Source organism: Synergistes jonesii, from assembly GCF_000712295.1.
Classification (GTDB): Bacteria; Synergistota; Synergistia; order Synergistales; family Synergistaceae; genus Synergistes; species Synergistes jonesii.
The window spans coordinates 1-56944 of the sequence record NZ_JMKI01000047.1 but is presented as its reverse complement, the minus strand read 5'-3'; the positions used below and the strand labels follow the sequence as shown (position 1 = coordinate 56944).

Below are 56944 nucleotides of genomic sequence, written 5' to 3'. Positions count from 1 at the left end.
CAGGAAGGAGAGGCGCTTTTTCACCTCTGTGAGCGCGATGCCGACGATCTTCTGCTCGCGCTCTCCGAGCTTCAGCCCGTCGAGCACCTTTATCAGCTCGTCGATGGGCATTTCGGTCAGCTCGCCTATATTGCGGCCGCCGAGAGTGACCGCGAGGACTTCGGGCTTCAGCCTGCGCCCCTTGCACGTCGCGCATAGGTCCTCCACGAGATAGCGGGAGAGCTCCTCCTTATAATTTTCCGACTCCGTTTCGTTGTAGCGTTTTTCTAGCCACGGGATGAGCCCGCAGTATTTTCCGTTGTACTCCCAATCGCCGTTTTTCTTGTCGACGAAGACGAGCTCGAGGACTTCGTCCGAGCCGTAGAGCAGCTCCTGCTTCACGCTTTCGGGAAGCTCGCCAAAGGGCTTGGAAATGTCCCAGCCTTTTTTTTCGGCGAGCTTCTCGGCCTTGCGCACCATATATTTCATGCTCTTCCAGGGGATGAAGCCTCCTTCGCCGAGCGGCAGCGCGGGGTTCACCGCGAGTTCGGCCGAAAAATGCGAATGGAAGCCGAGCCCCGCGCAGTCCGGACACGCGCCGAAGGGCGCGTTGAACGAAAAAAGCCGCGGCTCTATCTCCGGCAGGCTTATCTGGCAGTCCGGGCAGACGTACTTCTCCGTCAGCTCGCGCTCCCGCATACCGGCGGACGCGAGCTGAATGAAGCCCTCCGAGAGCTTAAGCGCCATTTCGACCGCCTCGCTCATCCGCGAGCGGTTTTCCTCTCTGACGCGCATGCGGTCTATGAGACATTCGATCGTGTGGCGGCGGTTCTTGTCGAGCTCGACTTCCTCCTCGAGCCAGTAAAGAGTCCCGTCGACGCGCGCGCGCATATAGCCCTGCCGGTGCAGCTTGAGCAGCAGGTTTTTATATTCGCCCTTCTTGCCCCTGACGATAGGCGCGTATATTTCAAGAGGTTTTCCAGCGTAATCGCTGTAAATCAGGTCTATTATCTCGTCGACGCTGTAGCGGTGGACTTCTTTGCCGCACTTAGGGCAGTGCGGCGTTCCGGCGCGCCCGAAGAGCAGACGCAGATAGTCGTATATCTCCGTCACCGTCCCGACTGTAGAGCGCGGGTTGCGGTTCGTTCCCTTCTGCTCTATAGATATGGCGGGCGAAAGCCCCGCTATGTCGTCGACGTCGGGTTTGTCCGACATCCCGAGGAACTGCCGCGCGTACGACGAAAGGGATTCGACGTAGCGCCGCTGCCCTTCGGCGTATATCGTATCGAAGGCGAGCGACGATTTGCCCGAGCCGGAAGGCCCAGTCACGACGACTAATTTATTTTTTGGAATAACGGCGTCTATGTTTCTGAGATTGTGCTGTCTTGCGCCTGTGATTCTTATTTCCTGATCCAAATGTGCTTCCGCCTTTCATCTTCTGTATCTCGTCGCGCAGCTCCGCCGCCGTCTCGAAGTCCAGCTTTTCAACGGCCTCCCACATCTTCCTCTCAAGCTCCTTTATGCCGAGATCGCGCGCCCCTTCGTTAGAAGACGCGGCCCTTTCTCCGGCGTAACTTTCTTTTTCGTCGTCGAGCAGCTCGTCGGGCAGCAGGTTTTTTACCGATTTTACGATTGTGCGCGGCACTATATGGTGTTCCTCGTTGAATTTTATCTGAGCTTCGCGGCGGCGCTTCGTCTCCTTCATAGCGAGCTCGATGCTGTCGGTGATTCTGTCGGCGTACAGGATGACCCTGCCGGCGCTGTTCCTCGCCGCGCGCCCTATCATCTGTATCAGAGAGCGGTGCGCGCGCAGATAGCCCTCGCGGTCCGCGTCGAGTATCGCCACGAGGGAGACTTCCGGCAGGTCCAGTCCCTCGCGCAGGAGGTTCACGCCGACGAGCACCGCGAAGACCCCGAGGCGTAGGTCGCGCAGCAGCTCGGCGCGCTCGAAGGTGTCGAGCTCCGAGTGTATGTAGCGCACTTTTACGCCGAGATCCGCCAAATACTCGGCCAAGTCCTCGGCGGAGCGCTTCGTCAGCGTAGAGACGAGGGCGCGCTCGCCGCGCCCGACGATCGGGCGAATCTCGGCGATCAGATCGTCGACCTGTCCCGTCGCCCGATGCACCTCCACCTCCGGGTCCGGTATGCCAGTCGGCCTCACCAGCTGCTCCACAACGTGATCCGAGTGCGCGAATTCATAATCGCCTGGCGTCGCCGATATGAAGAGGGCGTTCTTCAGCACGGGCTCGTACTCGTCCCAGCGCAGCGGCCTGTTGTCGAGGCAGGAGGGCAGTCGGAAGCCGTGCTCCACGAGCACTTCCTTCCTCGCGCGGTCGCCGTTGTACATTCCGCGCACCTGCGGCAGAGTCATATGGGATTCGTCTATGAAAAAGAGCGCGTCCTTGGGAAAGAAGTCGAGCAGCGTCCCGGGCGGGTCTCCCTCGTTCCTTCCGTCAAGATAGCGCGAATAATTTTCTATGCCCGAGCAGTAGCCGACTTCGAGCAGCATCTCAAGGTCGTACTTCGTGCGCATCCGCAGGCGCTCCGCTTCTAAGTGCTTTCCTTCGCCCACGAAGCGCGCGCAGCAGCGCTCCATCTCCTCTTCGATAGAGCCGGCCGCCTTTTGGATGGCATCCTTGCTCGTCACGTAATGCTGCGACGGGAATATGCCGACTTTTTCCTTCATCGCGACGGAACGCCCTGATACGGGGTCTATCTCGTCTATGCGCTCTATTTCGTCGTCGAAGAAGGAAATGCGCAGCGCAGTATCGCTGTAAGCGGGAAATACCTCCATCGTCTCCCCTCTGCTCCGGAAGGTTCCCGGGACGAGAGAGACGTCGTTGCGCTCGTAATAATTATCGATCAGGCGCATCATAAAATCGCGGCGCTCGTAGCGCTCGCCGCGCGCAAAGCGGAATATCGCGTCCTCGTAATTTTTCCTCTTACCGAGGCCGTAGATGCAGGAGACGCTCGCTACGACTACCACATCCCTGCGTTCGAGGAGGGACTTAGTCGTCATCAGCCTCAGCTTTTCTATGCGCTCGTTGACCGAAGAATCTTTTTCGATGTAGACGTCGGACGCGGGGATATACGCCTCGGGCTGATAATAATCGTAGTAGCTGACGAAATAATTCACCGAGTTTTCGGGGAAAAATTCTTTGAACTCGCTGTAGAGCTGCGCGGCAAGAGTCTTGTTGTGCGCCATAACGAGCGTCGGCCGGTTCAGCCGCGCGATGACGTTCGCCATCGTAAAGGTCTTCCCGCTGCCCGTGACTCCGAGCAGAGTCTGATGGGTCCCATCCTTCTCTCGGAAGCCGCGCACAAGCTTCTCCACCGCCTGAGGCTGATCGCCCGACAGGCCGAAAGGCGCGACAAGCTTGAATTTATCCTCTTCCATGTTTCACATCCCAATGCAATCGCTCTGTAAACAACGGCTCTATATTAACACAAAGAGCGCGCCGCGGCACGGCGAATACCCGAAGGAATTTCGCAGCCGCGGCTATTCTATTATGGGAAAAGAGGCAAATGGCGCGAGATTCGGAACGGCCTTTCTTAATTACCTGAAAATCAAAAGACCGCATTCAATGGGATCGGCGCACCTTCCTAATCTTACGGCAATAGGAAGGAGAAAGCTTGCTTGATACAAAAAAGCCGCCCGAAGGCGGCGCAGTTTTTATTTCTTTTCTTCGTCTCCGTCGTCGAGCGGGGCGTTCAGTTTGCCGTTGTCGGCCCCGTCTTCTAAGTTCGGCGAAAGGCTCATCGTCTCTTCTCCTACGACGCTATCCTCCGGTTCCTCGTCCTTTTCCTCTCCATCTTTTTTATCCTCGCCGTTTTCGTCCTTATTTCCCGGCTTTTCTTCTTCCTGCGGCTTTTCCTCCGCGTGTTCCCTCTTCGGATAGCCGAGCAGCTCGTCGAGCTCGTCGCCCTCGAGCATCTCTTTTTCGAGAAGAAGCTTAGTTATCTCTTCGAGGCGCTCACGATTCTCGGTTAGAATCCCCTTCGCCTTGTTCATCGCTCCGTCCACTATCGCGCGGATCTCCAGGTCTATCGTATGCGCTACCTCTTCGCTGTAGTTGCGGTCGTCGACTATGTCGTGGCCGAGGAACACTTCATGCTGTTTCCTGCCGAGCGTCACGAGGCCGAGCTTGTCGCTCATGCCGTATTGAGTCACCATCTGGCGGGCTATCTGCGTCGCCCTCTCAAGGTCGTTGGAGGCGCCCGTCGTCACGTCGCCAAAGCGGATCATTTCCGCGACGCGGCCGCCGAGCAGCACCGTTATCTTGTCGGAGAGCTCCTGACGCGATATCAAAAACCTGTCCTCCTCGGGCAGCTGCAGCGTATAGCCGAGCGCCATATGCCCTCTCGGAATGATAGATATCTTGTGCACTGGGTCGGCGCCCTTTATCTTCGAGGCTACGAGCGCGTGCCCCGATTCGTGGTACGCTATTATCTCCCGCTCTTTTTTGCTGATTATGCGGCTTTTGCGCTCCGGACCGGCCAGCACGCGATCGATCGCCTCTTCGAATTCGGGCATGCCGAGCTTCTCCTTATCTCTGCGCGCCGTGAGTAGCGCCGCTTCGTTGACGAGGTTCGCCAAGTCCGCGCCGACGAAGCCCGGGGTGCGGCGGGCCAGCACATCGAGGTCTACGTCGTCTTCTACTTTCATCTCGCGCAGGTGGACTTTCAGGATGTCGCGGCGCCCGTTCACGTCGGGGCGGTCGACGACGACCTGCCTGTCGAAGCGTCCCGGGCGCAGCAGCGCCGGGTCTAAGATGTCGGGCCTGTTCGTAGCAGCGATGAGGATTATTCCCGCGCCGGCGTCGAAGCCGTCCATTTCGACGAGCAGCTGGTTCAGCGTCTGCTCGCGCTCGTCGTGCCCGCCGCCGAGTCCCGCGCCGCGGTGGCGTCCGACGGCGTCGATCTCGTCGATGAAGATTATGCAGGGCTGATATTTCCGCGCCTGTTCAAACAAGTCGCGCACACGCGCGGCGCCGACGCCGACGAACATTTCAACGAAGTCTGAGCCGCTTATGCTGAAGAAGGGGACGTCCGCTTCGCCGGCCACGGCGCGCGAAAGAAGCGTTTTACCGGTCCCGGGCGCGCCGAGGAGCAGCACGCCGCGTGGAACTTTCGCGCCGACCTTTGTGAATTTCGCCGGGTCTTTCAGGAATTGGACGACCTCGGCGAGTTCTTCCTTCGCTTCGTCGCAGCCGGCGACGTCGGCGAAGGTCACCTTCGGCCTGTTGTCAAGGAAGAGCTTCGCCTTGCTTTTCGCAAAGCTCATGACTTTTCCGCCGCCGCCCTGCATGTTGTAGATGAAATAGATCCACACCCCTATCAACAGCAGCGTCGGAAGGAGCGACGTCAGAAGCGCCGTTATCCAAGAATTTTTAGGCGGCGGGACTATTTCGACTTCGACGCCCTTTTCCGCTATCACCGCGGGAAGCGTAGAAGCGTCGAGGATGTAGGTGGTGAATTCTCCGCCGTCTTTCAGGGTGCCCGTGAGCTCCTCGTGGTCGATCTTCACCTTCGCCACGCTTCCGGCGTTGACCTCGCTCAAAAACTTGCTGTAGGAGAGGAGCTCCCTTCCCTGAGTTTTTTTGGCTTCAGGGGCGAGGAACACATTTACAAGGGTCACGGCCAGCACGATGAGGACGATATACATCCCCACATTCTTAGAAATCTTCTTCAATACATATCCTCTCTTTCCGTTGCTCCGCTGCGAAGCGCACGCGGTGAAAATTATTCAGCCGGCTCAGCTATATGCACCGAGGGAAGGTGGCGGAAGTGCCCGGCGTAGTCCAGTCCGTAGCCTATAACGAATTCGTCGGGAATCTTGAAGCCCGTATACTTTACGTTCACGGGCTGAGTGCGGCGCTCTTCCTTGTCGAGCAGGACGCATATCTCAAGAGATTTCGGAGCGCGCTCCCTCAACAACTTGCTGATGTAAGAGAGTGAGAGCCCCGTATCCAGTATATCTTCGACTATTATCACATTTTCGCCGTGGATATCGGTACTCAGATCTTCCTGTATTTTTACTATGCCGCTGCTCACCGTAGAAGCGCCGTAGGAAGATATCGCGAGGAAATCGAACTGGGCGTCTACCTCCGGCCCCATCTCGCGGAGCAAGTCCGCGAAGAAAATGACGGCGCCTTTAAGCACGCAGACGAAGATGACTTTTTCTCCCTTATAATCTTCGCGTATCTGCGCGCCGAGTTCCTTGACCTTTTCGCGGAGTTGCCCTTCCGAGATCAAAACTCTGCCTATCCTGTATTTCAAAATCCAGCGCTCCCTTCGATGCGTAAAAAACATTATTCAAACAGTTAAGAATAATATCATATTTCACGCGCTCTCGCCCACCAGGGAATTTTTTTTTCGCAGCTATTTTTGCCGCTTCTTATATCCGCGCGGTGAAGCCAGCCTACGCCGCGGGAAGAATAGCAGACTTCTATGTCGCGCGCCCACTGGAAGCGCCACGCTCCGCCGCGCCTTATCAGAGATACGAGCTCCTCGGTGCGGGCGCGCGGGAGAGCTGGGAGCGAGAGCTCCGCGCCCTGCGTCCGAAGCATCTCCGCAAGCGTCAGTTTCGGCAGCGCGGCAAGGCCCTCGGTGCGCCACGCGGCGAGAGCCGGCGGAAGCGCGAATGCCGCTTTCGCGATCTCGGCGCGCGCCGCGGAAATTCTCTCCTCCGTCTCCTCGCAGGCCTGCTTAGCGAGGCCGAGCATCACGCGCTCGAAGCCCTCGTTTAAATTTTCCTTTATCCAAGGGATAAGCGTATTCCTGATCTTGTTTCTCGTATAGTCCGTTTCGTCGTTCGTATAGTCCTCGCGCCACGTTACACCGTTATCCTTCAGTATTGCGCGCAGCTCTTCGCGCGTGAAGCTTATGACGGGGCGGACGATGTTGCCCCGCCTTTCGGGGATACCGCGCAGCCCCGCTATACCGCTGCCGCGTGCGAGGTTCAAAAGCTGCGTCTCGACGACGTCGTTCGCGTTGTGCGCGACTGCGATAAATTTTATTCCGTAGCGCTCCGCTACGGCGTTGAAATGCTCGTAGCGCGCCCGGCGTCCCGCCATTTCGAAGGACTCGCCCCGTGCGCGGGCCGCGCGGACGTCGACGGCCTTGAGCGCGCACTCTACCCCCAGCTCCGCGCAGAGCGACGCGGCAAAGGCGGCGTCGTCGTGAGAGGCCCCCTCCCTCGTACAGTGGTCGAGGTGCGCCGCGACTATCCTGCCCTTGAAAAATTTTCTCATCAGCCACATCATAGCGACGGAATCGCCGCCGCCGGAAAGCGCGCATACTATGCCCTCCGCGTCGCGCCAGCCCTGGCGCTCCGCCGCTCCCAGAAATTTTTTTCTATACTCAGCGGGCTCCATGGCCAACCGTTTTTTTGCCGAAATCGCACCATTCGATGAGCGCGCATTCGGCGCATAAAAATTTCCTGGCGCCGCAAAGACTCCTGCCGTGCGCAAGGAAGTTCAGATGTCCGCCGCGGAAGCGCTCCGGCGGCAGCGACGCCTCAAGGCGCGCCTGTATCTTGTCGGGCGGCTCTTTCTCGCCTGCCCAGCCGAAGCGCTTTGAAAGGCGCGTTATATGCGTGTCCACCGGAAAACCCGGCATGTCCAAGTCGAAGCACTCGACGATCGCCGAGGTCTTCGGCCCGACGCCTGGGAGCGACGTCAGGTATTCGCGGACCTGAGGCTGGCTCCAGCCGCGCAGGCTCTTCAGCGAATAGCGGCCGAACTTTCTGTGCACGGCCGCGAGTATCCGCTGGATGCGCGGCGGCTTGGCGCTGCTCATTCCTGCGATTCTTATTACTTCCTTCAACTCTTCGAGCTCCGCCGACGCCACATCTTCCCACGACGGATATCTTTTCCTGAGATTTTTATAGGCTATGTCGCGCAGCTTATCGTTGGTGTTCTGCGAGAGCACCGTCACGATGAGGTCGTCGAGCGGCTCCTCATAGCAAAAGTCGGACGCCGGACGCGCCTCGTTTCCGTAAAGCGCCTCCAGGGCGTCGAGAATCTCCTTTGCGTGACGCACCTCGGCCATTATCTTCCACCGCTCGCTTCTATGACGGCTTTCTTTGCGGCCTTCTTCTTCCTTTTCTTCGGCGGGTCGACGCGGTCGTTCATGACCTTCTTGTAGCGGAAGGAGCGCTCGACCCAAGCTTCAAGCTCGGCCTGCGCGCGGCCGTGTACGCTCTTCTTCGGGTACGCCCCCTTTTCATCGGGCTCTCCCGCCTTTACGCCTGTCAAAATCTCTATCCCTTCGTCTATTGTCGAGATGCTCCAGATGTGGAATTTATTCTTCTTAACCGCCTCGACGACTTCATGCGAAAGCATCAGATGCTGCTCGTTCTGGAAAGGAATCATCACGCCCTGTTTTCCTGTCAGGCCGCGCGCCTTGCAGTAGCGGAAGAAGCCTTCGATCTTTTCGTTTACGCCCCCGATGGGCTGGATATTGCCCTGCTGGTCGACGGAGCCGGTGACAGCGATAGACTGATTGAGGGGGATGCCGGAAATCGCCGAAAGCAGACAGTAAAGCTCGGTCGACGAAGCGCTGTCTCCCTCGACTCCGCCGTAGGTCTGTTCGAAGGTTATGCGCGCCGCGATCGAAAGAGGATAATTTTTCGCGTACATGCGCCCGAGGTAGCTTGAAAGAATCATCAGCCCCTTGTTATGTATCGGACCGGTCATGCTGACCTCGCGCTCGATGTTCACGACGCCGGGCTCGCCCATGAATACGTTCGCCGTGATGCGCACGGGGGAGCCGAAGGAGTTGTCTATCAGCTGCGACACCGTCAGCCCGTTTATCTGCCCGACGACGGAGCCCTCGGTATCTATGCGTATCACGCCGCTGCGGTACTCCTCGAGGACTTTGCCCTCCCACATCGACACGCGGTAGAGCTTCTCTTCTATAGCGCGGCGCACGTCCTCGACCCCGACGAGCTTCTTGCCGCCGGCCTTCGCGTAGGCCGTGGCTTCCACGAGAGTCTCGGCGATCTTGTTGAGCTTCGTCGAGAGCTTGTTCCTGTCCTCGGCGAGGCGCGAGGACCATTCGATGACCTCGCCGACCGCCGCAGCCGTGAAATTCAGCCCGCCTTCGTGCTCGACGAAGCCCGCTATGAACTGCGCGATCTGGTATTCGCTCTGCGGCGTGCGCGGCATTTCGGAATCGAATTCTGCTTTGATCTTAAAGACCTTGCCGAACTCAGGATCGTATATGTTCAGAAGGTAATAGAGGTACGGCGTCCCGACGATGACCACCTTCATATCGATCGGGATAGGCTCCGGCTTCAGCGTCGAAACGGGGATATAGCCGAGCTGCTCGCCGAGATTTTCTATCGAAAGCTCGCGGTAGCGCAGAACGCGCTTCAGCACGTCCCAGGACATGAATTGCCGCAGCAGCTCGTCGGCGTCGAGCAGCAGGAAGCCGCCGTTCGCCCTGTGCATCGCGCCGGGCAGGATGTGCCTGAAGTCCGTCGAATAGAGATTGCCCTGTTTGTTCTCGTAGTCGACCTTGCCGACAAGGTTGTAATATATCGGGTTCGTCTCCGATATGACGGGAGCTCCGCCCTTCGGGTCGTTCGATACGAACGCGTTCACCTCGTAGCGCGTGAAATCTATCTCCGCCGATTCGTCGCGGGCGGAGGCGAGAAAGACGTTAAAGTTCGCGCTGATGTCTTCGGTGAACTCATCGAACCACTTCGATAGCTTCTCATTCGGCGCATATTTCGCGCTCAGCTCCGACGTTATCGGGGTGACGGCGACCTTGCAGATCTGCCCCTCGAGCTCCTTTATCTTCTCTTTGAGCTCCTTCTCGCGCTCGCGTATCACGCGCAGCTTCTCGAGAGTTTTCTGCGAAATTTCCTCTGAAACCTTCTGAAGGGCCTGCTGCTGCTCCTCGGATAATTTTTCAAACTCCTCCTGCTGCATCTCGCGGCGCACAATCTGAGGCTTTTCGTCTCCGTCGCTTTCTTTTTTCGCCTCTGGCTCGGCTGCCGGCTGAGCGTTTTCGCTCTCGGTCTGCGGGAGCGGCGGCGCCATTATCAGCGGCAGGTTGACGAAGCCCTGCGGCGTGCGCTTGATTGAAAAGTTTTTCTCCTCCGCCCATTTGCGGAGGTCTTCCATGATTTTATTTACTTCTTCCTGAAAGGTCTTTACAAGCTGCGCCTTGCTGTCTTCGAACTCGCTGTTGTCGAAGGCTTTAGAAAGCGCGGTTTTAAGTTCCTCTATCGCGTTGTCCGCGTCTTTCGCCAGCTCGCGTCCCCTTCCGGCGGGAAGATTAACCGCGAGCGGCTGGCTCGGGTCGTCGAAGTTGTAAACGTACACCCAGTCGTCGGGCGCCGGCATTTTCTCGGCTTCGCGGCGCAGCTCGGAGAGCATGTACGTCGTTCTGCCGCAGCCGGGTTCGCCGACCACAAAAATGTTGTAGCCCTTGCTTTGCACCGAAAGGCCGAAATCCACCGAGCGCACCGCGCGCTCCTGCCCTATAAGGCCCGTAAGTTTATCGATTCCCTTTGTTGTTTTAAATCCAAGCGCCTCGATGTCTGCGACGCGGCGAAGTCTGTCGTACGAAAGCTGTTTGTCCTTTATTAGAGACATGGAGCTCCTCCTGTTATCTGCTGTTTTGCATCCGCCGGAACAAACGCCGGCGCATACTAATCTATAACAATTAACAACAATAGTCAAAGGAAAATTTATACAAACAAAAAAAGGAGAGCGGTTAATGTGCTCTCCCTTGACTCGATTTCTTTTATAAAATAACGGGATATAATATAAAGAAATACTGCGGAAACTTAGAGTTTTTCTACGTCGGAAGCCTGCGGGCCTTTGCTGCCCTGCGTGATTTCGAAGCTTACCTTCTGACCTTCGTCAAGCGTCTTGAAACCGTCTCCCTGGATAGCGCTGAAGTGTACAAAGACATCATTGCCCTCGTCGGTCGTGATAAATCCGTAACCCTTCGTTGCGTTAAACCATTTTACTGTGCCGTTGCTTTTCAAGGTGTTGCCTCCCAACAGGAAATATTTAAAACATCGGCTTTTGCCGACGATGATACATTATACTTTAACTTAATTCTTGTCAAGGAGAATTACATAATTTTCAACCATTTTATTAATTTTTCTTGAAATTATACATAATTCTTTCATACATCGACGCGAATAAACGCAAATTTTTAGATTAAAAGGAGGACGGATTTAAAAAATTAAAATCGCGCGGACAGCAGCGCCCTATATTCAGGATCCTGTCGATAGGAGCGGAGCCGGAACTCTCGGCCCCGCTCCCTTAAAACTATGCTATTTTTTGTTGATCGGGTCAAATTCCTTCTCGGTCTGGGCTATGAACTCTTCAAAGGTCATCGGGCCGAGGTCGCCGGCCTTGCGCTCGCGCACCGAGAGGGTGCCGTTTTCCGCTTCCTTGGCGCCTATTACCAGCATATAGGGGATCTTTTGCAGCTGAGCGTCGCGAATCTTCTTGCCGAGCTTCTCGTCGCGCGTATCTATTTCAACGCGGATATCGGCGTTTTTGAGCCTGCCGGCCATCTTTTCGGCGTAATCGACGTAATCGGCGCTCACCGGCAGCAGCTTCGCCTGAACCGGCGCGAGCCAGAAGGGGAAAGCTCCGGCGTAGTTTTCGATCAGGATACCCATGAAGCGCTCGAGGCTTCCGAGAATCGTCCTGTGCAGCATGACCGGGCGGTGCTCCGCCCCATCCTTTCCGATATAGGTCATGTCGAATTTCTCCGGCATCTGGAAGTCGAGCTGAATCGTTCCACACTGCCATGTGCGCCCGATACAGTCTTCGAGGTGGAAGTCTATCTTCGGCCCGTAAAAGGCGCCGTCGCCGGGGTTTAGCTTGTAGGAGGTGCCCGTCTCTTCGAGAGCTTCCTTTAGGCAGCGCTCGGCGAGGTCCCAGAGTTCCTGGTCGCCCATAGAATTTTCCGGCCGCGTCGAAAGCTCCACGTGATATTTGAAGCCGAATACATCCTGGTAGACGTAGCGGTCGAGCTCCATTATCGCCTTGATCTCATCCTTTATCTGTTCGGGCGTGCAATAGATGTGAGCGTCGTCCTGCGTGAACGCGCGGACGCGCATAAGGCCGTGCAGCGCGCCGGAACGCTCGTGGCGGTGCACGAAGCCGAGCTCCGCCATGCGTATCGGCAGCTCGCGGTAGCTGTGTATGTCGTTCTTGTAGACGAGTATGCCGCCTGGGCAGTTCATCGGCTTGATAGCGAAGGGCATGTCGTCTATTTCAGTGAAATACATATTTTCCTTGTAATGATCCCAATGGCCGGAGCGCAGCCAGAGGTCGCGGTCGAGGATCATCGGCGTCTTTATCTCAACGTAGCCGCGCTTTGTGTGCTCCCTGCGCCAGAAGTTCTGCAGCGCGTTCATGACGACCATGCCCTTCGGGTGGAAGAAGGGGAAGCCAGGGCCTTCGTTGTGAAGGCTGAAGAGGTCGAGCTCCCTGCCGAGCTTGCGGTGGTCGCGCGCCTTGGCTTCTTCGAGCCTCTTCAGATAGGCCTTGAGCTCCTCCTCTGAGCCGAACGCGGTGCCGTAAACGCGCGTGAGCATCTCGTTCTTCTCATCGCCGTGCCAGTACGCGCCGGCTATCGATAGCAGCTTGAAGAATTTGCAGCAGCCTGTGTGAGGGACGTGCGGGCCGCGGCAGAAGTCGCTGAAGTCTCCCTCGGTGTAAATGGAGAGGGCCTGCCCCTCTATCCCTTCGATAAGCTCGACCTTCAGGTCCTCACCCATCTCCGAGAACTTTTTGACCGCTTCTTCCTTCGTCAGCTCGCTGCGCACGAGGGGAATCTTTTCCTGCGAGATTTTGCGCATCTCCGCCTCTATCTTCGGCAGATCCTCGTCGGATATCGGCTGTGGGAAGCGAATATCGTAATAAAAGCCGTCCTTTATCGCCGGCCCTATTCCAAACTTCGCCTCGGGATAGAGGCGCAGCACCGCGTGCGCAAGAAGGTGCGCCGTCGAGTGGCGCAGAAGCTGCAGCCCCTCTTCGCAGTCCGGGAAGAGCGGCGTGAAAGCCGTGTCCTCTGTGAAAACTTTATCGCAGTCGACTATCTCTCCGCCGACGGTCGCTCCTATCGCCTTTTTCAGACGCCATGCTTCGAGAAGCTGGCGTACGGTCGCGCTATCAGCCTCGAATTTCTTGCCGTCAGGCGTTGAAAATACTGCCATATATACTCCCCCTTTGAATAAGAAAAGCCGCGCTCCACAACAGGAGGCGGCTTGTAGTTCGCTGTTCCACTCCATTTCGGCCCTCAATGCAAAGGCCCTCTGCGCGCTGTGAAGGGCGCACCCTGACGCCTTATCCCTGTGGCTTCGGCGTCCGCTCCGGGGCGGTCTTCAAAGCATTCTCCGCAAAGACCTCTCAGCTATGCGTAAGCATGGTCTCCTCTCTGGAGCGAAGCGTCGCTTTTACTCTTCCCGTCATCGCGAGTTATCCGACAACGAGTGTCTTTATACCGCCTGCTCGAGCTTTTGTCAAGCGGTGCGATTTTCCGCTAATCGGCCTTCGAGCGGAGCCGGTGCCTGTAACGCTACCGCCGCGCGAGCGTCGCTTTTATTTTCTGCCGGTGCTGCCGAAGCCTCCGGCGCCTCTTTCGGTGCCGCCAAGCTCGACCGACGTCTCAAGCCGAGCCTGCGTCACCGCGGCAAAAATTATCTGCGCGATGCGCTCTCCCGACTCTATAGTGAAATCGTTTTCGCCGAAGTTCGCGAGGATCACGCGCACCTCTCCGCGGTAATCCGAGTCGATAGTCCCCGGCGCGTTGAGCACCGTGACGCCGTGTTTCAGCGCGAGGCCGCTGCGCGGCCGCACCTGCGCTTCGTAGCCCCGCGGTATTTCAAGGTAGAGCCCGGTACCGACGCAGCCGCGCGCTCCGGCCCTTATTACCACGCGCTCGCAAGCGCGTATGTCCATACCGGCGGAGCCTTCCGTCGCGTATGCCGGAAGCGTTACGCCCTCAGCGGTCTTTACTTTGACCGTGATATGCTCGGCCATTAATTTTTGCGCTCCCTTTCGAAGCGGCGCGCCGGCCTGTGCGGCTTTTCTTCTTCAAAATCGCCGCCGCGCTGGCGTTCGAAGCCGCGGCTGCGATCGCGTTCCCTGTCGCGGTCAAAATTGCGCTCTCCGCGCTCTCCTCTTTCGCCGCGGTCGCCCCTGTCGCCGCGATCCCTGTCGCCGCGATCCCTGTCGCGGTCGTGCCCGCCTTCGCGGCGTTCGCCGCCTTTCGGGAAGTGCGAATACCTTTCTTCGCGCGCTCTCTCGGCAGGAATTTGCGCCGCGAATTCAGGGTTGAGCGCGAGCTCGTCGAGCTGCCCGAGCAGGCGTTTGCGGCTCAGGTTGACGCGGTGCATGTCGTCGATCTCTTTTACCGTCACAAGCACCTTCTCGCCGATCCCGAAGGCGTCTTCGATCGTCGGCACGCGGTAGTTGCTTACCTCGCTGACGTGCAGCAGTCCTTCTTTTCCGGGCAGCACTTCGACGAAGGCACCGAAGGAGAGCATCCTCGTCACAGTGCCGACGAAGGTCTCTCCGGCTTCTACATCGCGGACGAGGTCTCTTATGATCTTTTCCGCCAGGCGCGCGGATTCTTCGTTGACGGCGGCGACGCTCACCTTGCCGCTGTCTTCGACATCGATCTTAGCGCCCGTCTGTTGTACTATGCCGCGAATCGTCTTCCCGCCGGAGCCGATGACGTCGCGAATCTTTTCGGGATCGATATTGAAGGTGATGATCTTCGGCGCGTTCGGCGAAAGCTCCGGACGCGGCGCGGCGATCGTTCTGTCCATGATGTCGAGTATCTGGAAGCGCCCCTTCTTCGCTTGGGCGAGGGCGCGCGTGAGTATGTCGCGGTTGATGCCGCCGGCCTTGTTGTCCATCTGCAGCGCGGTGACCCCGTCGCGCGTCCCGGCGACTTTGAAGTCCATGTCTCCGTAGTGGTCTTCAAGGCCCTGTATGTCCGTCAGTATGCACATCTCTCCACCGTCGGCTATGAGCCCCATAGCGATTCCGGCGACCGCCTTTTTGATCGGCACGCCGGCCGCCATCATCGAAAGACTGCCGCTGCAGACGGACGCCATCGAGCTCGAGCCGTTGGATTCGAGTATGTCGGACACTTGACGCACGACGTAGGGGAATTCCTCTTCCTCGGGAAAGAGAGCGCGCAGCGCGCGCTCCGCAAGAGCGCCGTGCCCTATCTCGCGGCGTCCCGGGCCGCGCATCGGGCGGACTTCTCCGACCGAGTAGGGGGGGAAGTTGTAGTGAAGTATAAATCTCTTAGCTGGTTCGTCTATCTTCAGGCCGTCCATCATCTGGTCGTCGAGCCCGATCATCCCCAGCGTCGTCACGCCGAGCGACTGGGTCTCGCCGCGCGTGAAGAGCGCCGAGCCGTGAGTCATCGGCAGTATGTCTATCTCGCAGCTTATCGGGCGCAGTTCGTCCATCGCACGCCCGTCGGCACGCTTCCTGTCGACGACGAGCAGCCTGCGCACCGCCTTCTTCACCATCTCGTCCATCACGCCAGCGATGTACTTCGGCGAATCGGGATACTCTTCGGCGAATCGCTCCTCGGCCCTCTGCTGTGCCGCCGCGATCGCGGCGCCCCTCGGCTGTTTCTGGTTTATCTGCACGGCTTCGTAGATTTCGTCCGTGAGATTTTCCCTCATCCAATCGTCTATCTCTTTTATGACCTCGGGGACCGGCAGCTGAACTTTCTCCTTGCCTATCTCGGTGACGGCGCCTTCGATGAATTCGACGATTTTGCGCACCGCTTCAGAGGCGAGTTCCATAGCGTCGACCAGCAGCTCTTCAGAGACTTCTTTCGCCCCCGCCTCGACCATCGTGATGCCGCCCTTGTGGCCGGCGACGACGAGGTCGAGGGTGCTTCTCGGAAGGTCGGATTCGTCGGGGTTGACTACGAGTTTGCCGTCGAGACAACCGATTCTTACCGCGCCTATCGGGCCGTCCCAGGGTATATCGGAGATAGCGAGCGCGAATGAGGCGCCGTTGATTCCAAGTATGTTCGCGGGATTTTTCTGATCGACGGACATCACCGTCGCCACGACGTGTACGTCGTTCCTCATCCACTCGGGAAAGAGCGAACGAATCGAGCGGTCGATCATGCGTCCGCTCAAGATAGCGGATTCCGAAGGGCGTCCTTCGCGCTTGATGTATCCGCCGGGAACCTTCCCAGCCGAATAGTAGCGCTCTTCATAATCGACGAGCAGAGGGAAAAAATCCATCCCCTCGCGCGCCTTTTCGGCAAGCACCGAGGTCACGAGCAGGGCCGTGTCGCCGTGCCTGGCGAGGACGGCCGCGTTCGCCTGCTTTGCGAGACGCCCTACCTCAAAGGACATCTTCTTGCCGTAAAAATCAAGTTCATAAATCTTTTTCATTTTCTTCCTCCCGTTTTATTCATCATTAAGAAGGATAGCACAAAAAACAAAAAAATGGCGAAAGGAATATCCCTTTCGCCAGCTGAATTACCGATCTTTTCGAAATTCGCAGAAAATCAATGACGCAGGCCTAGCCTCTGAATAAGCGTCTGATAACGGTTGAAGTCTCTGCTCTTAAGATATTGCAGAAGACGACGGCGCTTGCCTACCATGATGAGGAGCCCGCGACGGCTGTGGAAGTCCTTCTGATGGACCTTCATATGCTCCGTCAGCTCGCGGATGCGCGCCGTGAGGATGGCCACCTGGACTTCGGTCGACCCCGTGTCGGCTTCGTGGGTCTTGTACTCTTCGATGATCGCCTGTTTCTTTTCTTTCTCTATCATTCAAATCACTCCGTTCCGGGCCTGTCGCGCCCTATTTCCTCCGGCTCAGGCAGGTTATGTTGACGCGCTGTCCGTGCCAGGGCAGATATATATTAACAGAAAAGGCATGCGGCTGGCAAGCGGCGTGCATTCTTCTCCGCCGCAAGCCGGGCGCGCGAAATTTTATGGCGGCAGCGCGGAAAAAGAATTATACTTATCGTAAGATGCCACGCTTGGAGGAGTACCGGTGTACATAGACAAATACGCTGTCGCTGCAAAAAAAATCCGCACGAGCCTTATCCCGATGATCGTCCTGCTCGCTTTCTTCGCGATGATCTCATGGCATATAGTCAGGCCGCTCGCGGTACCCTTGGCGTGGTCGATACTCTTCTCCTACTTCGCTTACCCCGTATATAAATATCTTCACTCGCGCGTCTTCCGCGGAAGGTTTCAGAACGTCGCGGCGGCGATAAGCACCGGCGTCATCCTTGTGTTTATGGTTCTGCCTATCACGCTGCTTTCGATATTCGTGACGAAGGAGGCCATCCGCATAAGCAGAGACCTGATGGAAAGCGGCTTCACGATGGCGTCGTACGCCGAGATGCTCGCCTCGATAAAGACGCTGCCCGTGGTCGGGCGCCTCATAGACAAATTCGACCTGATATCCGAACTGCCCTTCGTCGACGCCCTGATCAAAGACAACGCGCGCTACGTGACTTCGTTCCTCACGGCCGTTTCGAGCCGCATTTTCGAAAGCCTGCTCGGGCTCTTCTTCATCGTCCTGATGGTCGCGATCACCTCTTTCTTCCTCGTGCGCGACGGGAGCAGGATGCTCGACTTCGCAAGCGACCTGCTGCCGCTGCCTGAAGAAGAGCGCAGAGGCTTCATCGAGCGCACCGCCGTGATGCTGAAGGCCGTCGTCTTCGGCATCATAATGACGGCGGCTATACAGGGGACGCTCGGAGGCCTAGGCTGGTGGTACGTCGGGCTATCGCATCCGGTATTTTTCGGTTTCTGCATGTTCATAACGGCGATGATACCGTTTGTCGGCACGCCTTCGATCTGGATCCCTGCCTCGATAGTGCTTTTCCTGCGCGGAGATTATTCGGGCTGCGCGATATTGCTTATCTGGGGGCTTTTAGTCGTCAGTTCGATCGACAATTTCATAAAACCCTTCTTCATATCCGAGGGCAGCAAAATCCACATGCTCGTAATCTTCGTCGGGCTCTTCGGCGGGCTTTACGCGTGGGGCTTCCTCGGCGTTTTCGTCGGGCCGCTGATTCTTTCGCTCGCCCTCTTTCTGCTCGAAATATACCACAGCATAATAAAAACGCCCTGTGAAAATTATCCGAAAAGAGAAAGAGGAGATAAAAAATGATTAGAACGATAGCCGTCTCTGGCTTCAAAAACAGCGGAAAGACGACGCTCTGCCGCAGGCTTATCGAAGAGCTTGCGCGTCTCGGCGTGCGCACCGGATACATCAAAAGGACCTCGGAGGACGCCTTGGACGCGGAGGGCCCCGACACGTCGAAGCTGCGCGGCGCGGGCGTCACGGCGGTGCTGTGGGGAGACGATGGGCTGCGCGCCGAAGAATCGCGCAGAGATATGTCGCAGGAATATATCGTATCGAAATATTTTCCGGACTGCGAAATCGTGATTCTCGAAGGGGGAAAATATCTCGACCTTCCGAAGATATGGGTGGAAAGCGAAACGCCGCGCCCCGGCGGCGTCAAGGGCGTCTTCATGCTCTACGACAGAAAGCGCCCCGGCGACGGAGCGGCGCGCTTCGGCGCGGGCGACGAAGCGCTGATCGCAAAAAAGTTAGCGGGGCTCGTGCGCGGAGGAAATTACAGGAGCTCGTCGGTGTTCGTCGGCGGCCGCGAGCTTCCGATGAAGGATTTCATCGCCGACTTCGTCCGCGGCGTGGTGCTCGGCATGCTCTCGTCGCTGAAGGGCGGAAGGGCGCGCGGGGAAGAGGTGAAAGTCTTCATCCGCGGAGAAAAAAACGATTCCCCGCGCGCGCCGCGCTGAAAATTTTCGCACGCCTCGCGCGGCGCGGCGGAAATTTGCCGGCGCCGTCGGCGAAGCGCACAAAATTCTCTCTCGACCGTGCGGAAAGGCGAATTATATGTTATAAATACGTATGTTCCGACGCCGCGAACCGCGCGGACTTCAACGGCAAAAGAATGAGAAGGAGAATTATTTTTATGTCATCAAAGCAGTCGCCTTGGAATCTGCCGAATATACTGAGCCTTTCCCGGGTCTTCCTCGCTCCCGTGATACTGGTATTTCTAACGCTCCGCACACAGTTCGGCTCTATCGAGGGCGCCAACGTCGGGGATATCATAGCCGGCATCGTCTTCATCATCGCCTCGCTTACTGACGCGGCGGACGGCTATATCGCGCGCAAGCGCAACCTCGTAACGAATATGGGGAAGTTCATCGACCCTATAGCGGATAAGATTCTCGTAATAGCGGTGCTTACGTCGCTAGTAGAGCTGCACCGCTTCCCCGCGTGGATGGTCGTCGTCATCGTCTCGCGCGAGTTCATCGTCTCTGGGCTGCGCATGGTCGCCGCGTCAGAGGGCGTCGTGATCGCGGCGTCCAAGGGAGGCAAGCTGAAGACCGTCACGCAGATAATAGGAATAATCATGCTCCTCTTCGGCATACCGTTCGCAATGGCAGTGATGTGGGTCGCCGTGCTGCTCACGATACTTTCCGGAGTCGAATACGTCATAAAGAGCGCGGATCTGTTGTAACGCCGCTAATTCATTCGTCGCTGAAAAACTCGGTTTTGCTGAAATGTCAAACTCAGACTCAGAATTCCGGCACTGCATCCCCAAAGCGCCGAATGTCTGCTTTTAGATAAAGAAGTGCTTCGGTATCTTTTTCAGCTTATAGGCACAGCTTGATATCATAGCGTTTATTTCTTTGCCGCCACGACGATCCACGGCTTCTCGCTGTGATGAACGTCCCAAACCTCTGTGAAACCAGCTTTTTGCAGATATTCTGTGATCTGCGGAAGCGTATAGTTCTTCATTCCCTCAATGATCTTCTCATATTTCAAACTTTCCGCATCCGTTCCATCCGATTCGTTGACGATCATAAAATATCCGCCATGTTTCAGAATCCGACGCACTTCCCGAAAACACTCCTCCGGCCCCGGCCAGAAATAAATCGTCTCAAACGCCGTCGCCAGATCGAAGGCTTCGTCCGGAAGATCCAGCGCCGCGACGTCGCCCTCCTGCACGATGCATCTGCCCGCCTCGATATGTTCCCGGTTATATGCCTTCGCCTTCTTTACAGACAGCGGAGAATAATCTACCGCAGTCACAATAGCTTTCGTATATCGTTTCAGCAGCTCCGCAGCATTTCTTCCGCCGCCGCAGCCCAAATCAGCAATCCTCTGCGGCGCCAGCTTCGGGAAGTGTCCCATCCCCCAGTCGGACACCCTTGCATGTCCGAAGTTCATGCCACTAATCATCATCGCTCCCAGAAATCCTTCCGGCTTTCTCGTATTGCCGACAAATTTCTTAAACAGCCACATCGTTCCATCTCCTTGTACATTTTGCTCCATATATTATGGACTTTCACAGACTATCGCCGCATTCATGGACTTTTTCGGCGATAATTTAAGGGGCGCAGGCACGATAAACGCACCGACGGCCCTCCTGCCGCTAAGCTAAAAATTTATTCCGATATCGAAAAGAGCAGCGAGACATTTCCCGCCTTTTCGTCGCAGCTCCCGCATATCTCGTATCTGCGGCCGTCTGAGACGCGCCAAAGGCACTCTCCGACGCCCTCCCTGACCTTCGGACGAAAGCCGGCGTCGAGCGCCGAATAACGATAGGCTTCGAATTCATCATAGCCGGCAGGCTCAAGCGTCACGTGAAGCCCGTCGCTAAGCTCCTCACACTCGACTCTTCCGCCTAAGCTCCACTTGGGGAAGACGGCATATTTAGGCGGCCATCCAGGCACCGCCGCGGCTTCGCCGTTTTTCGCGCGCAGTATCTCCGCGCCGCATTCGGGACAGAACTTTGTGCCGGGCTCGACGAAGGCGCCGCATAGCGGGCAGCTTGGACGCGCCGCGACGTTCTGCTCGTAAAGCGTTTCGTCGGGAAGGCGTGTGCCGCATTCCGGGCAGAATTTCATTTTTTTTGGCGAGAGCGTGCCGCACTTCTGGCAAAGCTTCACGCTTTTGGAGGACGGGGCCGCCTCGCTTCCGCGTTCGGCGCCCTTCCGCTTGGCGGGGCGATATTCTTCCTCGAGGCGATTTTCGGCCGCGCGCGCTTCGCGCATATATTCGTCCTCTGCGACACGCTTTCTTACAGAGCCCTTCTGTCGCTTCGGCATCACGGCTTCGAGAACTTTGTTTTTTATCGCCTGCTCCACCGCGCGGCTTATACCTTTAGATAACATTTTTTCCAGATCCAGAAACGCCATAAATATTCCCCCATCCGTCTGCCGGATAAACGTGATGCCGCCGTCTGCTTTTTTATCTTATCATTGCGCGCGGAAGAAAACAATAAATTTTTATTTCCGCGACGCGGTACCCTAAGATTTTACTTTTGCTTCAGTTCCCTCGCGCAGGCGCGCAATGTTCGCGCGGTGCCGCCACGCCGACAAGAGCGCGAGCGCGAAAGACGCGAGCGTATAAGGGCGCGGCATTCCGAAGCAGGCGGTGAAAACGGCGGAGGCGAAGAGCCCCGCTATCGACGCGACAGAGACGTACCTCGTCGTCTTCATCACGACATACCATACCGCGCCGCCGAGCAGGGCCGGAAGCGGCATGAAGAAATCATAGAAGGCTATCACGCCGAATGTCGTCGCGACGCCCTTGCCGCCTTTAAAGCCAAGCCACACCGGGAAGTTGTGCCCGAGCACCGCGCAGACTCCGACGAGCGCAAGGAGCGCGTCGCTCCCGTCCGTGAATAGCGACGCCGCGAGCACCGCGGCGCCTCCTTTCAACATGTCGAAGAGCGCGGTAGCGACGGCCCACTTCTTCCCCATAAGCCTGCCGACGTTGGTGGCCCCTATATTGCCGGAGCCGAACGTCCTGATATCCTTTTTAGCGACGAATTTTGTAGCGAGGAAGCCGACCGGGCACGAGCCGGCGAGATAACCTACAAAGCACCAGATCAACGCTGTCATAAAACCATCTCCAGGCAGAAAATATAAAGGCCGTCTACGCGCTGAATTTTATGACAGCGGCAGTTGCAAGTCAAATGAAGGAAGGGCGTCGTTCCCAGCGCAAAAATAAATTCCCGCCGACAAAACGCCGCGGGAATTTCCGATTGACAGTATGATAAAGGACAAAAGCTAATGCTGTCGCTATTTCGCTTTCTTCGCCTTGCCGGCCGACTTTTTTGCTTCGTTGACTGCTTCTTTGAGAGCTTTGCCGGCGCGGAAAACGGGAACGTTTTTCGCCGGGATCTCGATGATTCTGTCCGGGTGCTGAGGATTGCGTCCCTGGCGTGCAGCTCTCTTTTGGACTTCAAATGTGCCAAATCCAACTATCTGAACTTTCTCTTCTTTTTTCAGGGACTCGTAGATATCGTTGAATACGGCTTCCACTACTTCAGCAGCCTTCTTCTTCGTGATACCTTCTACTTCTTTGGCCACCGCGCTGATAAGATCTGTCTTTGTCACTCCAGCCACCTCCAGTCAAGATTGACACTGCGTTGTGCAGTACTATAGATTTATACCGATAAAATCGCTTTACGTCAAGGGTTTTTCTGTTAAATTCTTTGAACAAAGCTAATTTTTAGCATTTTCTCTGTTTCTCATGAAAATTTTGAGCGGGACGCCGGAAAAATCGGCCATTTCGCGCAGAGTGTTGTCGAGGTGACGCCTGAATGACTTTGAACAAAGCTGCGCGTCGTTGACGAAGAATATGAACGCGGGCGGAGCTCCGTCAGCCTGTGTCGCGTAATAAATCTTAAGGCTGTGCCCTTTTCCGTCGCCAGGCATCCTTTCAAACACGAGGACTTCCTTAACAAGCCTGTTCAGCTCCGCCGTCGGGATGCGGCGGCGGCGGTTCTCCTCTACTTTTAGTATCAGCTGCGGCAGCTTGCCGAGGCTGCGCCCCGAAAGAGCCGAGACGAACGCCCTAGGCGCGTACGACGCGAAGGGCATCTCGTCGAGCAGCTTTTTCGTCATCACGTCGCCTGTTTTAGCGTCGCGCGGCGCAAGGTCCCATTTGTTCACGACGAGTATCAGCCCCTTGCCCCGCTCGATCACCTGTCCGACAAGGCGCTTGTCCTGCTCGGTCGCCGGCTCCTGCGCGTCGAGCAGCACAAGCGCCACGTGGCAGCGGTCGATCGCCTGATAGGTCCTGACGTTCGAATAATATTCGAGGTTGTCCTTGACGCGGCTTTTGTGGCGAAGCCCGGCCGTGTCGAGGAATCTTATGCTGCGGCCGTCTATGTCGACGACCGTGTCGACTACGTCGCGCGTCGTGCCGGCAATGTCGCTGACCATCGAGCGCTCCTCGCCCGCAAAGGCGTTGAGCAGGCTCGATTTGCCGACGTTTGGGCGTCCGACTATCGCTACGCGTATTTCGCCGCTATCCTCGCCTTCGCCGTACTCTTCCCCGTCGAGCTTCGAGACGACCATGTCGAGCAACTCGCCGAAGCCGGTATTGTGCTCCGCGCTCGTCGCCGCCACGTCGTCAAAACCGAGGGCGTAGGCTTCGCCGAGCATCGCGTCCTCCTGTCTTTCGTTGTCCAGCTTGTTCATCGCGACGACGACGGGTTTGCCGCCTCTGCGGAGCTTGAGCGCTATATCCTCGTCCGTAGGAGTGATGCCGGCGCGGCCGTCGACGACGAAGATGACGGCCGCGCTTTCTTCGAGTGCGAGGTCGACCTGCCTTTCTATCAGCTCCATGAACTGATGAGGCGTCTCCGACATTATGCCGCCTGTGTCTACGAGGTAGAATTTTTTTCCGCCCCATTCGGCTTCGCCGTAGAGTCTGTCTCTCGTAACGCCGGGCTGGTCGTCTACTATTGCCGCACGTTTGCCGAGTATCCTGTTGAAGATAGACGATTTGCCGACGTTGGTGCGGCCGACGATAGCAACTATTGCCATTCTTCTGTCCTCTTTCGTTAATTTTTGAAGCTGTGTATAGGCGCCGGAATCCTTCCGCCGCGGTTTATGAACGCGGCGCAGGAGAATTTGCTGACCGGCATGACCGGCGCGTAGCCGAGAAGCCCGCCGAAGGTCACGCTCTCTCCCGCCTTCTTTCCGAACACAGGAATGATGCGTACCGCCGTCGTCTTGTTGTTTATCATGCCTATCGCCATTTCGTCGGCGATGATGCCGGAGATCGTTTCGGCCGGCGTGTCCCCGGGGATTGCTATCATGTCAAGCCCGACCGAGCATACGCAGGTCATGGCTTCGAGCTTGTCGAGAGTGAGCGCCCCCGCCTCCACCGACTGAATCATGCCGTGATCCTCGCTGACCGGTATGAACGCTCCGCTCAGGCCGCCGACGTAGGAGGAGGCCATCACGCCGCCCTTTTTGACGTTGTCGTTCAGTATCGCAAGCGCCGCCGTCGTGCCGGGTGCACCGGCGTATTCCAACCCCATCTCCTGGAGTATTTCGGCGACGCTGTCGCCGACGGTCGGAGTCGGAGCAAGGGAGAGGTCTATTATGCCGAAGGGGACTCCGAGGCGCTGCGACGCTTCGCGCGCTACGAGCTGCCCGACGCGTGTTATCTTAAAGGCGGTCTTTTTGACAGTCTCGCAGAGCGTTTCAAAATCAGCGCCGCGCACCTCTTCGAGCGCGCGTTTGACGACGCCCGGGCCGCTGACTCCGACGTTTATCGCGCAGTCGCGCTCGCCGGTGCCGTGGAACGCTCCGGCCATGAAGGGGTTGTCCTCGACCGCGTTGCAGAAGACGACGAGCTTAGCGCAGCCGAGAGAATCGCTCTCGCGCGTCAAGTACGCCGTCTCCTTCACGACCTCGCCCATGCGCCTGACGGCGTCCATGTCGATGCCGGAGCGCGACGCGCCGAGGTTCACGGAGGAGCAGACTATATCGGTCGAAGAAAGGGCTTCCGCTATCGAATCGATCAGCTTCTTGTCCGCGGCGCTCTCCCCCTTCTGAACGAGCGCCGAAAAGCCGCCGATAAAATCGACTCCGACCTCTTTCGCCGCTTTGTCGAGGGTCTTCGCGACCTCGACATAGTTTTCGCAGGCGCAGGCCGACGCCGCTATAGAAACTGGCGTTACCGATATCCTTTTGTTCACGACGGGCACGCCGAATTCCATAGCTATCTCGTCGCCGGTCTTTACTAGGCGCTCCGCCTTTTTCGTTATCCTGTCGTATATCTTCGCACAGAATTTCTCGACGCTCTCGTCCGCGCAGTCGAGTATATTTATCCCCATCGTGATGGTGCGGACGTCGAGATTTTCCTCCCGTATCATCTCATTGGTCTGACGGGCTTCGGAAATAGTTATCATTTCTATATCCTGTGCATGCTTTCAAATATCTCTTCGCGCTGGAAGTTTATCGCGAGCCCGATGCTCTCCCCCAGTTCCTTGAGCCCGCCGGCAAGCTCGCCTGGCGTGCAACTGCACGCCGAGATGTCGATTATCATCAGCATGTCGAAATAGCCCTTTATTATCGTCTGCGATATTTCCAGCACGTTCGCATTTTTATCGGCGAGGTACGTGCAGACCTTAGCGATGATTCCCACCTGGTCCTTTCCGAGGACCGTTACTATCGCCTTCATCATGATTTTGTTTCCTCCCGTCCTGTTCTCACAGCTTAATCAAGGTACAATGATACAGTAGGAAATGTTTTTTTGGTAGACGCGATAGAAAAAAATGGCTTTAATATTTCGCGCAGTGCGGCAAAGCGCTTCGTGCGCACCCATATTTCTCCTGCGTCCTCCTCCGAAGCCCAGTATTCAGCGCCGGCTTCGTCGAGCTTTTGGGAGATTTTCCGCGCGTCCCCGCGCTCCGCGCTGATTTTTATCAGGGGCATGAAGGGCGGCAATTCCCATTCGCTCCGCTCCTTCAGCTCGCGCCGCCAGAATAACCCCCAGCCGCGACGAAGGCCCTCCTGCCATCCCGTCGACGGCCTGCGGCTCTGTACTATGACTTTCCTTTCGCATCCCTCGGCGCCGCGCCACATCGACTCCCAGAGCATCGCGAAAGCGCGCGCCTTTGAATCGTATTCTGCGCCACGCGCTTCGGCGTCCGCGTCTATCCAGCCAACTGCGGCGGGCGAGAGCTCGTCGCAGAGCGAGAGCAGCCTTCTTGTCCCGACGATAAGGGCTCCGTCCGGGAATTCTCTTTTCAGCTGCTTACCGTCGGGCAGTTTTTCTTCTTTATTTTGTATTAATAATACGTTTTTAAATTTATATTTCAGCGCCGATCGCGCCCTTTCGTAAAGGGCCTCGAGCCCGGGGCGCGAGCCTATCAAAAGACGGCCGCCGCAGTTCGGGCAGCTCTGCGGTACCGCTATACTGCCGCCGCATACGTTGCAGCTGAGGCATTTTTTACTATCTTCCCAGCGCATCGAGGAACCGCAGCGCGCGCAGCGCAAGGTGTTCCCGCACTCCTCGCAGAGAATTTCGGAGGCGTAGCCCTTGCGGTCGAGCAGCCAAAAGACCCAGCCGCCTTCCTCCCTCGCCCTGACGCTCTCGCGTATCAGAGGCACGCTAAGCGGCAGCGTGTCGCGCAGCGCCTCAAACTCCGCCGACTGCGAATCATTTGAGGAGACGAATACGAGGCGCTCATCGTTTTTATCCTCCAAGCATATCGGCTTCGCCCGCAGATAGCATTTCGAAGAGGGCATGATGCCGCCGAGCACTAAGCGCGAGCCGGCAAAATCTGCGCGCACGCCGAGCAAGGAGCGCGTATGGAAGAGAGGATGGCTCTGCGTGCGCCAGCTCCCGCTGTTCTCCTCGTCCATGACTATCGCCGAGAGCCCTGCGAGAGGCGCGAAAGCGGCGGCCGGAGAGCCCACGATGAAACGCAGCTCCCCGGAGCGCGCGAGCCGCCACATTTTCCAGCGGGCCTGAGGCGAAAGCGGCCAGAGAGCGCCGCAGTCCTGCAGGCCCTTCGGCAGGGTCTTCCAGAAGGCTTTCGCAAGCTTCGCCTCAGGGAAGAGAATCAGCGCCCTGTCGCCGCCCTCCGCCGCCGTCCTGTAATATTCGTAACGCTTAGACAGCTCGGCGCCATATAGGCTTTCCACAGAGAATTTTTGATAAGAGTTCGGCGTTTGTCTTATTTCAGGCAGTTTTTCATCCGTAAAAAACTTTGCCGGCAATAGGGTTTTTGCCGCAAGTCCCGTTCCTATGAACCAAGTGTCGCCGAACCATTTTATAAGCCGCCACAGCTCTGCGGGCAGCGGCGGCTTTTCGTCGATAACGCGTTCTATGCTTTTTATTTTTTCTGTTTCGGCGCCCTCTTCGCTCTCAGCGACGGTCAGTGCGACGCGGCTGTCGCGTCCGAGCGGCACGCGGACGCGGAGCCCTTCTCCGAGCACCGATTCGCTGCGGTACGTGAGCGGCGTCCACCACGGAGCCGGAACGGCGGCGCTGACGAGGGGCATTATCTGTCCACTATAAGCTCCGCCGCGGCGTCGAGTATGCGGTGCGCCGCCTCCTCCTTCGTCCCGGAGAAGCTCTCCGCTTCGCCGCCGCGCCTGAAGATCGTGATAGCGTTGGTATCCGACGCAAAGCCGGCGCCCGCCGCGCTGACGTCGTTCGAAACTATCAAGTCGAGGTTTTTCTCAGCCATTTTCCTCCGAGCATTCTCGGCTACATGCTGCGTCTCGGCGGCAAAGCCTATCAAAATCTGCCCGCTCCTCTTTATTTTGCCAAGCGCGGCCGCTATGTCGCGGTTTTGCACGAGTTCGAGAGTCAGGCCGCCGGAGGCGCCGCGCTTTATCTTCTGCTCAGCGCGACGCGCAGGCCTGTAGTCTCCCACAGCCGCGGCCTTGACGATCATATCGGCGCTCTTCTGAGCCTCCATGCAGGCGTCGAACATCTCCTCCGCGCTTACTACGTTTACGATCCTGATTCCCGCCGGAGGGCGAAGAGCGGAAGGGCCGGAGATCAGTGTTACGTCGGCGCCGCGCTGAAACGCCGCGCGCGCTATCGCATACCCCATCTTGCCGCTGCTTGGGTTGCTTATGAAACGCACCGGGTCGATATATTCGTGAGTCGGGCCCGCCGTGACGGCGACCTTCAGCCCGCGCAGCTCTTTTTTGTCGCAGAGCGCCATCTTAACGTAGTCGTTTATCACCTCCGCCGACGGCAGGCGTCCTTTCCCATCGCAGCCGCACGCGAGGACGCCGCTCTCCGGGTCGACTACGACGGCACCGCGCTCCGTCAGCGTGAGTATATGGCGCCGCACCGCTTCGCTCGAGAGCATGTTGACGTTCATCGCCGGGAACATCAAAAGCGGCTTCTTGTTCGCGAGCAGCGCGGAGCCGAGCAGAGTAGAGCCGTCGCCTTCCGCCGCGACGCGCAGCGCGTTGGCGGTAGCCGGCGCGACGACGAAGATATCAGCCCAGTCGGTCAGCGATATGTGCGGTATCTGCCAGCCGTATTCGGCGGAGAGAAAGTCGCGCTCGCGCCAGACGCGCCGCTTCGAGAGAGTCGCGAGCACCATCGGGCTCACGAATTCCTCCGCCGCCTGCGTCAGCAGCGTTTCGACCTCGCAGCCCATCTTGACCCAGCCGTGCAGCAGCTCCGGCGCCTTGTACGCCGCAATGCCGCCGGTCACGCCGAAAAGTATTTTACTGCGCGGCGGCTTCATTTTCCGGCGGGTTGGGGTCGACTATCCTGTAGGATATCCTCCCCTTCTGCACATCCTCGACGGCCTTTGAGATATATTTTTCGTCGCTTTCGGCGTCTTTGCGTTCGCTGAGCTGACGCGCGCGCGCTGAAATGACGAGCGTGAGTATATATTTGTTCGGTATACCGCGCTCGCGGTAAATTTTCTCAAGGTCCATATAGATCATTCCGATTCCTCCCCGTGTTCCTTCACTATATTTATAAAGTCTTTGACCGCATCGTCAAGCACGTCGTTCACGACTACGCAGTCATATTCGTCAGCATGTCTGAGTTCCTCCTCGGCGTTGCTGATGCGCAGCTCCTGTTCCTCGGCGCTCTCGCTGCCTCGCCCCTTCAGGCGCCTGACGAGCTCTTCTATCGAAGGAGGCGCGACGAACACCGTTATAGCTTCCGGCATCTTTTCCTTTACTATTTTCGCACCCTGGACGTCTATTTCCAGCACTACGTCGCAGCCTTCGCCGAGGGCCTTTTCAACTATGTCTTTACGCGTGCCGTAGAGATGTCCATGGACGTTCGCGTATTCAAGGAAATCCCCGGCCTCAATGCGGCGGCGGAATTCCTCATCGCTGATAAAATGATAAGTCTTTCCTTCGGCGTCGAGCCCCGCACGCGGTCGTCTCGTCGTGCAGGATACCGAAAATTTCATATTGGGCAGTTTTGGCATCGCGTTCTTCAGTATTGTTCCTTTACCGACTCCTGCCGGGCCTGAAACTATATAGAGCTTCCCTCTCATTGCGCCTGTTGCTCCTCCGCCCCTTCAAAGCGTGCAGCAATAGTCTCCGGCTGTATCGCCGAAAGTATCACGTGCCTGCTGTCCATTATCAGAATAGCGCGCGTCTTGCGCCCCTGCGTCACGTCCACGAGCAGGCCGGCCTCGCGCGCCTCGTCTTTGAGGCGGCGCACGGGCGCAGAATCAGGGGCGATGACGGCTACGACACGCTCCGCCACGACCACGTTCCCAAAGCCGACGTGGACAAGCTTGTAAGCCATTATTCGAGGTTCTGTATCTGCTCGCGGATGCGTTCGAGGCACGCCTTCGCATCCACCGCGAGCCAGCGGATCTCGGCGTCCGCTATCTTCGAGTCAAGGGTGTTTACTTCGCGATTCATCTCTTGGACGATGAAATCCAGTTTCCGCCCCGCACTCTCCGCCTCGTCGTCGCCAGTCGCCTTGAACTTCGAGATATGGCTCCTGAGACGCGCGAGCTCCTCAGAGATATCCCATTTGTCGGTCAGTAGGACTATCTCCTGCATATAGCGGGCTTCCTCGAGTCCGACTCCCATTTTTTCGAGCGCTTCCGAAACGCGCGCCTTCATCGCGCTGAACGCCGCGTCGCGCGTCGGAAGCCAGCGACTCTCTATCTCCGCAGCGATTCTTTCGAACTCATCCAGATGAGCAAGCACTTCGCAGCGCAGATGCGAGCCTTCCGCTTCACGCATCTTCTGCCACGATGCGGCGGCGTCCGCAAGCAGTTCGCCGAAAAGTTCTTCGAGCGTCCGAGCTTCTTTTTCTTCGTCGAAACGCGGCAGGTCGAGCACTCCCGGGTACTGCGTCACTTCCTCGACGTCTATCGAAAGAGGGAGCGCAAGCCCCCGGCGGATATCCATCAGCTCCCCGCAGTAGGCAAGCAGCACATCCTTATTGATGCGCCCACTCTTGAACTGCTGCGCCCAGAGCACCTCCATGCGTAGCTGTATCTTGCCGCGCCTGAAGAGCTTTCTCATCTTCTGATGGAACCACGGCTCCCAGCCCGCGAATTCGCGCGGCAGCCGCACGGCTATCTCCTGATAGCGGTGATTCACGCTTGAAAGCTCAAGGCTGAGCGTTCCATAGGAAGATTGTATCTGTGAACGGGAAAACCCCGTCATGCTTACATACATTCAAACCATCCTCCGCAAGGCAAGCGGAGCGCGGACGCCGCGGCAAAAGCCGCCGGAGCGCGCCCTCTCTTTCTTATAATATATCCTTTTGTACCTTTGCGGCAACTTCATCGGCAAATATTTTTTTTATTTCGCCGAGCAGCTCTTCGAAGCCGCTGCCGTCGATCGCGCAGGTGCTGACGACGCGCTCTCCGCGCGACCTTATCTCGGCCGCCGTGAAGAGCGCCGATTCTCCGCATTTGTCTATCTTGTTGAGCACGACGATTCGCGGCAATGCGCCGGCGCCGAGCCCCCGCAGCGTATCGAGCACTATGTCGAGCGTCTCGCACGGATTTTTTCTCGACGCGTCGAGCACGACGAGCAGCAGGTCGGCGTTCGAAGCCTCCTCGAGCGTAGCGCGGAAGGCCGCTACGAGCTCCGGCGGCAGCTTGCGTATAAAGCCGACTGTGTCCGAGAGCAAAAAAGAGCCGCTGCCGTCGCGGTAGGAAACTCTTCTTGCGACGGTGTCGAGCGTCGAAAAGAGCTGATCCTTCGCCAGTATCTCAGAATCCTTGGAGAGAGCCTTTAAAAGCGTCGATTTGCCGCTGTTCGTGTAGCCTACAAGAGCCGCTACAGGAACGCCGCCGCGCTTTCTGCGCTCGCGCCTCTCGCCGCGCCGCCTGCGCACCTCTTCAAGGTTCTGTTCTATGCCTCTTATGCGACGGTCCAGCTTCCTGCGGTGGCGTTCGAACTCCGTTTCGCCAGGACCGCGGGTGCCGATGCCGCCGCCGGTACGCGACATCTGGCGGCCGAGCCCCTTGAGGCTGGGAATCTCGTAGCGGTACTGCGCGAGCTCGACCTGAAGCTTCGCCTCGGCGGTAACGGCGCGCCGCTCAAAAATTTTCATTATGACAAACGCACGGTCCCAGACTACTAACCCCGTCAACCTCTGTAGATTGCTCCTCTGCGTCGGCGTCAGAAAATCGTCGACGACGAGATGGGTTATCTCGTTCGGCGGCGCGTATTCCTTTATCTCAAGCGCCTTGCCCGCGCCGAGAAAATACGCTGGGTCCGGCGCTTTGCGCTTCTGCACGACGCGCGCCGCGACAGGCACCTCCACGTTTTTAAGCAGCATCACAAGTTCGTCGAGCGAGAGAGAGACGTCGTCGGCGTCTCCGCAGGAGAGCGCCGCTATCACAGCCTTCTTCGGCTTCATAGATAAGTCGATCAGCGGCGCCCGCTTCTGTCTGCTCAACGCTCTTTCCTCCCCATGAACTCGACGGCGAGCGACGCTATCGCGTCCGTCACGGCCTCAGCGTCCATATCGGAGCTGTCAAGGATTATGCAGCCCGGCGCCGGACGCAGCGGCGCTATTTCGCGCGTCATGTCGTAGCTGTCGCGCTCGACGACCTGTTTCAATATCTCGTCATAGTCGACATCTTCTCCGCGCGCCCTGCGCTCGCGATAACGTCTGCGCGCCCGCTCCTCGGCCGAGGCAGTAAGAAATATTTTAAGTTCGGCCTCAGGGAAAACGACCGTCCCCATATCGCGCCCGTCGGCGACAAGGCCGTTCGCCGCCTGTGCGCGCTGAAGTCCCGTCAAAGCGTCGCGTACCTCGGCGCGCGCGGCGTAGGCCGAGACTATCCTGTCTATCTCCGGCGTGCGTATCGCGGCGGTAACGTCCGCCCCGTCGGCACATAGCCCGCCGGGGCGCAGCTCCAGGTTGAAGGAAGCGAGGGCTTTCGTTATGCGCTCGCCTTCGTCGGGCGCTATTCCCTCTTTATTCAGCTTCCAGGCGACGGCGCGGTAAAGCGCGCCCGTGTCGAGATATGGCAGCCCGATGCGTTCTGCGACGGCGCGCGCTACTGTGCTCTTGCCGGCTCCGGCCGGTCCGTCTATCGTTACTATTATTTTCTTCGTTTTATCGGCCATAGTACCGCCCCTCGCATAATCGGCCCGCTTGCGCGTCAGCGCTCGATGCGCGCGAGCCCGACTATTTCCGTCAGTCTTTCCTTACCGTATCTTCCAATGAATTCCGGCAGCCCGCCGCATATAGCCCTTCCAGCTCCGATATCGCCGAAGAACGCGCTGCCGACCTCGACGGCGGACGCTCCGGCGAGCATCATACCGGCGCAGTCCGACGCCGTAGTCACGCCGCCGCAGCCGACGACCGGGATCCCGACCGCTCCGGCGACCTGCCAGACGACGCGCAGCGCGAGCGGGAATACTGCGGGGCCCGAGAGGCCGGCCACGGCTCTGCCGAACGCCGGCCTGCCAGAGCACATATCTATCGCCATGCCGAGCCACGTGTTCGCACAGACGATCGCGTCCGCGCCCTCCGCCTCCGCCGCGCGCGCCACAGCGGCCGGGTCGGCGGCCTGCGGCGTCATCTTCACCCAAAGAGGGGCGCGCCACGCCTTTCTCGCCGCGGCTGTAGCCTTCGCCGTGGAATCGCACGACAGCCCCCACGACATTCCGTCGCCGTCGACGTTAGGACAGGAGATGTTCAGCTCAGCAGCGGCGAGCCCTTCGACATCCTCAAGCACGCGCAGCGTCTCTTGAGTGTCGGCCTCGGATTCCATAACGATATTCGCTATTACCGGGACCGGGCAGTTTTTCACAAGGGCTGAATAGTCTTCGACAAATTTTTTTGCTCCCACGTTCTGCAGACCGATGCTGTTCAACACGCCGGACGGAGTCTCCCAGAGACGGATTCCGCGATTGCCGCGCCTCGGAGCAAGGCTTATCGCCTTCGTGCAAAGCGCGCCGAGTCCCTCAAGTCTTTCGCCGCTCCAGAACTCAGGAGAGTAAGGCCATACGCCCGAGGCCGCGATGACTGGGGTCCTGAGCTTTATGCTTCCTATCTTAGCGGTTATGTCAATCGTCATGGAGATCAACCTCGTCCGCTCTGAACATCGCGCCGTCGACGCAGACGCGCTTCGGCCCGTTCGCCGTCTCTACAACGCAACCCATGCAGCCCCCGAAGCCGCAGGCCATTCTTTTGTCGATGATATAGTAAAGTTGCCGAGGCGTCCTTTCATAGTAGAGGCGCATCGCGTCAAGGAAACCTGGAGGTCCGCAGCACCAGAGCTGCCTCCCTTCGCCGAGCGGACGCGGAAGCACGTTGAACATCGAATTCCCTTCACCGAAGGAGCCGTCGTCGGTATAAATTTTCGCGTCCGGGTGTATCGACAGTATCTTATCCGCTAACGCTTCGCAGCCCCGCCCCGGCATACCTACGTAAAGGGAGGCGCTCTTTGCGCGCTCCTTCTTCTTCAGCATGACGGCGCCGACCCCCACGCCTCCGGCCGCAAGCAGCAACTCTTTCGCGCTGTCGGGGTACGCGGCGCCGATGAGCCCGCGGACCCTAAGCGAGGCGCCCGGCTGCACCTTCGAAAGCAATTCCGTTCCCCTGCCGATAATCATATAGCAGATCGAAATTTTTCCGCTCTCGGCGTCGGCCACGGCGAAAGGGCGTCCGAGCATCGGATCGCTGCCCTGCGACGCGTAAACCATCACGCCGTTTCCCGCCTTCGCCCTTCGCGCAAGCTCAGGCGCTGCAAAAGTCATCCAGAAAATCCTATCGGCGAGCTTTATATTCTCTGTCACAGGCAGAATATAATCGTCCACCGCATGCGGTGCGCAGCCGCACTCCGCCATCATCATTCCCCGCTTTCGCGATACGCAGATTTGCTGATAAAATATAACAGCTCATTTAATTTATTTTACCATTTTGAGCATAGATAATGGGAGGCATATGAGATGAATTTCAAACCGCTGCTGAAGGCCGCGCTCGGCGAGCAACCCTGCGACACGTTATTTACGAACGCCCGCTTCGCCAATCTCTACACGATGGAAATCGAAAGCGGCAGCATAGCCGTCAAGGACGGAGTTATCGTAGGAATAAACGAAGAGCTCGAAGCGCGCGAAACAACAGACTGCGGCGGCACGCTCCTCGTCCCCGGCTTCATCGAGGGGCACATACACGTCGAAAGCACCTTTATGACGCCGCGAACTCTCGCCGCCGAGATTTCGCCGCTCGGCACTACGACGGTCATGCCGGACCCGCATGAGATCGCGAACAGCTGCGGCGTGGAAGGCATACGTTTCATGCGCCGCGAAAGCTCGGGGCTGCCGGTCGATTTTTATTACGGCGCTCCTTCATGCGTTCCCGCGTCCGAATTCGAAACGCCTTATGAGAGCATCGAGGCGGAGGAGGTTGGGAAGCTGCTCTCAAACGGCCTTTGCACCCACTTAGGCGAAATGATGAACTTCACCGGCGTCATCTTCGGCGACGATAGGACCTGGGCGAAGCTCGACGCGGCGGAAGGGCGCGTCATCACCGGACACGCGCCGCGCGTCAGCGGCAAAGAGCTCTCCGCCTACCTGCTTGGCAAAATAACCTCGGACCACGAATGCTGCAGCGCGGAAGAGGCGCTCGAAAAACTGCGCCGCGGTATGTACTTAATGATAAGGCAGGGCGCCACGGCGAGAAACCTCGCGACGCTCGCGCCTCTGCTTGCCGGACATCCCGAATTCGCCGTGCGCTGCCTCTCCGTCACCGACGACACCACGCCGGACTTCATAGCGGAGCGCGGACATTTGGACGGCTCTTTGCGCGAACTGGTAGAATGCGGAGTGCAACCTCTCGCCGCGCTGCGCACGGTGACGCTGACGCCGGCCGAATACTTCCGCCTCGACGACAGAGGGGCGATCGCCCCGGCGAAAATCGCCGACCTCGTAATGCTCGACGATCTGAAAAAATGCACGGTGCAGAAGGTATGGAAAAGAGGAGAGCTCGTCGCCGAAAACGGCAAAGGCACGATCGCCATAAAAGGAGCCGTGCTCTCCGAACTGCCGTACTGCGCGCGCAGCGTGCGCACGCCGGACGCCGAGGCATTCGCGGTCCCGGTAAAGAACGCCGGGGCCGTGATCAACGTGATCGGCATACTCCCCGGAGAGGTCGTCACAAAGACGACTAAGATGAAGCCGACGATCGCAGAGGGCTTCGCCTGTGCCGACGCCGGAAGAGACCTCGCCAAGATGGCCGTCGTCGAAAAAAATAAGAGCACCGGGCGCACCGCGGTAGGCTTCCTGCACGGCTTAGGCCTCAAGCGCGGCGCTATAGCTTCGTCGGTCGCGCACGACGCGCACAACTACAGCTGCGCCGGCATGGACGACGTGTCGATGGCGGCCGCGCTGCGCGAGCTTTCGCGCATAAAGGGCGGCATCGTCGTCACGGAGGGAGAAAAGATACTCGCCAAGCTCGAACTGCCGGTCGGCGGGCTGATGAGCCTGCTTACGGCCGACGAAATCAGAGAAAAAATGTCGGAGCTCGGAAGAGCGCGCGATTCCCTCGGCTGCACTAACAAGCACGCTTTCATGCATCTGAGTTTTATGTCGCTCTCCGTCATCCCAGAGCTCAAGCTGACGGACAAGGGCTACTGCGACATCACGGGAGGCGGCTTCGTGCCACTCTTCGCGGAATAATGGCAAAACATTTAAACCGCACAGGGGCCCCTGAGCGGGCCCCTAATGTTATACGATGCGGCGATTTAAGGCGAATATTTTTCATCTTAAGCACAGTACAGATAAGAGCCGCGGCGGCCATGCTTTATACACGGAAACTTCTACCCGCTCATCGTCGCAGTCAATACCAATCATGCTTTTCATCGCGGCCCAGCGCTTTGATCGCCGTCATTTCTTCATCAGTCAATTCAAATCCGAACAGATCCAGATTCTCTCTTATATGATCAGGATTGCTGGAGCCGGGAATCACCACTACCCCCTTCTGAAGATTCCAGCGCAAGATGACTTGCGCGGAAGATACTCCATGCGCCTTCGCTATCTCCGTTATCGTTTTATCTCCCAACAGCTCAGCTGTATGCCCTCTGCCGCCGAGCGGATACCACCCCTCCATGACTATGCCGAGAGAATGTACATAATCTACCACTTCATTCTCCTGGTAATACGGGTGGATTTCGTTTTGAACCACCGCCGGCAAGATCGTGATCTTCGGCAGGAATTCTTTCAGCTCTTTGATGTACCAGTTGGAAAGGCCGATAGAACGAATCTTGCCGTCAGCAGCGGCTTGTTCCATGGCCTTATACGCATCTATGTCGCCTTTCCCAGGATGGTGCAGAAGCATCAGGTCTATGTAGCCGACATCCAGTTTTTTAAGCGCTTCATCGATAGCGTTAGGCGCGTCGGCGTACTGGTCGGGATACAGCTTTGTGGTAATGAAAACATCTTCACGCGGTATCCCGGTCTTTTTTATTCCCTTGCCTACGAAGTCTTCATTATGATACATGTAGGCCGTGTCGATAAGCCGGCCTCCGCTTTCCAGCTCGGTAACTACAGAGTTTACACAGCTATCGCCCAAAAGACTGTAGGTGCCCAACCCAAGAATCGGCATCGCATAGCCGCTGTTTAGCATAACGGTTTTAGTCTCGAAGTCGAATTTTCCGCTTGTTACACGGCTTCGGTTGGCGCTCCGCGCCTCCGCCGTAGCGTCGATGTCGCACCGTAGAGTATTCTTCTCAGACGCAAAGGCGCCGGAAGAAATACACGCCAACTGTACGACAACAAGCAGCAGGTACAAAAGCAGATGGACGGCGGCCTTTCTCATGCTATCTCTTCCCTCTGTGAATACCCTACAACGATCTTCTGAAAATTTCCGCGACTTCGCTCTCATCGAGCACCTTATAACCGCCTTTGAGAATCAGCGTTCCCTTCACAAGATCGGGAATCATCTCTTTCGTAGCTCCCAGCTCCGTTATGTTCATAACCAAGCCAAGATGTTTCATCCAGCCTTCCATCGCGGCGAGCCCTTCGCGCGCGATTTCTTCTTCCGTCTTTCCATTCACGCAGACGTCCCAGACGTTAGCCGCGAAGCGCGCGAATTTTGGCAGAGCGTAAGTAAGTATATGGCGATAATATTGCAGCGACACGGCGGCGAGCGTCATGCCGTGAGTCGCGTTTGTCATAGCGCCGACCGACTGACCAAGCATATGGATCATCCAGTCGCACGATTTACCCTTTGCGACGAGCGTGTTGAGCGCCCATGTCGCGGTCCACATAAGATTGCTCCTCGCCTCATAATTCAGAGGATCCTTTACGGCCTTGCGGCTCGAATGAAGCAGCGAGCGCATCAACCCTTCGCTGATATAGTCGCTGGTGTTGTCGTCATCCCCTGAGAAATACTGCTCGCAGATGTGGTTGAAAATATCGTAAACGCCCGCGACCATCTGATATTTTGGAAGCGTCAGAGTATATTTAGGATTCAGAATAGAGAATCTCGGCATAATCTTTTCATCGGCGAATACGTGTCCGATCTTCAATTTTTTCTCAGGATTCGTTATGACTGCGCCCGCGTTCATCTCGGAGCCAGTTCCGGCCATCGTCAGCACGCAGCCGACGGGCAGAGTCTCGCATTCAGGTTCTTCAAAGCGGATAAAATACTTATCCCACGGATCTTCACTGCAGTTCACAGAGACGGAAAGCGCCTTAGCATAATCGCAGACCGAGCCGCCGCCTACTGCAAGAATCATATCCGTGCGTTGCTTTCTCGCCGCCTCTATGCCCTCGTAAAGTTTCTGCAGCGTAGGGTTGGGCATGACCCCAGGAAGTTCCGCCACATTCTTGCCGGCGGCTCTCAAAATCTCTATCACGTCTTCATAGATTCCATTCCTCTTGATGGAACCGCCGCCATAGACAAGCAGCACGTTGTCGCCGTATTTTTTCAGCTCGTTTCCGAGAAATTTCAGAGAGTCATCGCCGAAATATAATTTTGTTGGATTACAGTAAGAAAAATTGCCAAGCACTGCCGGCACCTCCATTTTCATTTGGATAGCAATATTATACTTGAGGGCGGCATGTTTACAAATGCTTATAACTTATTCGATGTTATTCATGTGAGGCATATCTCCCGGCTGCAAGCGCCGCGAAGCGCCTTGGCTGACAGCAGAGCGTTTGCCTCGTTCTCGATTTTCCAGCAGCAATTTCGTATAGATGGCAACATATCATCATATTATAAAAGTAAAAAGTTATTTTTCATATTGACATGAGTGGATTTTCAGATATAATAATTTGGTGCTTCGGCAGAGGCAGTGAGTATGCGCCTGTAGCTCAGTTGGATAGAGCAACTGCCTTCTAAGCAGTGGGCCGGGGGTTCGAGTCCCTTCAGGCGCGCCACTTTACAGCGGAAGCAGAGCGCTACGGTGAGTGTAGCTCAACTGGTTAGAGTCCTGGATTGTGGTTCCAGTTGTTGCGGGTTCGAGTCCCGTCACTCACCCCACTTTTTTCAATAAGCGGCCGGATCGTTAGCTCAACTGGCAGAGCACCTGACTCTTAATCAGGGGGTTACAGGTTCGATTCCTGTACGATCCACCATCTTTTGAAAAAGTTTAATGATAAAAGGATCGTTAGCTCAACTGGCAGAGCATCTGACTCTTAATCAGGGGGTTACAGGTTCGATTCCTGTACGATCCACCATCTTCATAAGGGCGATTAACTCAGCGGTAGAGTGTCACCTTCACACGGTGGAAGTCGTTGGTTCGAACCCAATATCGCCCACCATTGCAAACACAGGACTTTCGGGATTTTCCGAAAGTCCTTTTTATTTTTTTCAATCTACCGATTGGCTACACGCTGCGCATCGTTTTATGATAAGCGCTTTATTTACCGCTGGCGCATGATCTCGTAAAACCCCAATTAATAAAATTTCACGGTCTGGCGAATCGCTTCGACGGATCGTAAATTGTTTTTCGTATATTTCTGCCGCTGCTATATATTTATTTCTTTTCTTCAAGCTTCAGAGGCCGTTCTGGCCCGCCCTACTGAGGCTGCCACTGTCCGTTCTGATTGGGATCAGGCTTCTTCGGTTGCCTGAGCTGGCCTTTCTGATGCTGAGGCGGCTGTCCTGGTTTAGCATTCTGTCCGGGCCATCCTTGCTGCGGCCCGCGGGCGTTGGGCTCCGGTTTGTTGTTGCGCCAGTTGTCCTTGACGAAAAAATAGTTAGAATACCTCAGATCGCGGTTTTTTCCGACATTCACCCCGCCGAGCTCAAAGGTATACTGTTCGTCTTTTCTTACGTTCGGGACTCTCAAAGTCACCTCTTTGCCCGTCGTCTTGATGATCTTAGCCGGAAGCTTATTACCTCTCGAGTCACGCACGATTATGCTCTGATTAGTGCGCACCACCGTTTCGGCGAATAGAACGACCTCCTTGCCGTTTCCGATATACTTTAGATCTCCGGCCCGTCGGCGAAAGCGGCAGCGCAGGCGATAGCCAGAGCAAGCAGCGCTACCGCTATTATCGTCAATTTCTTTTTCATAACAATTCCCCTTAAATTTCAATATAGAAAACATAACGTCGGAATGTGGCAAATATATGACGATAATGTGTAAATAATAAGCGGCACATTCCGCTGATTATTCTCCATTTCATTTAAACGAAGAAATGACGATGGCGTATCGCATTACGTAGCCTTTAACTTTAAGGGTTCATATATCAGAGCCAATGAAAGCATACTACGGAAATATCACGAGAGGCGCCATCGCCGTTCTCAAGGTGTTCTCAAGCATTCACTGCTTGACATATCAGCGCTGCGGCTTAAAATATTAAAGAGCGCGGTGTTTTGCCTGCGAGTGTTGTGCGAAACGGAGTTTTTGCAGGTCAGTGATTTCATTGAACGGTAAAATATAAATTTTTTGTTTATTCTTTTTGTTTACAGACCATAGAATCTTGTCTGACAGGAGGCAGTTGCCAATCATGATAAAAAAAGAAAGAGTCGAACGCTTGGCGCAGTTTCTCAGGGAGAAAGACATTGACGCCTTTTATATCGGCCCTTCGGCTGACCTTGAGTATATAAGCGGGCTCGACACGCACCCCGACGAACGAGTGCGGGGACTGATGGTCTCGAAGGAGGCGCGCTGTTTTGCGATGACGCCGCTCCTTTACGAAGAGGAGATCGTAAAGGCTTTCGGGGAGGTGCCCTTTTACGCGAAGTGGGACGACCACGAAGGCTTCACCGGCGCATTCCGCCGCGGCTGCGAATATCTTGGAATCGTCGGTGGAAAGATCGCTTTCAACGACGGCGTGCGCGCGGTGGATATGCTCGCCGTCCGCGATGCGATGCCGATGGAAATGATAAACGGCGTCGACCTGCTCGCCGGGCAGCGCTCGCATAAGGACGCCGAGGAGCTCGACCTGATGCGAAAAGCAGCAGATATAGCGGACGGCGTAACCGCGAAGCTGCAGAAGTTCATTCGCCCGGGCATGAAGGAGCGCGATGTAGCAAAGAAGATCGTTGAATTTTTCGAAGAGGGCGGCTCTTCGAAGCTTTCATTCGAACCGATAGTCGCAAGCGGCCCCAACGGCTCGATGCCGCACTACTCCGGCGGCGAACGCGTCATCGGCGATAACGATATCGTAATTCTCGACATCGGAGGGCGCTACGGTGGCTACTGTTCAGACATGACGCGCACCTTCTTCACAGGCACTCCTACCGAAGAAATGAAAAAAATATACGAAATAGTCAAAAAGTCCCAGGCCGCCGGCGAAGCTGCGGTAAAGCCGGGAGCGACAGGGCAGGACGTCGACCGCGCCGCGCGTCAGGTGATAGTAGACGCAGGCTACGGTAAGTATTTCTTCAACCGCGTCGGCCACGGCATCGGCATCGCCGACCACGAATCGCCTTATATGATCGAAGGCAACGATGTGCCCCTCGAGGCGGGCAACGTTTTCAGCGTGGAGCCTGGCATATACATTCCCGGCAAGTTCGGAGTGCGAATCGAGAATATCGTAGCTGTGCGTCGCGACGGCACCGGCGAAGCGCTCAACCATTTTACCCGCGAGATCACAATCTGCGGGGAGTGACCCTGTGGAAGACATGGAACGGATAGGCTCCTCCGTTCCATGTTTTTCATATACACCAAACAAATCAAAGGGAGGAATTTTTTTCATGAGAAGGACAGCAGCAATAGCTTTTTTCGCACTGATCGCCGCGGCTTTGATGGCAACGGCGGCCTTTGCGGCGAAGCCGGAATTCCACATCGGAGTCGCTACGCTGACGGTTTCTCAGGCTGAGGACACCTACCGCGGAGCCGAGCGCCTGATCAAGGAATACGGCGACGTCGACCGCGGCGGCATAATCAAGCACGTGACGATGCCCGACAACTTTATGTCAGAAATGGAAACGACCATTTCGCAGATAGTCGGACTTGCGGATGACCCGCTTATGAAGGTCATAGTCGTTGACGACGCCATACCCGGAACGACCGAGGCTTTTCGCCGCGTTAAGGAGAAGAGGAAGGACATCCTCTGCTTTGCCGGCGAACCCCAGGAAGATCCGAACGTCATCACCAGTACGGCCGACTTCGCAATCGGCGTAGACAACATCATGCGCGGCTACCTTATCATCAACACAGCCAAGAAACTTGGGGCAAAGACCTTCGTGCATATCTCGTTCCCGCGCCACATGAGCTACGAGCTGCTTTCACGCCGCCGCGCCATTATGGAACAGGCATGCAAGGACCTCGGCCTCAAATTCGCGTTTGAAACGGCTCCCGACCCGACTAGCGATGTCGGCGTAGCCGGAGCTCAGCAGTTTATCCTTGAAAAGGTGCCGGCCTGGGTAGAAAAGTACGGCAAAGAGACGGCGTTCTTCTGCACCAACGACGCACAGACCGAGCCTCTGCTGAAGCAGGTCGCAAAGTGCGGCGCCCTCTTCGTAGAGCCCGACCTCCCGTCGCCGCTGATGGGCTATCCCGGAGCCTTCGGCATAGATCTCAAGAATGAAGCAGGAAATTGGCCCGCTATCATGAAGAAGGTCGAGAAGGCCGTAATCGACGCCGGCGGCAAGGGACGCATGGGTACATGGCCGTATTCTTACGGCTGGAGCACAGTCTGCGCGCTCGCCGAGTACGGCAAGCGCATAACGGAAGGAAAGGCGAAGCTCTATAACACGAAGGACCTCTGGGCCTGCTACGACAAATATACGCCAGGCGCAGCCTGGAACGGAGCTCCGTATTTCGACATGGCGCGCCAGATGAAAATCAAGAAGTTCGTGCTCGTGTACGAGGACACCTACGTTTTCGGACGCGGCTATATGAAAGTTACGGACGTAGAAGTTCCTGAGAAATATCTTAAGATCAAATAGCAATTCGGAAATATTACGTTGAATCTTTCCGGCGCGGCAAAACCCCGCGCCGGAAAGATATTTTGGATGCGTTCCGGCCCGTTATGCCGGCCTTCGGAACGCTTTTGAGGCCGAGTGCCGCTGACAACAGGAACTATATTGGCAATCACGAGGTGAAATGTATGCCCACAGAAGTTCCCCTTTTGAAAATGGAGAACATCGGAAAAGAATTTTTCGGCAACCGCGTCCTCCAGAATGTAACATTTTCGCTGCAGCCAGGAGAAATTATGGGACTTGTCGGCGAAAATGGCGCGGGAAAATCAACTTTGATGAATATACTCTTCGGCATGCCCGTCATTCAGGAGACCGGCGGCTACGAAGGGAAAATCTTTATCGACGGTCAGGAAGTCAAGTTCAAGGACCCGCTCGACGCCCTTGAAGCCGGCATCGGAATGGTCCACCAGGAATTTTCGCTTATCCCCGGTTTCAGCGCGACAGAGAACATTCTCCTCAACAGGGAATCCACAAAGTACAATTTTCTGGTCGAGATATTCAGCGAGAGGCTGATGACGCTTGACCGCACCAACATGAAAAAAAGAGCGGAGAAAGCTATTAAGACGCTCGGAGTCGATCTCAACCCCGACACCTTGATCAGCGAAATGCCTGTAGGACACAAGCAGTTCACAGAGATAGCCCGCGAAATAGACAGAAGCAAGACGCGGCTGCTGGTCCTTGACGAGCCGACCGCCGTCCTTGCTGAGAGCGAGGCCAGTGTCCTTATCTCGGCGCTGAAGAAACTCTCCGAACAGGGCATCGCGATAATATTCATCTCTCACAGGCTTAATGAAATCATCGACCTTTGCGACAAGCTGATAGTCGTCCGCGACGGCCGCGTAATACAGGAAGCGCGCACGGAAGACACCAACGTGCGCCAGATCGCCGCGTGGATGGTAGACAGAAAGGGAGACAGCAGGCAGGAAGAAAAGAGGGAACAGAAACGTCGCGATATAGGAGAGGTCGTCCTGCGCACAGAGCATCTATGGGTGGATATGCCCGGAGAGACGGTGCGCGACGTTTCCATTGAGGTGCACAGGGGGGAGATATTCGGCATAGGCGGTCTTGCCGGACAGGGCAAGGTCGGCATATCGAATGGAATAATGGGGCTTTACGCGGCGGGCGGCAAGGCCTTTCTGCGCGGCAAGGAGATAAAGCTCAACGATCCGGACGCTTCTCTGAGGGAGGGAATGGCTTTCGTCTCCGAGGACCGCAGGGGCGTCGGGCTTCTGCTCGACGAAGGTATCGACTGGAACATCACCTTCACCGCGATGCAGGTGCAGGAAAAATTCATTAAAAAGCTGCTCGGCGGTATGATCAAATGGCGCGACGACAAGGCCATCGACGAGTGCACGAAAAAATACATCGATTCGCTCGAGATACGCTGCACCGGGCCGCGTCAACGTGCCATAGAGCTCTCCGGCGGCAATCAGCAGAAGGTATGCCTCGCGAAAGCCTTCGCGGTGAACCCTGAAATACTCTTTGTCTCAGAGCCGACGCGCGGCATCGACATCGGCGCTAAGAAGCTCGTCCTCGATACGCTGCACAGGGTCAACGAAGAAGATGGAACGACGATCATCATGACCTCCTCGGAGCTTGAGGAGCTGCGCTCCATCTGCGATCGCATAGCGATAATAAACGAGGGCAGGGTCTCGGGCATACTGCCGGCTTCGGCAAAGGCCGAGGAATTCGGCATGCTGATGCTCGGGCACGTCGAAGAGCCGGCCGAAGCAAACTGACAGAGGGACGCAGGTGAAGAAGGATGAAAAACACAGTGCAGAAATTTATTGAGGACGCAGGCTGGCCGAGAATAATAATCGGGCTCTTCCTGTGCGCGCTTTTTATCGCCGCGCCCTTCGTCGGCGTGCGAATCGACGCCTCTTTATCGGACACGCTGGTCCGCGTCGGCATGAACGGCATACTCGTGCTCGCGATGGTGCCGATGATTCAGTCCGGCTGCGGCCTTAATTTCGGACTTCCGCTGGGTATCATCTCAGGACTGCTCGGCGCGGTAACATCGATACAGATCGGCATCAGAGGCGGCGTGGGCTTTTTGATTGCGGCTACGATAGCGATACCGATCGCCGTCGTGCTCGGCTGGCTCTACGGCCAGCTGCTGAACCGCGTCAAAGGAGACGAAATGATGATAGCGACCTACGTCGGCTTCTCGTCGGTCGCGGTGATGTGCATCGCGTGGCTGCTGCTCCCCTACACGAGCCCTACGATGATCTGGGGCTACGGCGGTTCGGGGCTGCGCACGACGATAAGCGTGGAGGGCTTCTGGCTCAACGCGCTCAGTAAGTACGTCAAGATACAGATCGGCGAATTTTTCTACGTGCCCGTCGGGATGTTCGTCTTCTTTGCTACGATCGCCTTCCTCGTATGGGGCTTCTTCCGCACGAAGGTCGGCACCGCGATGACCGCGGTAGGCTCCAACCCTGAATTCGCGCGCGCCTCCGGCATCAACGTCGACCGCATGCGCACGCTCTCGGTCATCCTCTCGACAGTGCTGGGAGCGATAGGCATCCTGGTCTACGAACAGAGCTTCGGCTTCATCCAGCTCTACATGGGGCCGTTTTACATGGCTTTCCCCGCCGTAGCGGCGATTCTGCTCGGCGGCGCGTCGGTCAACAAGGCATCGATAATCAACGTCGTCGTCGGCACCTTCCTCTTCCAGGGCATACTGACAATGACGCCCTCCGTCATCAACAGCGTCATGCAGACGGACATGTCTGAAGTCATACGCATCATCGTCAGCAACGGCATGATACTATACGCGCTGACGAGGAAAGTGGTGGTGAAGAGATAATGGCGAAAAAACGTGAACTGAAAAGCCTGCTTGCGGATTATGCGGTGCCTATCGTATTCATAGGCCTATCCGCCGTGGCGATACCGCTCTCGGGCTTCTCCGCGACATATCTGATTCAGGAGATGCTGACGCGCCTGGCGAGAAACTCCTTCCTCGTACTTTCGCTGCTTATTCCGATCCTCGCTGGAATGGGGCTCAACTTCGGCATGGTCTTAGGCGCGATGGCGGGACAGATCGGGCTGATATTCGTCACCGACTGGGCAGTCGCCGGCTGGCAGGGAATGCTGCTCGCAGCGATCGTCGGCATGCCGATAGCCATCCTGCTCGGCTACATCTGCGGCGCGGTCCTCAACCGCGCAAAGGGACGCGAGATGGTAACGTCGTACATCCTCGGTTTCTTCATCAACGGCGTCTACCAGTTGATAGTCCTCTATTGCATGGGCAACATCATCCCGATATCGAACCCGCAGCTCGTGCTCTCGCGCGGATACGGCATCCGCAACGCGATCAACCTTACGGGGCTGCGCCATACGCTCGACAACTTAATTCCTTTGCAGATAGGGACGATCAGCGTGCCGGTAGCGACCTATATCTTGATAGGGGCGTTCTGCCTCTTCATCATATGGTTCCGCCGCACGAAGCTCGGGCAGGACATGCGCGCGCTGGGGCAGGATATGGCCGTCGCGGACGCCGCCGGCATCCCCGTCGAACGCACGAGAATAATAGCGATAGTGATATCGACTGTGCTCGCCTGCTTCGGACAGATAATATTCCTTCAGAACATCGGAACGATGAACACCTATAACAGCCACGACCAGGCCGGCATGTTCGCCATCGCCGCGATACTCATCGGCGGAGCGTCTGTCAGCCGCGCGACGATCACGAACGTCTTCGTCGGAGTCGTGCTCTTCCACCTGATGTTCGTCGTATCGCCGATGGCCGGCAAGGAGCTCATCGGACAGGCCCAGCTCGGGGAATATTTCCGCGTCTTCGTTTCCTACGGCATCATTGCCCTGGCGCTCGTCCTCCACGCGTGGAGGCGCATGAGGGATAAGATCGAAGCCAGACGGAGCCTGAGAGGAGAATAGTCATGGCACGCAGCGTCAACCAAAAAAAGCTCTTCATCCGCCTCGCGCTCATAGTACTGCTCGCCGTCATCTGCCTTGCGCTCTTCTACTTCGGCAGAGAGCATGACGTGCTCATCGACAACCGGACAGTCACTATCGGCGGCAACGAATACAAGGAAATAGAATACATGAACGTAGTCGTAGACGGCGACGAGGAAAAATCCGGCGAATACTACGCCGGCGACCGCGATATGATGAAGCTCAAAGGACCGAGCCACAAGATCAAGGTAATCGTAATGGACGAAGAGAGCGAAAAAGTCATAAAGACGGTCGAGCGCAGTCTAAATATCGGCGCGGCGCGCGGCGTGATGTATTCGCTTCCGGCCATCGTCGCAGAGGCTTCCGAGATAGCGCTGCCCATGCCGAAGGAAGAGGCGCCTGAACCCGATTCCTCTGAAGAAAGCGGCGCGTCGGGCTCCGAGGAAACTCAGCCTGGCAGCGAAGAGCAGCAGACTCCCATATCCGAATAAGGCATCTGATTATTTAACTAACGTATGCAAGGGCGGGGCGCGCGGATGAAAAAATCGTCAGCGCGGCCCCGCCTTTAACGTTCAAGACAAGCTCCATAGTTCATTCCTGCGTCGGGCATATTTCCTTTTATACCGAGAGCAGGGGTAACCCGGGAAGCGGAGGATGTCGGCCGGACTTTTCACAATATCGGTTCCCCGCGCGCAAAAAAACCGCGGACGCGCCGGCGCTTCTTTTCAGATTTTTATCTTTTTATCACCGTAATGGATCGAGTAAAATATCAGCGAATAGAAAATGGCGGTCCTAGCGAGATTCGAACTCGCGTCGCCGCCTTGAAAGGGCGGTGTCCTCGACCTCTGGACGATAGGACCGTCAAAAAGTGGTGAGCCGTCCGGGACTTGAACCCGGGACACCCGGATTAAAAGTCCGGTGCTCTGCCAACTGAGCTAACGGCTCGCTAATGTACCACGAGGAGCTATTATACAGTATTTTTAGATTTTGTCAACACGCGCAAACGCCGCGGCGCGGCTCGGGCAGCCGCTTATCGCGCACTAACCGCTCAAAGGCGCGGGCTTTGGGACTTTAACGCGCTACGGCGCTCCGCCGCAAAGATTCGTCAACGGAAGCGGCAAGTTCACCTGGTTTCTTTCAGAGCGCAAAAAAATGAGAGGCCCGCTTAAAGGAGCCTCTCAAAAATCGATTATCTGCTTAAAGGATTATTTCTTCCTCGCGGCCACCGCTTCACACATCATCTTGTAGCCCTCGTCGAAAGCTTTCTCGTTGAGCTCTTCCGTTCCTTTAGGAACGCGGGCAAGTATGGCGTCCTTGATGGCCTGCGGTTTCGTAAGTCCCTTGTCTTCGAGGGCCTTCGCCGCAGTGCCGAGCGCTACCATGTTGACGACGATCTCGCGGCCGAGCTTCTCGCGGGCCGTTTTGACGATCGGCAGCATGTAGACCTCGGCGTCGAGCTTCGGAGGATTTGTGACGAAGAAGTCGTCGAAGATGACCGTAGCGCCTTTCGCCGTATCGTGGCTGTACGTGTCGCAGGCTTTCTGCGTAAGGATTATCTGCAGGTTCGGATGCGAGGCCTTCGGATAGTCTATCTCCTCGCGGTCGTAAACGACCTCCGACTTCGACGCGCCGCCGCGGGCTTCCGGCCCGTAAGCCTGGCTCTGAACGGAATTGAGGCCTTCCGTACGGAGCGCGGCCGCTTCACCAAGGATCACCGCGGCGAGGATGACTCCCTGTCCGCCGGATCCAGCAACGCGAATTTCAAAACGATCGCCCATGATCCGTACCTCCTAATTCTTTGCCTGAGCGCGCGCTATCACGTCGTTGTAGCGGTCCGTGTACTCACGCGCGTTCTCGATGTTCACAAATTCGCCGACGATGAGCTTGCCCTCAAGTTCTTCTGGCGTCATCTTATCAGCCTGCGCCTTAAGGACCGTATGCTCTTTGAGCCACTTGATGTTGTCCGTCGGGCGGCTGCGCTTGTTCTTGCGTCCGAACTGCGTATGGCAGTACGTAACGATCTCTACGACGGCGAAGCCCTTCTTCTGGTGCTCGATGGCATTTTTGATGAACTGCTCGCACTGGATGGGGTTGGCGACCGTCGTACGGGCGACGTATGTAGCTCCGGCTCCAGCCGCGAGCTTGCAGACGTCGAACGTCGGGTCGATCGAGCCGTACGGCGCGGTGGCCGCGAAAGCGCCCTCCGGCGTCGTCGGGGAGGCCTGCCCGCCGGTCATCCCGTAAATGTTGTTGTTCATAACGATGGCGGCGATACCGATGTTACGGCGGCAGGCGTGGATGAAGTGGTTGCCGCCGATAGCGGTGCCGTCGCCGTCGCCCATGACGTTGACTATAGTGAGTTCAGGGTTGGCCATCTTCACGCCGGTAGCGAACGCGAGCGAACGCCCATGAGCGGTGTGAAGCGTGCAGGCGTCTATGTATCCGGGCATGCGGCTCGAGCAGCCGATGCCCGACGAGATGCATACCTTTTCCTTCGGTATCTTAAGGTCTCCGATGGCGCGTAGAATCGCGTGCATGATGATTCCATGTCCGCACCCCGGGCACCATATGTGGGGCATGAATTTTGTGCGCAGAAGTTTCTTTACGTCTTCGCGTGGCATGGTTACGCCACCTCCTTGATGAAGGACATGATCTCAGCCGGCTTGTATAGCTCGCCGTTGATAAGGTTTTTCGCGATGACCTCGCAGTTCGCCTTGACGGCCCTCTCGACTTCGCGAACCATCTGTCCGGCGTTGAGCTCCGGAACGATGATGCGCTTCACTCTCTTCGAGAACGCGGCTATTTCTTTATCCGGGAAGGGCCACAGAGTGATGGGACGGAAATGCCCGACCTTCACGCCCTGCTCGCGGAGCTCGCGGATAGCGCGGAGCGACGAGCGGGATACCGAGCCGTAGGAGACGACGACAATCTCGGCGTCATCCATAAAGTCTTCTCTGTATTCGACGATCTCGTCGCGGAAGCGCTCGACCTTGCGGACGATTCTGTTCGCCTTGAGGCCGATGTCGGGCGCGTCGTTCGTCGGGAAGCCCCACTCATTCGTCGTAAGTCCAGTTACATGCCAACGATAACCGTCGCCGAAGGCCGGCATCGGAGGAACGTCGTCGGCGTCAGCACGGTAAGGGATGAAATCGTCCGGCGCAACCGTCGGCTTCTTACGGTCTACTATTTTATACGTTCCGGGCTCTGGAATCGTTATCTTCTCGCGCATATGTCCGATAACCTCGTCGGCCATGACGAGAACGGGCTGGCGGAAACGCTCGGCCATGTTGAAGGCTTTGATCGTTATCGTGTAGCACTCAGGAATCGAGCACGGCGCGTAAGCGATCGTTCCGTGGTCGCCGTGTGTCCCCCATTTGGCCTGCATGACGTCGGCCTGGGAAACTTTCGTCGGAAGCCCCGTCGAAGGGCCGCCGCGCATTATGTCGGCGACTACGATGGGGATTTCAGCGATGTAGCCGAAGCCGAGGAGTTCCTGCTTGAGGGAGATGCCGGGGCCGGAGCTTGCCGTCATCGCTTTTTTGCCTGCGATAGAGGCGCCGAGAGCTGAGGCGATTCCGCCGATTTCGTCTTCCATCTGGACGAATTTGCCGCCGAGCTTCGGAAGCTCCTCCGACATAGTTTCCATTACTTCTGTTGACGGGGTGATAGGATAGCCGCCGAAGAATCTGCATCCGGCGGCGATAGCGCCCATCGCTATCGCTTTATTACCCTGCCAGAATTCATTCTGGGCCATAATCATTCACGCTCCTTAACAGTGACTGCCATATCCGGGCAGATGTTTTCGCACTGGCGGCAGCCAATGCAATCTTCCGGACGAACCGCTACGCTCTTAACCTGATCGTTGAGTTCAAGAACCTTCCTGGGGCATATAGCGATACAGAGGCCACATCCTTTGCACCATTTCTCTACAATTTCGATGTTGAACTTCTTCGCCAAAAGACCCACCTTCCTTCCACACGTCTAATCGATTTTGTCTGTCAACCAAGACTATGAACGATTGGCATAACTTGCTGTATTATGCCAAATATCTCTAATATATTCAAGCTTAACAATGAATTCTTTATTTTCTGACAACTATCGAATGTTGTGAAAATTTATTCTATTGGACCGATATCCGGAGCGCGAAGATAATTTCCGCTTATCTTCCGCGGCTCTTCCGCGCTGGAGGCGCACGCTTCGCCAAGCAGAGCGGCCGCGCCGCCGGACGCGCTCTCGCGCTCTACTATTTCGCGGCCGCTTTCGCGCAGCGCCGCCAAATGCCCTATGTCCGGCGTCACTACCACCGCGTCGGGATAATCCTTCAGCATGACGACAAGCCCTGCTTCGGAAAGGAACGACGGCGCGGCGAGTTCCTCTCCTCCGGCGTAGACCGCCGCGTAGCAGTAGCCGCGCCGTGCCTTGAAAACCGGCGCGACGCTCCTGTATTCGTCTTTAATATCCCAAATGAAAGCTTTAAGGGAAGAGAGGGGCGCGACTTTAAGGCCGAGGGCTTCGGCGAGCGCCGCGCCGTACGCCGTGCCGGCGCGTATGCCCGTATAATAGCCCGGCCCCGTGCCCACCGCTATCAGATCTACGTCGGACAGCTTCAAGCACGCTTCGGCGAGGACCTCGTCCACCAATATCGGCAGTTCCTCCGACTGTTTCCTGCCGAGCTTTTCGTTGCGCTCCGAGAGTATCCTGCCCCCTGACGCGAGGCCGACGTTGGTCCAGCGCCCGGAACACTCCACCGCAAGCGTTATCATTTAAAATTCCTCCGTTTGTGAGCCCTTCTCTATATTTTCGGCAAGCGCTTCGAAGGTTCCGCGCGCCTCTTCGCCGCGCAGCGTGAAGGTAAGCAGGCGATTCTCTCCGTTTCCCGCGAATTCGACGTCGATGCGGCATTCGTTAGGCGGGTTTTTCCATTTCTCCGCCCACTCTACAGCCGCGGCGAAGCCCTCTTCGAGATATTCCTCTATGCCGAGCGACTCGATCTCAGCCTCGTCGTCTATACGGTAAAGGTCGACGTGCAGGAAAGGCGCACCTACGTCGTATTCGCGCATGATGACGAACGTCGGACTCTTGACACCGAACGCTCCGAGCGCTGCGCCGATACCCTGTGTGAATTTCGTCTTCCCCATCCCCAGAGTCCCCTTCAGCAGCAGCAGCAGCCCCGGGCATATATTCTCGCCGAGCGTCTCGCCGAGAGAGAAGGTCTCCTCCGGCGACGAAGTCGCCGCCGAAAAAGAATTATCTGAGTATCGACGGAATTTCATCCGCTATCTCCGTCGCAAGAGTCCCGCGCACGCCGCGCTTCGCTTCAAGCGCTTCGCCGGCCGTGGCGTGCGCGAGCGCGCCCGCCGCGGCCGCGTCGCCGACGGACATGCCGGAGGCTATGAACGCGCCTATTATGCCGCTCAACGTGTCGCCGGAGCCCGGCACGGCAAGGACAGGAGAGCCGGCCCCTATCATTTTCAGGCTGCAGCCGGACGCGACGAGCGTGTCCCTTCCCTTCAGCAGCGCGTTTCCCGTCTTATACGTGAGCTTGCGCGCGCACTCCGCCCTCTGCGAGTCGACCTCCGCGGCCGACATTCCGAGAATCCGTCCGGCTTCCGCGCTGTGCGGCGTGAGAAGGACGTCCCCACGCGGCGGCAGTTCTGCTCTATGGCGCGCGAAGAACCATAGCATGTCCGCGTCGAGCAGCATAGGCAGGGCGCAGCGATGCCACAGCCAGACAAATAATTCATCGGCGCCGTCGGAACGGCCGCATCCGGGGCCCGCGACGACGGAGGCGCACTTCGGCGCTATTTCGGAAAGCACGTTCTCGGCGTCCCTGCTCAATATTTCGCCGCCTTTCACCGCAAGAGGAACGACGATGGCCTCCGGCAGTTTTTCCGACGAGTAAGGCGCTATGAATTCGGGTACTGCTAGAAAGACAAGCCCCGCTCCGGCGCGCAGCGCGCCGCGCGCCACAAGCAGAGGGGCCCCTCTGTATTCCGCGCTCCCGGCTATTATGAGCACGTTCCCGCGCTGCGTCTTGTGAACGTCCCTCGGCAGCTCCGGCATGAAGCCTCTCATATCCCCGCCCGTCAGCAGAGTGAGGGCAGGTTCCTCCGGCAGAAGCGCAAAGGGCGGCACCCCTATGTCGGCGGTGACTACCTTACCACAGACGGACTTAGCCGGTTCAAAGGCCATTCCGAACTTAGGCGCGAGGAACGTCACCGTTACGGCGGCCTTCGCGCAGGGCTCGTAAACGGCGCCGCTCGCAGGATCTATGCCAGAAGGAATGTCGAGCGCGACGATATTTTCGTATCCATCAAGCAGCGCAAGAAGCCGCGCCGCTTCCTTCCTTGGCGCTCCCGTCGTACCGGTGCCGAGAAGTCCGTCAATCACACAAGCGGCTTCGTCGAGCAACGCCGATATTTCTGCATCAGTCATTTCCGGAGTGTCGCAGATTCTCAGCTTTTCGCTTTTCAGCCTGCGCAGAATCGATAAATTGACGGCGGCGTCGTTTTTGTACCTTCCATCGTCGGCGCACTTCAAAACGACGACATCGGCGCCGCCTATCAGAAGATGGCGTGCCGCGGCAAAGCCGTCACCGCCGTTATTCCCTACGCCCGCCAACACGACGAAGGGGCCGCGCGCGCCGTCCGCCAAAAGCCCCGCTTCGCGCGCCGCGCTCTTCGCGGCGTTTTCCATCAGCACGACGGAAGGCACGCCGCACTCCTCTGCCGCTATGACGTCCGCCCTGCGGATATCGGCCGGAAAATAATATTTCTGCATCAATCTCCCTCCAAGACGACCACGGCCGCAGCGACTCCCGCTTCATGCGTGATCGAAAGAAAAACGCGCTTCACGCCGCGCTCCTCAAGACGGCGCCTGAATTCCCCGCTGAAATTAAAAGCCGGGCCACTCTCGCTGCGCAGCACCTCGCACGCGCCGAGCCCGATAGAGGCAAGCCCCCAGCCTCCCGCCTTCGCGAGGGCCTCGCGCGCCGCGAACGCCGCGGCAAAATGGGCGGCCGCCGCCTCGCCTTCGCCGGCGTAGTCGATCTCTGCCGGCGAAAAAACACGCTCGGCGAAGCCCCCGCGCGAAAGGGCCTTTTTCATCCTCTCAATGTCGCAGATATCTATGCCTATTCCGCGAATCATAGGACCTCCTCCCCTCTCAGCGCCGACAAGATCACATCCTCCTGCCACTTCTGCAGAATCTTGAAGCCTCTGGCGTTTTCAAGCTGAGAATGGAGCCTCTTTCGCCACAACGGCCCGTATATCTCCGGCGCGAGTTGAACGGCTTTTTTCGTGAGCTTTTGGAAATATTTCCCATCCGTCGCCCATCTGCCGTTCTTCCCGAGATAGAGGCCGCAGATATAGCCCCAGATGTTTTTATAGCAGCGGGCTGAGAGAGGGTAATCGTCGCGGACTTTGCGCGAGTAGTCTCTAAGGAATTTGTCTATCGTTTTGTATTTGCGGAAGGAGGAACGCACAGCGACGCTCTTCCCGCCGATCTCCTCGCCGCTGTAGACCTCAATGCAAGGCATCCCGAGAGCGACCCACGCCCTGTTCGCCTTTATCCCGGCGCCGTTGCGCCCATCGCGCCACAGCCTGCTCCGCCAGTCGCCGGTCTCGTGCGCGCAGTGGACCGCCGCGCCGAACGCGTTCACGGCCTTATAGCGCTGCGCGGCCCGGTAAAAATCCATCGTCGTGAAGGCGCTCGCCTCAAACGCCGGCATCGCGGCGGCAAGGAAAAGCGCGCAGCCCAAAAGGGCGCACAGGCGTAAAAATTTATACGCTTCAGGCATCGTAAAATAATTTTTATCCGTCTTCTTTCACCGCCATCCCTCGGCGCAAATAGGCGCAGACGCGCTCCCGTCTCCTGCGCCTTAGCCTTAGCGCGCGCAGTTATATTATACAGGAGGAATCGCGCAGCGGGCGCAAAAAACCCGCAGCACCGCGGCGCGCGCGGGCGTAAAACCTTCGCACCCTTCGGAAAATGTAAATATACGGAGCGCGCAAACGCGGCGCAGGCGGAAATATCAAAGTCCTTGCCAAATCGGCAAATAATTGATAGAATACTTTCGTTCTTCGGGGCACCTGTCAGGGTGGCGGAACTGGTAGACGCGCTAGATTCAGGATCTAGTGGGCATAACGCTCATAGGGGTTCAATTCCCCTCCTTGACACCACTTTTAAATACCTAAGCACCAGTAAGCGATATAAAGTGATTAAAAAAGCCTGTCTCAGACAGGCTTTTTTTGGTTGTTTTGCTTTTTGGAGCACCCCTAAGTAGTGTATAATAATCAAAAGTATTTTGTGTCTCAGGCGTGTCTCTGTGATGCCTTCGATGCAAAATATTGATTTTGAGACACAAGCAAGGGGGCAAGTCCAGTGATAACCGAAAAGGAGTTGAGGAAGGAAGTCGCGCGGATTTTGGGTTCTGGGAAGCGCGGGGAGGTGCCTATCGAGAACGGGCTTGTGCTTGACGTTATGACTTCTGGGAAGACTGCTTGGCGTTTTCGTTTCCGCGAAAATGGGAAGAGCCGCAGGAAGTCGCTGGGAGATTACCCGCTTGTTTCTCTTAAGGACGCACGCACGAAACGCGACGAGATGCGCCTTGCTGTATTGAGAGGAGAAAGTATCGTCAGGCCGGCAAGAAAAGCAGCTACTCTTCGGGAGGTTTTCGAAGAGTGGATGGCCAATCAGATTGAGCCGCAATTTACAGAGAAGTATGCCTCTATCTTGAGGATCCGCATGAAGCCGCTTTTAAGGGATTGCGGCTCGATGTTGGCTGGAGAGATCAAATCATCGGATATTCTGAGCGTGATCCGGAAGGTCGAGGCTAAGGAGCACTACGAAACGGCACACCGGCTGAAACAGCTTGCGGGACAGGTGTTCCGGTATGCTATCGCTACAGATAATGCTTTGATGGACCCCACTTATGCGTTACGCGGGGCCCTGCACGCAAAAAATGCAAAACATTATCCGCGCATTACCGACCCTGCCCGTGTCGGGCAACTGATGCGGGCCATCAGGGACATGGGACAGTCTCCCGTGATGAGAGTTTTGCTTGCTCTACATGCCTATACATTTGTCAGGCCTAAGGAGCTGAGGGAGGCCGAGTGGGCCGAGTTCGATTTTGATAATGCCCTGTGGAGGATACCACCGGAGAAGATGAAGATGCGCCGCCCACATATCGTGCCGCTGGCAAAGCAGGTTATTGATCTCCTGAGGGGGCTTTATAAATTGACCGGGCACGGGGCTTATTTGTTTCCCGCACAAACGTCAATGGACGGCTCGCGGCATATATCCGAGAACGCCGAGAATAAGGCGCTGCGGGATAGAGGCTATATGCGAACGGAGATGGTAGGACATGGCTTTCGCGGTATGGCCTCTACACTCCTGCATAATGCCGGTTGGAATTCACAGGTAATAGAAATCCAGCTTTCGCATATAGACAGCAACAGCGTGCGCGAGAGTTATAACGACGCCGATTATATGGATAAGCGCGTCGAGATGATGCAGTGGTATGCTGATTATCTCGACGCGCTGAGAGACGGGGCGAAGTAAAGGCGGCTATTTTGAGAGTATAACAAATTCTGTGTAAACTCCATAGAGAAGAAAGCAAGCCTCCTGGATTGGTGTTAAGATAAATTCAATCCAGGAGGATATTTTTATGGCAAGACAGAGAAAACTGACACCGGAAAGAAAAGCGCTTATTCAGAGTCTCCTTTCCCACTACAAACCGGAAGACGCCCAGGACGTACAGGCTATGCTGAGGGATCTTCTCGGAGATACGATCCAGCAGATGCTGGAAGCCGAGATGGATGACCATCTCGGTTACAGCAAATATGACTACAAGAACAAGCATACAGATGACAGCCGCAACGGCTACAGCCCTAAAACAGTCACCTCTTCGGCCGGAGATATCCCGATCGACGTCCCCAGAGACCGCAAGGGTGACTTCGAACCGCAGTCAGTCAAAAAGAACCAGACCGATATCTCAAATATAGAGGATCAGGTCCTGTCCATGTATGCAAAAGGCATGACGACCCGGGATATCTCGGCTCACCTGCAGTCTATCTACGGTGTGGATGCCTCTGCTGAAATGATTTCGCGAATGACGGATCGAATTCTGCCGATTGCCAAAGAATGGCAGAACCGGCCGCTGGCCAAAAAGTATGCAGTCGTCTTTATGGACGCCGTGCATTTCAATGTGAGGCAGGACGGCCGAACCGTCAAGAAAGCCGTTTATGTTGCTATTGGGACAAGACTGGACGGGCATCGTGAAGTCCTTGGCCTGTGGGTCGGCGGAAATGAGAGCGCCAAGTACTGGGTCGGTGTCCTTAACGAGATCCGTAATCGCGGCACCGAAGATATTTTCATTATCTCCGTCGACGGCCTGACAGGCTT

53 protein-coding genes and 8 tRNA genes (1 of these 61 cut by a window edge) are annotated in these 56944 nt (G+C 56.8%); 18 read left to right on the top strand and 43 right to left on the bottom strand.

Annotation, left to right across the window (positions count from 1 at the left end):
* The 12 genes from uvrA to rpsO form a co-directional block, all read right to left on the bottom strand.
* Window positions 1-1395: the start of an excinuclease ABC subunit UvrA gene (uvrA, locus tag EH55_RS11075; RefSeq protein WP_037977840.1), read on the bottom strand. 1437 nt of this gene lie to the left of the window's left edge; 1395 of the gene's 2832 nt are visible here — the first part of the coding sequence; it begins with the start codon at window positions 1393-1395; its stop codon lies off the left edge, out of view.
* Window positions 1319-3376 carry an excinuclease ABC subunit UvrB gene (gene uvrB / locus EH55_RS11070; RefSeq protein ID WP_037977839.1) on the bottom strand — a complete coding sequence of 686 codons (2058 nt, stop codon included), beginning with the start codon at window positions 3374-3376 and terminating at the stop codon, window positions 1319-1321. The genes uvrA and uvrB overlap by 77 nt, the downstream gene beginning before the upstream one ends.
* 276 nt (window positions 3377-3652) lie before the next feature.
* A complete protein-coding gene (gene ftsH, locus EH55_RS11060) occupies window positions 3653-5671 on the bottom strand; it encodes an ATP-dependent zinc metalloprotease FtsH (RefSeq protein ID WP_037977836.1) in 2019 nt (672 codons plus the stop codon).
* A 50-nt stretch (window positions 5672-5721) separates the two neighbouring features.
* A complete protein-coding gene (gene hpt, locus EH55_RS11055) occupies window positions 5722-6258 on the bottom strand; it encodes a hypoxanthine phosphoribosyltransferase (protein WP_037977834.1) in 537 nt (178 codons plus the stop codon).
* Between the two features lie 56 nt (window positions 6259-6314).
* Window positions 6315-7355 (bottom strand): tRNA lysidine(34) synthetase TilS, encoded by a 1041-nt coding sequence (tilS, locus tag EH55_RS13620; protein WP_051682851.1) that lies wholly within the window; start codon window positions 7353-7355, stop codon window positions 6315-6317.
* Window positions 7342-8031: an endonuclease III domain-containing protein gene (locus EH55_RS11045; RefSeq protein ID WP_037977832.1), complete on the bottom strand. Its 690-nt coding sequence runs from the start codon at window positions 8029-8031 to the stop codon at window positions 7342-7344. Before EH55_RS11045 ends, tilS begins: the two co-directional genes overlap by 14 nt.
* Complete coding sequence (locus EH55_RS11040; RefSeq protein ID WP_051682850.1) at window positions 8031-10586, bottom strand: ATP-binding protein; 2556 nt, start codon at window positions 10584-10586, stop codon at window positions 8031-8033. The genes EH55_RS11045 and EH55_RS11040 overlap by 1 nt, the downstream gene beginning before the upstream one ends.
* A gap of 194 nt (window positions 10587-10780) precedes the next feature.
* A complete protein-coding gene (locus EH55_RS11035) occupies window positions 10781-10984 on the bottom strand; it encodes a cold-shock protein (protein WP_037977829.1) in 204 nt (67 codons plus the stop codon).
* 294 nt (window positions 10985-11278) lie between these two features.
* Window positions 11279-13177 carry a threonine--tRNA ligase gene (gene thrS / locus EH55_RS11030; RefSeq protein ID WP_037977828.1) on the bottom strand — a complete coding sequence of 633 codons (1899 nt, stop codon included), beginning with the start codon at window positions 13175-13177 and terminating at the stop codon, window positions 11279-11281.
* A gap of 385 nt (window positions 13178-13562) precedes the next feature.
* Window positions 13563-14003, bottom strand: a complete 441-nt coding sequence (gene dut / locus EH55_RS11025) for a dUTP diphosphatase (protein WP_037977826.1) — start codon at window positions 14001-14003, stop codon at window positions 13563-13565.
* Window positions 14003-16399 (bottom strand): polyribonucleotide nucleotidyltransferase, encoded by a 2397-nt coding sequence (locus tag EH55_RS11020; protein WP_037977824.1) that lies wholly within the window; start codon window positions 16397-16399, stop codon window positions 14003-14005. Before EH55_RS11020 ends, dut begins: the two co-directional genes overlap by 1 nt.
* Before the next feature lie 116 nt (window positions 16400-16515).
* The gene (gene rpsO, locus EH55_RS11015; protein ID WP_037977821.1) at window positions 16516-16782 is read right to left on the bottom strand and encodes a 30S ribosomal protein S15; all 267 of its coding nucleotides are present in this window, start codon (window positions 16780-16782) and stop codon (window positions 16516-16518) included.
* Between the two features lie 226 nt (window positions 16783-17008).
* Between rpsO and EH55_RS11010 the strand changes: the two genes are divergently transcribed.
* The 3 genes from EH55_RS11010 to pgsA all read left to right on the top strand — a co-directional run bounded on the left by EH55_RS11010 (window position 17009) and on the right by pgsA (window position 19520).
* Window positions 17009-18139, top strand: coding sequence for an AI-2E family transporter (locus tag EH55_RS11010; RefSeq protein WP_051682849.1), 1131 nt, complete (start codon window positions 17009-17011; stop codon window positions 18137-18139).
* Complete coding sequence (locus EH55_RS11005; protein WP_037977819.1) at window positions 18136-18792, top strand: molybdopterin-guanine dinucleotide biosynthesis protein B; 657 nt, start codon at window positions 18136-18138, stop codon at window positions 18790-18792. The genes EH55_RS11010 and EH55_RS11005 overlap by 4 nt, the downstream gene beginning before the upstream one ends.
* A 176-nt stretch (window positions 18793-18968) precedes the next feature.
* Window positions 18969-19520 (top strand): CDP-diacylglycerol--glycerol-3-phosphate 3-phosphatidyltransferase, encoded by a 552-nt coding sequence (gene pgsA / locus EH55_RS11000; protein WP_037977996.1) that lies wholly within the window; start codon window positions 18969-18971, stop codon window positions 19518-19520.
* Window positions 19521-19684: 164 nt separating this feature from the next.
* On the opposite strand, the gene EH55_RS10995 is transcribed toward pgsA, so the two are convergent.
* From EH55_RS10995 to EH55_RS10915, 17 genes are all read right to left on the bottom strand, one after another.
* A complete protein-coding gene (locus EH55_RS10995) occupies window positions 19685-20308 on the bottom strand; it encodes a class I SAM-dependent methyltransferase (protein ID WP_037977817.1) in 624 nt (207 codons plus the stop codon).
* A 143-nt stretch (window positions 20309-20451) separates the two neighbouring features.
* Complete coding sequence (locus tag EH55_RS13615; protein WP_051682848.1) at window positions 20452-21204, bottom strand: zinc ribbon domain-containing protein; 753 nt, start codon at window positions 21202-21204, stop codon at window positions 20452-20454.
* Between the two features lie 111 nt (window positions 21205-21315).
* Window positions 21316-21912: a glycerol-3-phosphate 1-O-acyltransferase PlsY gene (plsY, locus tag EH55_RS10985; RefSeq protein ID WP_037977815.1), complete on the bottom strand. Its 597-nt coding sequence runs from the start codon at window positions 21910-21912 to the stop codon at window positions 21316-21318.
* 180 nt (window positions 21913-22092) lie between these two features.
* Entirely contained in the window at window positions 22093-22410 is a 318-nt protein-coding gene (locus tag EH55_RS10980) for an HU family DNA-binding protein (protein ID WP_037977812.1), read from the bottom strand.
* Between the two features lie 108 nt (window positions 22411-22518).
* Entirely contained in the window at window positions 22519-23847 is a 1329-nt protein-coding gene (gene der / locus EH55_RS10975; protein WP_037977810.1) for a ribosome biogenesis GTPase Der, read from the bottom strand.
* 17 nt (window positions 23848-23864) lie between these two features.
* A complete protein-coding gene (locus tag EH55_RS10970) occupies window positions 23865-25223 on the bottom strand; it encodes a PFL family protein (protein WP_037977808.1) in 1359 nt (452 codons plus the stop codon).
* 2 nt (window positions 25224-25225) lie between these two features.
* Window positions 25226-25498 carry an ACT domain-containing protein gene (locus EH55_RS10965; RefSeq protein WP_037977805.1) on the bottom strand — a complete coding sequence of 91 codons (273 nt, stop codon included), beginning with the start codon at window positions 25496-25498 and terminating at the stop codon, window positions 25226-25228.
* Between the two features lie 32 nt (window positions 25499-25530).
* Window positions 25531-27324, bottom strand: coding sequence for a primosomal protein N' family DNA-binding protein (locus EH55_RS10960; RefSeq protein ID WP_037977803.1), 1794 nt, complete (start codon window positions 27322-27324; stop codon window positions 25531-25533).
* Window positions 27324-28535: a bifunctional phosphopantothenoylcysteine decarboxylase/phosphopantothenate--cysteine ligase CoaBC gene (coaBC, locus tag EH55_RS10955; RefSeq protein WP_037977802.1), complete on the bottom strand. Its 1212-nt coding sequence runs from the start codon at window positions 28533-28535 to the stop codon at window positions 27324-27326. The genes EH55_RS10960 and coaBC overlap by 1 nt, the downstream gene beginning before the upstream one ends.
* Window positions 28516-28740 carry a DNA-directed RNA polymerase subunit omega gene (locus EH55_RS10950; protein WP_037977799.1) on the bottom strand — a complete coding sequence of 75 codons (225 nt, stop codon included), beginning with the start codon at window positions 28738-28740 and terminating at the stop codon, window positions 28516-28518. Before EH55_RS10950 ends, coaBC begins: the two co-directional genes overlap by 20 nt.
* Window positions 28737-29306, bottom strand: coding sequence for a guanylate kinase (gene gmk, locus EH55_RS10945; protein ID WP_037977797.1), 570 nt, complete (start codon window positions 29304-29306; stop codon window positions 28737-28739). Before gmk ends, EH55_RS10950 begins: the two co-directional genes overlap by 4 nt.
* Window positions 29303-29563 carry an extracellular matrix/biofilm biosynthesis regulator RemA family protein gene (locus EH55_RS10940; protein ID WP_037977796.1) on the bottom strand — a complete coding sequence of 87 codons (261 nt, stop codon included), beginning with the start codon at window positions 29561-29563 and terminating at the stop codon, window positions 29303-29305. Before EH55_RS10940 ends, gmk begins: the two co-directional genes overlap by 4 nt.
* Entirely contained in the window at window positions 29563-30453 is an 891-nt protein-coding gene (locus EH55_RS10935) for a YicC/YloC family endoribonuclease (protein ID WP_037977793.1), read from the bottom strand. Before EH55_RS10935 ends, EH55_RS10940 begins: the two co-directional genes overlap by 1 nt.
* Before the next feature lie 73 nt (window positions 30454-30526).
* Window positions 30527-31687 (bottom strand): GTPase HflX, encoded by a 1161-nt coding sequence (gene hflX / locus EH55_RS10930; protein ID WP_081839559.1) that lies wholly within the window; start codon window positions 31685-31687, stop codon window positions 30527-30529.
* Complete coding sequence (cmk, locus tag EH55_RS10925) at window positions 31684-32364, bottom strand: (d)CMP kinase (RefSeq protein WP_037977791.1); 681 nt, start codon at window positions 32362-32364, stop codon at window positions 31684-31686. Before cmk ends, hflX begins: the two co-directional genes overlap by 4 nt.
* 35 nt (window positions 32365-32399) lie before the next feature.
* Window positions 32400-33320 carry a dihydroorotate dehydrogenase gene (locus tag EH55_RS10920; RefSeq protein ID WP_037977788.1) on the bottom strand — a complete coding sequence of 307 codons (921 nt, stop codon included), beginning with the start codon at window positions 33318-33320 and terminating at the stop codon, window positions 32400-32402.
* Window positions 33310-34095 (bottom strand): iron-sulfur cluster-binding protein, encoded by a 786-nt coding sequence (locus EH55_RS10915; protein WP_160170747.1) that lies wholly within the window; start codon window positions 34093-34095, stop codon window positions 33310-33312. The genes EH55_RS10920 and EH55_RS10915 overlap by 11 nt, the downstream gene beginning before the upstream one ends.
* A gap of 99 nt (window positions 34096-34194) precedes the next feature.
* Here EH55_RS10915 and ade point away from each other — a divergent pair, with 99 nt between their 5' ends.
* Window positions 34195-35922 (top strand): adenine deaminase, encoded by a 1728-nt coding sequence (ade, locus tag EH55_RS10910; RefSeq protein WP_037977783.1) that lies wholly within the window; start codon window positions 34195-34197, stop codon window positions 35920-35922.
* A gap of 160 nt (window positions 35923-36082) precedes the next feature.
* Here ade and EH55_RS10905 read toward each other — a convergent pair whose 3' ends face one another.
* Together EH55_RS10905 and EH55_RS10900 are read right to left on the bottom strand one after the other, a co-directional pair.
* Window positions 36083-37060, bottom strand: coding sequence for an aldo/keto reductase (locus tag EH55_RS10905; protein ID WP_201769374.1), 978 nt, complete (start codon window positions 37058-37060; stop codon window positions 36083-36085).
* Between the two features lie 25 nt (window positions 37061-37085).
* Window positions 37086-38255 carry an iron-containing alcohol dehydrogenase gene (locus EH55_RS10900; RefSeq protein WP_037977781.1) on the bottom strand — a complete coding sequence of 390 codons (1170 nt, stop codon included), beginning with the start codon at window positions 38253-38255 and terminating at the stop codon, window positions 37086-37088.
* Between the two features lie 293 nt (window positions 38256-38548).
* Between EH55_RS10900 and EH55_RS10895 the strand changes: the two genes are divergently transcribed.
* The 5 genes from EH55_RS10895 to EH55_RS10875 all read left to right on the top strand — a co-directional run bounded on the left by EH55_RS10895 (window position 38549) and on the right by EH55_RS10875 (window position 39009).
* A tRNA-Arg gene (locus EH55_RS10895) sits at window positions 38549-38625 on the top strand.
* Window positions 38626-38651: 26 nt separating this feature from the next.
* Window positions 38652-38728 (top strand) — tRNA-His (locus EH55_RS10890).
* A gap of 19 nt (window positions 38729-38747) precedes the next feature.
* A tRNA-Lys gene (locus EH55_RS10885) sits at window positions 38748-38823 on the top strand.
* Window positions 38824-38849: 26 nt separating this feature from the next.
* A tRNA-Lys gene (locus tag EH55_RS10880) sits at window positions 38850-38925 on the top strand.
* A gap of 9 nt (window positions 38926-38934) precedes the next feature.
* Window positions 38935-39009: transfer RNA gene (locus tag EH55_RS10875), tRNA-Val, on the top strand.
* Window positions 39010-39266: 257 nt separating this feature from the next.
* Here the strand turns inward: EH55_RS10875 and EH55_RS10870 are convergent.
* Window positions 39267-39605, bottom strand: a complete 339-nt coding sequence (locus tag EH55_RS10870; protein WP_141730557.1) for a hypothetical protein — start codon at window positions 39603-39605, stop codon at window positions 39267-39269.
* Between the two features lie 598 nt (window positions 39606-40203).
* On the opposite strand from EH55_RS10870, the gene EH55_RS10865 reads away from it, so the two are divergent.
* The 6 genes from EH55_RS10865 to EH55_RS10840 all read left to right on the top strand — a co-directional run bounded on the left by EH55_RS10865 (window position 40204) and on the right by EH55_RS10840 (window position 47031).
* Entirely contained in the window at window positions 40204-41310 is a 1107-nt protein-coding gene (locus EH55_RS10865; protein ID WP_037977775.1) for a M24 family metallopeptidase, read from the top strand.
* An 85-nt stretch (window positions 41311-41395) separates the two neighbouring features.
* Complete coding sequence (locus tag EH55_RS10860; protein WP_051682847.1) at window positions 41396-42592, top strand: DUF3798 domain-containing protein; 1197 nt, start codon at window positions 41396-41398, stop codon at window positions 42590-42592.
* Window positions 42593-42753: 161 nt separating this feature from the next.
* Window positions 42754-44364, top strand: coding sequence for a sugar ABC transporter ATP-binding protein (locus EH55_RS10855; RefSeq protein WP_037977773.1), 1611 nt, complete (start codon window positions 42754-42756; stop codon window positions 44362-44364).
* A 23-nt stretch (window positions 44365-44387) separates the two neighbouring features.
* A complete protein-coding gene (locus EH55_RS10850) occupies window positions 44388-45434 on the top strand; it encodes an ABC transporter permease subunit (protein ID WP_037977770.1) in 1047 nt (348 codons plus the stop codon).
* A complete protein-coding gene (locus EH55_RS10845) occupies window positions 45434-46522 on the top strand; it encodes an ABC transporter permease (RefSeq protein WP_037977768.1) in 1089 nt (362 codons plus the stop codon). The genes EH55_RS10850 and EH55_RS10845 overlap by 1 nt, the downstream gene beginning before the upstream one ends.
* A 2-nt stretch (window positions 46523-46524) precedes the next feature.
* On the top strand, window positions 46525-47031 hold the full coding sequence (locus EH55_RS10840) for a DUF6672 family protein (RefSeq protein ID WP_037977766.1): 507 nt from the start codon (window positions 46525-46527) through the stop codon (window positions 47029-47031).
* A gap of 293 nt (window positions 47032-47324) precedes the next feature.
* On the opposite strand, the gene EH55_RS10835 is transcribed toward EH55_RS10840, so the two are convergent.
* The 11 genes from EH55_RS10835 to EH55_RS10785 form a co-directional block, all read right to left on the bottom strand.
* Window positions 47325-47400: transfer RNA gene (locus EH55_RS10835), tRNA-Glu, on the bottom strand.
* Window positions 47401-47409: 9 nt separating this feature from the next.
* Window positions 47410-47485 (bottom strand) — tRNA-Lys (locus tag EH55_RS10830).
* A 260-nt stretch (window positions 47486-47745) separates the two neighbouring features.
* Window positions 47746-48318, bottom strand: coding sequence for a 2-oxoacid:acceptor oxidoreductase family protein (locus EH55_RS10825; RefSeq protein ID WP_037977763.1), 573 nt, complete (start codon window positions 48316-48318; stop codon window positions 47746-47748).
* 12 nt (window positions 48319-48330) lie between these two features.
* On the bottom strand, window positions 48331-49161 hold the full coding sequence (locus EH55_RS10820; RefSeq protein ID WP_037977761.1) for a thiamine pyrophosphate-dependent enzyme: 831 nt from the start codon (window positions 49159-49161) through the stop codon (window positions 48331-48333).
* A gap of 2 nt (window positions 49162-49163) precedes the next feature.
* Entirely contained in the window at window positions 49164-50294 is a 1131-nt protein-coding gene (locus EH55_RS10815) for a 2-oxoacid:acceptor oxidoreductase subunit alpha (RefSeq protein ID WP_037977758.1), read from the bottom strand.
* A gap of 2 nt (window positions 50295-50296) precedes the next feature.
* Window positions 50297-50497, bottom strand: a complete 201-nt coding sequence (locus EH55_RS10810) for a 4Fe-4S dicluster domain-containing protein (protein WP_037977755.1) — start codon at window positions 50495-50497, stop codon at window positions 50297-50299.
* A 158-nt stretch (window positions 50498-50655) separates the two neighbouring features.
* On the bottom strand, window positions 50656-51303 hold the full coding sequence (gene tsaB, locus EH55_RS10805; RefSeq protein ID WP_051682846.1) for a tRNA (adenosine(37)-N6)-threonylcarbamoyltransferase complex dimerization subunit type 1 TsaB: 648 nt from the start codon (window positions 51301-51303) through the stop codon (window positions 50656-50658).
* Entirely contained in the window at window positions 51304-51813 is a 510-nt protein-coding gene (tsaE, locus tag EH55_RS10800) for a tRNA (adenosine(37)-N6)-threonylcarbamoyltransferase complex ATPase subunit type 1 TsaE (RefSeq protein WP_037977752.1), read from the bottom strand.
* Entirely contained in the window at window positions 51788-53320 is a 1533-nt protein-coding gene (locus EH55_RS10795; RefSeq protein ID WP_051682845.1) for a bifunctional ADP-dependent NAD(P)H-hydrate dehydratase/NAD(P)H-hydrate epimerase, read from the bottom strand. Before EH55_RS10795 ends, tsaE begins: the two co-directional genes overlap by 26 nt.
* Complete coding sequence (gene acpS, locus EH55_RS10790) at window positions 53320-53688, bottom strand: holo-ACP synthase (RefSeq protein WP_037977749.1); 369 nt, start codon at window positions 53686-53688, stop codon at window positions 53320-53322. Before acpS ends, EH55_RS10795 begins: the two co-directional genes overlap by 1 nt.
* Entirely contained in the window at window positions 53685-54338 is a 654-nt protein-coding gene (locus tag EH55_RS10785) for a glucosaminidase domain-containing protein (RefSeq protein ID WP_037977747.1), read from the bottom strand. The genes acpS and EH55_RS10785 overlap by 4 nt, the downstream gene beginning before the upstream one ends.
* A gap of 294 nt (window positions 54339-54632) precedes the next feature.
* Here EH55_RS10785 and EH55_RS10780 point away from each other — a divergent pair.
* The 3 genes from EH55_RS10780 to EH55_RS10770 all read left to right on the top strand — a co-directional run.
* Window positions 54633-54720: transfer RNA gene (locus tag EH55_RS10780), tRNA-Leu, on the top strand.
* A 202-nt stretch (window positions 54721-54922) separates the two neighbouring features.
* Complete coding sequence (locus EH55_RS10775) at window positions 54923-56101, top strand: tyrosine-type recombinase/integrase (protein ID WP_037977744.1); 1179 nt, start codon at window positions 54923-54925, stop codon at window positions 56099-56101.
* A gap of 106 nt (window positions 56102-56207) precedes the next feature.
* Window positions 56208-56944: IS256 family transposase (locus EH55_RS10770; RefSeq protein ID WP_037977743.1), on the top strand; the 737-nt coding region annotated here is incomplete at its 3' end.

What these genes read in the sequence shown, in the direction of transcription:
- uvrB (WP_037977839.1), bottom strand. Translation starts at nt 3,376, where the DNA reads ATGGAAGAGGATAAATTCAAGCTTGTCGCGCCTTTCGGCCTGTCGGGC.
- tilS (WP_051682851.1), bottom strand. Translation starts at nt 7,355, where the DNA reads ATGGAGCCCGCTGAGTATAGAAAAAAATTTCTGGGAGCGGCGGAGCGC.
- EH55_RS11045 (WP_037977832.1), bottom strand. Translation starts at nt 8,031, where the DNA reads ATGGCCGAGGTGCGTCACGCAAAGGAGATTCTCGACGCCCTGGAGGCG.
- EH55_RS11040 (WP_051682850.1), bottom strand. Translation starts at nt 10,586, where the DNA reads ATGTCTCTAATAAAGGACAAACAGCTTTCGTACGACAGACTTCGCCGC.
- thrS (WP_037977828.1), bottom strand. Translation starts at nt 13,177, where the DNA reads ATGGCAGTATTTTCAACGCCTGACGGCAAGAAATTCGAGGCTGATAGC.
- dut (WP_037977826.1), bottom strand. Translation starts at nt 14,003, where the DNA reads ATGGCCGAGCATATCACGGTCAAAGTAAAGACCGCTGAGGGCGTAACG.
- EH55_RS11020 (WP_037977824.1), bottom strand. Translation starts at nt 16,399, where the DNA reads ATGAAAAAGATTTATGAACTTGATTTTTACGGCAAGAAGATGTCCTTT.
- rpsO (WP_037977821.1), bottom strand. Translation starts at nt 16,782, where the DNA reads ATGATAGAGAAAGAAAAGAAACAGGCGATCATCGAAGAGTACAAGACC.
- EH55_RS11005 (WP_037977819.1), top strand. Translation starts at nt 18,136, where the DNA reads ATGATTAGAACGATAGCCGTCTCTGGCTTCAAAAACAGCGGAAAGACG.
- pgsA (WP_037977996.1), top strand. Translation starts at nt 18,969, where the DNA reads ATGTCATCAAAGCAGTCGCCTTGGAATCTGCCGAATATACTGAGCCTT.
- EH55_RS10995 (WP_037977817.1), bottom strand. Translation starts at nt 20,308, where the DNA reads ATGTGGCTGTTTAAGAAATTTGTCGGCAATACGAGAAAGCCGGAAGGA.
- EH55_RS13615 (WP_051682848.1), bottom strand. Translation starts at nt 21,204, where the DNA reads ATGGCGTTTCTGGATCTGGAAAAAATGTTATCTAAAGGTATAAGCCGC.
- plsY (WP_037977815.1), bottom strand. Translation starts at nt 21,912, where the DNA reads ATGACAGCGTTGATCTGGTGCTTTGTAGGTTATCTCGCCGGCTCGTGC.
- der (WP_037977810.1), bottom strand. Translation starts at nt 23,847, where the DNA reads ATGGCAATAGTTGCTATCGTCGGCCGCACCAACGTCGGCAAATCGTCT.
- EH55_RS10970 (WP_037977808.1), bottom strand. Translation starts at nt 25,223, where the DNA reads ATGATAACTATTTCCGAAGCCCGTCAGACCAATGAGATGATACGGGAG.
- EH55_RS10965 (WP_037977805.1), bottom strand. Translation starts at nt 25,498, where the DNA reads ATGATGAAGGCGATAGTAACGGTCCTCGGAAAGGACCAGGTGGGAATC.
- EH55_RS10960 (WP_037977803.1), bottom strand. Translation starts at nt 27,324, where the DNA reads ATGCCCCTCGTCAGCGCCGCCGTTCCGGCTCCGTGGTGGACGCCGCTC.
- coaBC (WP_037977802.1), bottom strand. Translation starts at nt 28,535, where the DNA reads ATGAAGCCGCCGCGCAGTAAAATACTTTTCGGCGTGACCGGCGGCATT.
- EH55_RS10950 (WP_037977799.1), bottom strand. Translation starts at nt 28,740, where the DNA reads ATGATCTATATGGACCTTGAGAAAATTTACCGCGAGCGCGGTATACCG.
- gmk (WP_037977797.1), bottom strand. Translation starts at nt 29,306, where the DNA reads ATGAGAGGGAAGCTCTATATAGTTTCAGGCCCGGCAGGAGTCGGTAAA.
- EH55_RS10940 (WP_037977796.1), bottom strand. Translation starts at nt 29,563, where the DNA reads ATGGCTTACAAGCTTGTCCACGTCGGCTTTGGGAACGTGGTCGTGGCG.
- EH55_RS10935 (WP_037977793.1), bottom strand. Translation starts at nt 30,453, where the DNA reads ATGTATGTAAGCATGACGGGGTTTTCCCGTTCACAGATACAATCTTCC.
- cmk (WP_037977791.1), bottom strand. Translation starts at nt 32,364, where the DNA reads ATGGCCGATAAAACGAAGAAAATAATAGTAACGATAGACGGACCGGCC.
- EH55_RS10920 (WP_037977788.1), bottom strand. Translation starts at nt 33,320, where the DNA reads ATGACGATTGACATAACCGCTAAGATAGGAAGCATAAAGCTCAGGACC.
- EH55_RS10915 (WP_160170747.1), bottom strand. Translation starts at nt 34,095, where the DNA reads ATGATGGCGGAGTGCGGCTGCGCACCGCATGCGGTGGACGATTATATT.
- ade (WP_037977783.1), top strand. Translation starts at nt 34,195, where the DNA reads ATGAATTTCAAACCGCTGCTGAAGGCCGCGCTCGGCGAGCAACCCTGC.
- EH55_RS10905 (WP_201769374.1), bottom strand. Translation starts at nt 37,060, where the DNA reads ATGAGAAAGGCCGCCGTCCATCTGCTTTTGTACCTGCTGCTTGTTGTC.
- EH55_RS10865 (WP_037977775.1), top strand. Translation starts at nt 40,204, where the DNA reads ATGATAAAAAAAGAAAGAGTCGAACGCTTGGCGCAGTTTCTCAGGGAG.
- EH55_RS10860 (WP_051682847.1), top strand. Translation starts at nt 41,396, where the DNA reads ATGAGAAGGACAGCAGCAATAGCTTTTTTCGCACTGATCGCCGCGGCT.
- EH55_RS10855 (WP_037977773.1), top strand. Translation starts at nt 42,754, where the DNA reads ATGCCCACAGAAGTTCCCCTTTTGAAAATGGAGAACATCGGAAAAGAA.
- EH55_RS10850 (WP_037977770.1), top strand. Translation starts at nt 44,388, where the DNA reads ATGAAAAACACAGTGCAGAAATTTATTGAGGACGCAGGCTGGCCGAGA.
- EH55_RS10845 (WP_037977768.1), top strand. Translation starts at nt 45,434, where the DNA reads ATGGCGAAAAAACGTGAACTGAAAAGCCTGCTTGCGGATTATGCGGTG.
- EH55_RS10840 (WP_037977766.1), top strand. Translation starts at nt 46,525, where the DNA reads ATGGCACGCAGCGTCAACCAAAAAAAGCTCTTCATCCGCCTCGCGCTC.
- EH55_RS10825 (WP_037977763.1), bottom strand. Translation starts at nt 48,318, where the DNA reads ATGGGCGATCGTTTTGAAATTCGCGTTGCTGGATCCGGCGGACAGGGA.
- EH55_RS10820 (WP_037977761.1), bottom strand. Translation starts at nt 49,161, where the DNA reads ATGCCACGCGAAGACGTAAAGAAACTTCTGCGCACAAAATTCATGCCC.
- EH55_RS10815 (WP_037977758.1), bottom strand. Translation starts at nt 50,294, where the DNA reads ATGGCCCAGAATGAATTCTGGCAGGGTAATAAAGCGATAGCGATGGGC.
- tsaB (WP_051682846.1), bottom strand. Translation starts at nt 51,303, where the DNA reads ATGATAACGCTTGCGGTGGAGTGTTCCGGGCGCTGGACCAACGTCGGC.
- tsaE (WP_037977752.1), bottom strand. Translation starts at nt 51,813, where the DNA reads ATGAAATTCCGTCGATACTCAGATAATTCTTTTTCGGCGGCGACTTCG.
- EH55_RS10795 (WP_051682845.1), bottom strand. Translation starts at nt 53,320, where the DNA reads ATGCAGAAATATTATTTTCCGGCCGATATCCGCAGGGCGGACGTCATA.
- acpS (WP_037977749.1), bottom strand. Translation starts at nt 53,688, where the DNA reads ATGATTCGCGGAATAGGCATAGATATCTGCGACATTGAGAGGATGAAA.
- EH55_RS10785 (WP_037977747.1), bottom strand. Translation starts at nt 54,338, where the DNA reads ATGCCTGAAGCGTATAAATTTTTACGCCTGTGCGCCCTTTTGGGCTGC.